Source organism: Streptomyces sp. NPDC025784, from assembly GCF_055558435.1.
Genome location: NZ_JBVHMN010000001.1, coordinates 1,292,018 through 1,349,688, shown reverse-complemented (window position 1 = coordinate 1,349,688; position 57,671 = coordinate 1,292,018). Strand labels below are relative to the sequence as shown.

The 57,671-nt window shown below is 70.8% G+C and carries 47 protein-coding genes, 1 tRNA gene, 1 other RNA gene and 1 pseudogene (1 of these 50 cut by a window edge); 40 read left to right on the top strand and 10 right to left on the bottom strand.

Annotated features, from left to right (window positions below; genetic code table 11):
• Positions 1-27: 27 nt before the first annotated feature.
• The 4 genes from ftsX (at position 28) to ssrA (ending at position 3,300) form a co-directional block, all read left to right on the top strand.
• Complete coding sequence (ftsX, locus tag ACZ4IF_RS05890; RefSeq protein WP_467559823.1) at positions 28-945, top strand: permease-like cell division protein FtsX; 918 nt, start codon at positions 28-30, stop codon at positions 943-945.
• Between the two features lie 67 nt (positions 946-1,012).
• Entirely contained in the window at positions 1,013-2,188 is a 1,176-nt protein-coding gene (locus ACZ4IF_RS05885; protein ID WP_467559821.1) for a S41 family peptidase, read from the top strand.
• Between the two features lie 69 nt (positions 2,189-2,257).
• Positions 2,258-2,803: an SsrA-binding protein SmpB gene (smpB, locus tag ACZ4IF_RS05880; protein WP_359491537.1), complete on the top strand. Its 546-nt coding sequence runs from the start codon at positions 2,258-2,260 to the stop codon at positions 2,801-2,803.
• A gap of 127 nt (positions 2,804-2,930) precedes the next feature.
• Positions 2,931-3,300: a transfer-messenger RNA gene (gene ssrA / locus ACZ4IF_RS05875) on the top strand.
• Between the two features lie 112 nt (positions 3,301-3,412).
• On the opposite strand, the gene ACZ4IF_RS05870 is transcribed toward ssrA, so the two are convergent.
• From ACZ4IF_RS05870 to ACZ4IF_RS05840, 7 genes are all read right to left on the bottom strand, one after another.
• Entirely contained in the window at positions 3,413-6,313 is a 2,901-nt protein-coding gene (locus ACZ4IF_RS05870; protein ID WP_467559819.1) for a glycoside hydrolase family 3 C-terminal domain-containing protein, read from the bottom strand.
• Positions 6,314-6,359: 46 nt separating this feature from the next.
• Positions 6,360-7,370 (bottom strand): LacI family DNA-binding transcriptional regulator, encoded by a 1,011-nt coding sequence (locus ACZ4IF_RS05865; protein ID WP_467559817.1) that lies wholly within the window; start codon positions 7,368-7,370, stop codon positions 6,360-6,362.
• On the bottom strand, positions 7,370-9,625 hold the full coding sequence (yicI, locus tag ACZ4IF_RS05860) for an alpha-xylosidase (RefSeq protein WP_467559815.1): 2,256 nt from the start codon (positions 9,623-9,625) through the stop codon (positions 7,370-7,372). The genes ACZ4IF_RS05865 and yicI overlap by 1 nt, the downstream gene beginning before the upstream one ends.
• 11 nt (positions 9,626-9,636) lie before the next feature.
• The gene (locus ACZ4IF_RS05855; RefSeq protein WP_467559813.1) at positions 9,637-10,503 is read right to left on the bottom strand and encodes a carbohydrate ABC transporter permease; all 867 of its coding nucleotides are present in this window, start codon (positions 10,501-10,503) and stop codon (positions 9,637-9,639) included.
• Entirely contained in the window at positions 10,500-11,468 is a 969-nt protein-coding gene (locus ACZ4IF_RS05850; protein WP_467559811.1) for a carbohydrate ABC transporter permease, read from the bottom strand. The genes ACZ4IF_RS05855 and ACZ4IF_RS05850 overlap by 4 nt, the downstream gene beginning before the upstream one ends.
• Positions 11,465-12,760 (bottom strand): ABC transporter substrate-binding protein, encoded by a 1,296-nt coding sequence (locus tag ACZ4IF_RS05845; protein WP_467559809.1) that lies wholly within the window; start codon positions 12,758-12,760, stop codon positions 11,465-11,467. Before ACZ4IF_RS05845 ends, ACZ4IF_RS05850 begins: the two co-directional genes overlap by 4 nt.
• 456 nt (positions 12,761-13,216) lie before the next feature.
• Positions 13,217-14,602 (bottom strand): MFS transporter, encoded by a 1,386-nt coding sequence (locus tag ACZ4IF_RS05840; RefSeq protein ID WP_467559807.1) that lies wholly within the window; start codon positions 14,600-14,602, stop codon positions 13,217-13,219.
• Positions 14,603-14,685: 83 nt separating this feature from the next.
• On the opposite strand from ACZ4IF_RS05840, the gene ACZ4IF_RS05835 reads away from it, so the two are divergent.
• From ACZ4IF_RS05835 to ACZ4IF_RS05755, 17 genes are all read left to right on the top strand, one after another.
• The gene (locus ACZ4IF_RS05835; RefSeq protein WP_467559805.1) at positions 14,686-15,675 is read left to right on the top strand and encodes a LysR family transcriptional regulator; all 990 of its coding nucleotides are present in this window, start codon (positions 14,686-14,688) and stop codon (positions 15,673-15,675) included.
• Between the two features lie 379 nt (positions 15,676-16,054).
• A complete protein-coding gene (locus tag ACZ4IF_RS05830; RefSeq protein WP_467559803.1) occupies positions 16,055-16,924 on the top strand; it encodes a hypothetical protein in 870 nt (289 codons plus the stop codon).
• Positions 16,924-19,134, top strand: coding sequence for a glycosyltransferase (locus ACZ4IF_RS05825; protein ID WP_467559801.1), 2,211 nt, complete (start codon positions 16,924-16,926; stop codon positions 19,132-19,134). The genes ACZ4IF_RS05830 and ACZ4IF_RS05825 overlap by 1 nt, the downstream gene beginning before the upstream one ends.
• Positions 19,131-20,429: an acyltransferase family protein gene (locus ACZ4IF_RS05820; protein WP_467559799.1), complete on the top strand. Its 1,299-nt coding sequence runs from the start codon at positions 19,131-19,133 to the stop codon at positions 20,427-20,429. The genes ACZ4IF_RS05825 and ACZ4IF_RS05820 overlap by 4 nt, the downstream gene beginning before the upstream one ends.
• A gap of 290 nt (positions 20,430-20,719) precedes the next feature.
• Positions 20,720-21,043 carry a hypothetical protein gene (locus ACZ4IF_RS05815; RefSeq protein ID WP_467559797.1) on the top strand — a complete coding sequence of 108 codons (324 nt, stop codon included), beginning with the start codon at positions 20,720-20,722 and terminating at the stop codon, positions 21,041-21,043.
• A complete protein-coding gene (locus ACZ4IF_RS05810) occupies positions 21,040-22,383 on the top strand; it encodes a zinc ribbon domain-containing protein (RefSeq protein ID WP_467559795.1) in 1,344 nt (447 codons plus the stop codon). The genes ACZ4IF_RS05815 and ACZ4IF_RS05810 overlap by 4 nt, the downstream gene beginning before the upstream one ends.
• An 89-nt stretch (positions 22,384-22,472) precedes the next feature.
• On the top strand, positions 22,473-23,096 hold the full coding sequence (locus tag ACZ4IF_RS05805; RefSeq protein WP_467559793.1) for a hypothetical protein: 624 nt from the start codon (positions 22,473-22,475) through the stop codon (positions 23,094-23,096).
• A gap of 20 nt (positions 23,097-23,116) precedes the next feature.
• A complete protein-coding gene (locus ACZ4IF_RS05800; protein ID WP_467559791.1) occupies positions 23,117-23,791 on the top strand; it encodes a hypothetical protein in 675 nt (224 codons plus the stop codon).
• Between the two features lie 211 nt (positions 23,792-24,002).
• Positions 24,003-24,659 (top strand): hypothetical protein, encoded by a 657-nt coding sequence (locus ACZ4IF_RS05795; RefSeq protein ID WP_467559789.1) that lies wholly within the window; start codon positions 24,003-24,005, stop codon positions 24,657-24,659.
• Entirely contained in the window at positions 24,647-25,681 is a 1,035-nt protein-coding gene (locus ACZ4IF_RS05790) for a hypothetical protein (protein ID WP_467559787.1), read from the top strand. Before ACZ4IF_RS05795 ends, ACZ4IF_RS05790 begins: the two co-directional genes overlap by 13 nt.
• Positions 25,682-25,810: 129 nt before the next feature.
• Complete coding sequence (locus tag ACZ4IF_RS05785; protein ID WP_467559785.1) at positions 25,811-26,128, top strand: hypothetical protein; 318 nt, start codon at positions 25,811-25,813, stop codon at positions 26,126-26,128.
• Positions 26,125-27,474 carry a putative T7SS-secreted protein gene (locus ACZ4IF_RS05780; RefSeq protein ID WP_467559783.1) on the top strand — a complete coding sequence of 450 codons (1,350 nt, stop codon included), beginning with the start codon at positions 26,125-26,127 and terminating at the stop codon, positions 27,472-27,474. The genes ACZ4IF_RS05785 and ACZ4IF_RS05780 overlap by 4 nt, the downstream gene beginning before the upstream one ends.
• 127 nt (positions 27,475-27,601) lie before the next feature.
• Complete coding sequence (locus ACZ4IF_RS05775; protein ID WP_467559781.1) at positions 27,602-28,228, top strand: hypothetical protein; 627 nt, start codon at positions 27,602-27,604, stop codon at positions 28,226-28,228.
• Entirely contained in the window at positions 28,225-28,923 is a 699-nt protein-coding gene (locus tag ACZ4IF_RS05770; protein ID WP_467559779.1) for a hypothetical protein, read from the top strand. Before ACZ4IF_RS05775 ends, ACZ4IF_RS05770 begins: the two co-directional genes overlap by 4 nt.
• A gap of 163 nt (positions 28,924-29,086) precedes the next feature.
• Positions 29,087-30,184, top strand: a complete 1,098-nt coding sequence (locus tag ACZ4IF_RS05765; RefSeq protein ID WP_467559777.1) for a hypothetical protein — start codon at positions 29,087-29,089, stop codon at positions 30,182-30,184.
• Between the two features lie 176 nt (positions 30,185-30,360).
• Positions 30,361-31,743, top strand: a complete 1,383-nt coding sequence (locus ACZ4IF_RS05760; protein WP_467559775.1) for a nitrate/nitrite transporter — start codon at positions 30,361-30,363, stop codon at positions 31,741-31,743.
• A 171-nt stretch (positions 31,744-31,914) separates the two neighbouring features.
• The gene (locus ACZ4IF_RS05755; RefSeq protein WP_028804706.1) at positions 31,915-33,066 is read left to right on the top strand and encodes a uroporphyrinogen-III synthase; all 1,152 of its coding nucleotides are present in this window, start codon (positions 31,915-31,917) and stop codon (positions 33,064-33,066) included.
• On the opposite strand, the gene ACZ4IF_RS05750 is transcribed toward ACZ4IF_RS05755, so the two are convergent.
• Positions 33,015-33,575, bottom strand: coding sequence for an anthrone oxygenase family protein (locus tag ACZ4IF_RS05750; protein ID WP_345640818.1), 561 nt, complete (start codon positions 33,573-33,575; stop codon positions 33,015-33,017). The two genes, ACZ4IF_RS05755 and ACZ4IF_RS05750, sit on opposite strands and share 52 nt — an antisense overlap.
• A 236-nt stretch (positions 33,576-33,811) precedes the next feature.
• Between ACZ4IF_RS05750 and ACZ4IF_RS05745 the strand changes: the two genes are divergently transcribed.
• From ACZ4IF_RS05745 to ACZ4IF_RS05720, 6 genes are all read left to right on the top strand, one after another.
• Positions 33,812-34,399 carry a CGNR zinc finger domain-containing protein gene (locus ACZ4IF_RS05745; RefSeq protein WP_095934668.1) on the top strand — a complete coding sequence of 196 codons (588 nt, stop codon included), beginning with the start codon at positions 33,812-33,814 and terminating at the stop codon, positions 34,397-34,399.
• 406 nt (positions 34,400-34,805) lie between these two features.
• Positions 34,806-35,333: a sigma-70 family RNA polymerase sigma factor gene (locus tag ACZ4IF_RS05740; protein ID WP_037766446.1), complete on the top strand. Its 528-nt coding sequence runs from the start codon at positions 34,806-34,808 to the stop codon at positions 35,331-35,333.
• A gap of 38 nt (positions 35,334-35,371) precedes the next feature.
• A complete protein-coding gene (locus ACZ4IF_RS05735; RefSeq protein ID WP_359491578.1) occupies positions 35,372-36,154 on the top strand; it encodes an anti-sigma factor family protein in 783 nt (260 codons plus the stop codon).
• 83 nt (positions 36,155-36,237) lie between these two features.
• Positions 36,238-38,703, top strand: coding sequence for a HelD family protein (locus ACZ4IF_RS05730; RefSeq protein ID WP_467559772.1), 2,466 nt, complete (start codon positions 36,238-36,240; stop codon positions 38,701-38,703).
• Positions 38,704-39,105: 402 nt separating this feature from the next.
• Positions 39,106-40,530: an NAD-dependent malic enzyme gene (locus tag ACZ4IF_RS05725; RefSeq protein ID WP_467559770.1), complete on the top strand. Its 1,425-nt coding sequence runs from the start codon at positions 39,106-39,108 to the stop codon at positions 40,528-40,530.
• A gap of 368 nt (positions 40,531-40,898) precedes the next feature.
• A complete protein-coding gene (locus ACZ4IF_RS05720; RefSeq protein ID WP_007382399.1) occupies positions 40,899-41,180 on the top strand; it encodes an HU family DNA-binding protein in 282 nt (93 codons plus the stop codon).
• A gap of 110 nt (positions 41,181-41,290) precedes the next feature.
• On the opposite strand, the gene murA is transcribed toward ACZ4IF_RS05720, so the two are convergent.
• The gene (murA, locus tag ACZ4IF_RS05715; protein ID WP_345640836.1) at positions 41,291-42,631 is read right to left on the bottom strand and encodes a UDP-N-acetylglucosamine 1-carboxyvinyltransferase; all 1,341 of its coding nucleotides are present in this window, start codon (positions 42,629-42,631) and stop codon (positions 41,291-41,293) included.
• Positions 42,632-42,912: 281 nt separating this feature from the next.
• Here murA and ACZ4IF_RS05710 point away from each other — a divergent pair, with 281 nt between their 5' ends.
• The 12 genes from ACZ4IF_RS05710 to ACZ4IF_RS05655 all read left to right on the top strand — a co-directional run bounded on the left by ACZ4IF_RS05710 (position 42,913) and on the right by ACZ4IF_RS05655 (position 56,517).
• A complete protein-coding gene (locus ACZ4IF_RS05710) occupies positions 42,913-43,485 on the top strand; it encodes a YqgE/AlgH family protein (RefSeq protein ID WP_028804714.1) in 573 nt (190 codons plus the stop codon).
• 29 nt (positions 43,486-43,514) lie between these two features.
• The gene (locus ACZ4IF_RS05705; protein WP_028804715.1) at positions 43,515-43,811 is read left to right on the top strand and encodes a DUF3039 domain-containing protein; all 297 of its coding nucleotides are present in this window, start codon (positions 43,515-43,517) and stop codon (positions 43,809-43,811) included.
• 490 nt (positions 43,812-44,301) lie between these two features.
• Entirely contained in the window at positions 44,302-45,597 is a 1,296-nt protein-coding gene (locus ACZ4IF_RS05700; protein ID WP_467559767.1) for an extracellular solute-binding protein, read from the top strand.
• A gap of 4 nt (positions 45,598-45,601) precedes the next feature.
• Positions 45,602-46,582 carry a carbohydrate ABC transporter permease gene (locus tag ACZ4IF_RS05695; RefSeq protein WP_467559765.1) on the top strand — a complete coding sequence of 327 codons (981 nt, stop codon included), beginning with the start codon at positions 45,602-45,604 and terminating at the stop codon, positions 46,580-46,582.
• On the top strand, positions 46,579-47,433 hold the full coding sequence (locus ACZ4IF_RS05690; RefSeq protein WP_467559763.1) for a carbohydrate ABC transporter permease: 855 nt from the start codon (positions 46,579-46,581) through the stop codon (positions 47,431-47,433). Before ACZ4IF_RS05695 ends, ACZ4IF_RS05690 begins: the two co-directional genes overlap by 4 nt.
• A complete protein-coding gene (locus tag ACZ4IF_RS05685) occupies positions 47,430-49,088 on the top strand; it encodes a beta-N-acetylhexosaminidase (protein WP_467559992.1) in 1,659 nt (552 codons plus the stop codon). The genes ACZ4IF_RS05690 and ACZ4IF_RS05685 overlap by 4 nt, the downstream gene beginning before the upstream one ends.
• A 280-nt stretch (positions 49,089-49,368) precedes the next feature.
• Positions 49,369-50,262 (top strand): FAD binding domain-containing protein, encoded by an 894-nt coding sequence (locus ACZ4IF_RS05680; protein ID WP_359491592.1) that lies wholly within the window; start codon positions 49,369-49,371, stop codon positions 50,260-50,262.
• Positions 50,259-51,758, top strand: coding sequence for a (2Fe-2S)-binding protein (locus ACZ4IF_RS05675; protein WP_467559761.1), 1,500 nt, complete (start codon positions 50,259-50,261; stop codon positions 51,756-51,758). The genes ACZ4IF_RS05680 and ACZ4IF_RS05675 overlap by 4 nt, the downstream gene beginning before the upstream one ends.
• Complete coding sequence (locus tag ACZ4IF_RS05670) at positions 51,755-54,061, top strand: xanthine dehydrogenase family protein molybdopterin-binding subunit (protein WP_467559759.1); 2,307 nt, start codon at positions 51,755-51,757, stop codon at positions 54,059-54,061. The genes ACZ4IF_RS05675 and ACZ4IF_RS05670 overlap by 4 nt, the downstream gene beginning before the upstream one ends.
• Entirely contained in the window at positions 54,058-54,219 is a 162-nt protein-coding gene (locus ACZ4IF_RS05665) for a hypothetical protein (protein ID WP_467559757.1), read from the top strand. The genes ACZ4IF_RS05670 and ACZ4IF_RS05665 overlap by 4 nt, the downstream gene beginning before the upstream one ends.
• Before the next feature lie 140 nt (positions 54,220-54,359).
• Entirely contained in the window at positions 54,360-55,565 is a 1,206-nt protein-coding gene (locus tag ACZ4IF_RS05660; RefSeq protein ID WP_467559755.1) for an SUKH-4 family immunity protein, read from the top strand.
• 292 nt (positions 55,566-55,857) lie between these two features.
• Positions 55,858-56,517, top strand: a complete 660-nt coding sequence (locus ACZ4IF_RS05655; RefSeq protein WP_467559753.1) for an NADPH-dependent FMN reductase — start codon at positions 55,858-55,860, stop codon at positions 56,515-56,517.
• 140 nt (positions 56,518-56,657) lie between these two features.
• Here the strand turns inward: ACZ4IF_RS05655 and ACZ4IF_RS05650 are convergent.
• Positions 56,658-56,732 (bottom strand) — tRNA-Cys (locus ACZ4IF_RS05650).
• A gap of 441 nt (positions 56,733-57,173) precedes the next feature.
• On the opposite strand from ACZ4IF_RS05650, the pseudogene ACZ4IF_RS05645 reads away from it, so the two are divergent.
• Positions 57,174-57,671 (top strand): annotated as a pseudogene (locus ACZ4IF_RS05645) (MFS transporter) (it continues 934 nt past the right edge of the window).

Genomic DNA, 57,671 nt, shown 5'->3' with positions numbered 1-57,671 from the left:
TCCACGGAAAGGTCTGAAGAAGACGCCATGCGCGCCCAGTTCGTTCTGTCGGAGATCGGTGTCGGTCTCCGCCGCAATCTGACGATGACCTTCGCGGTCGTCGTCTCGGTCGCCCTGTCCCTCGCCCTGTTCGGCGGTTCGCTCCTGATGAGCGACCAGGTGAACACGATGAAGGGCTACTGGTACGACAAGGTCAACGTCTCGATCTTCCTCTGCAACAAGAGCGACGCCGAGTCCGACCCCAAGTGCGCCAAGGGCGCCGTGACCGCCGACCAGAAGAAGCAGATCCTCGCCGACCTGGACAAGATGACGGTCGTCGAGAAGGTCTCGTACGAGTCCTCGGACCAGGCGTACAAGCACTACAAGGAGCAGTTCGGCGACTCCCCGCTGGCCAGCTCCCTGACGCCGGACCAGATGCAGGAGTCGTACCGGATCAAGCTGAAGGACCCGGAGAAGTACCGGGTCATCGCGACCGCCTTCAACGGGCGGGACGGCGTGCAGTCCGTGCAGGACCAGAAGGGCATCCTCGACAACCTCTTCGGGCTGCTCAACGGCATGAACTGGGCCGCACGCGCGGTGATGGCGATGATGCTCGTCGTCGCGCTGATGCTGATCGTCAACACGGTGCGTGTCTCGGCGTTCAGCCGTCGGCGGGAGACCGGGATCATGCGCCTGGTCGGCGCGTCCGGGTTCTACATCCAGGCGCCGTTCATCATGGAGGCCGCGGTCGCCGGGCTCATCGGCGGTGGTGTCGCCTGCGGATTCCTGCTGATCGCCCGGTACTTCATCATCGACCACGGTCTGGCCCTGTCCGAGAAGCTGAACTTGATCAACTTCATCGGCTGGGACGCCGTGTTGACCAAGCTGCCGCTCATCCTCGCGACAAGTCTGCTGATGCCCGCGCTGGCCGCGTTCTTCGCGTTGCGCAAGTACCTGAAGGTGTGACACATGCCAAGAGGGCCGTACCGTCAACCGGCGGTGCGGCCCTTCGCCTTGTCCTAGACTCACCGGCATGTCAGGCCGTGACCTGTTCTGTGAGCCCCGCCGCATCCGCCGCGGGGCGGCCCTGACATTGGTGTTCGCGAGCGTCCTCGTCGCCGGAGCGGCGACCGGATCCTTCTCCGACGCCGACCGCGGACCGCGCACTCCCGGCTCCCCCGAGGCCCGTTCCACGCCGGCCGCCCACCACGAGGACGTCACCGCGGCCGCCGCCGAGGCCATGGCCGACGGCAAGTCCCCCATGGAGGCCGCCGAGCGCGCCGTCAGCCGCAGCGGGGACCGCTGGGGCGCGGTCTACTCGCAGGGCGAGTACGAGGAGTTCGAGGAGGCGCTCGACGGCCAGTACACCGGCGTCGGGCTGTCGGCCCGGCGCGAGCGCGACGGACGCATCGAGGTGACGCGCGTCCGGACCGGCTCGCCCGCGGCGGGCGCCGGCATCCGCGAGGGCGACCGCCTGCGCAGCGTGGACGGCGAGAAGGTCGACGGCCTGCCCGTCACCGAGGTCGTCTCCTTACTGCGGGGCGACGCGGACGACGCGGCGGCCGGCACGGAGGTCTCCCTCGGCCTGGAACGCGGCACCCGCGAGTGGACCGAGACCCTGCGCCGGGCCACGCTCTCCACGGATCCCGTGACCGTGCACCGGCTCCCGGGCGGCGTCGTCGTGATCAAGGTCGCCGCCTTCACCAAGGGCGTCGGCGACCGGGTACGGACAGCCGTCACCCAGGCACCGGGCGAGGCCGGCATGGTCCTCGACCTGCGCGGCAACTCCGGAGGCCTGGTCTCCGAGGCCGTCACCGCCGCCTCCGCCTTCCTCGACGGCGGCCTCGTCGCCACGTACGACGTGGACGGACGCCAGCGCGCCCTGCACGCCGAGTCCGGCGGCGACACCGCCAGACCCCTGGTCGCGCTCGTCGACGGCGGCACGATGAGCGCGGCCGAGCTGCTCACCGGAGCCCTCCAGGACCGCGGTCGCGCGGTCGTCGTCGGCTCCAGGACCTTCGGCAAGGGCTCGGTCCAGATGCCGAGCCGGCTGCCCGACGGCTCCGTCGCCGAGCTGACCGTCGGGCACTACCGCACCCCGTCCGGGCGTGGTGTCGACGGCCGGGGCATCACCCCCGACCTGGAGGCGGACAAGAAGTCGCTGGAGCGGGCCGAGACCGTGCTGAGCGGTCTCGGGGACGCCCGCTGAGCTGCTGCTCGCGGTCCGCGTAATCGACTTTCCCCCACACCCCTGTGTGGTGCGAAAATGGCCAGCACTATGAGCAAGGGAATGTACGTACCGAAGGAGTCCCAGCCGAAGCAGGGCGGGGGCGGCTCCGCCAAGGCCAAGGACGGCAAGCGCAAGATCGTCGCGCAGAACAAGAAGGCGCGCCACGACTACGCGATCATCGACACCTACGAGGCCGGGCTCGTGCTGACCGGCACCGAGGTGAAGTCGCTGCGCCAGGGACGTGCCTCGCTGACCGACGGCTTCGTCCAGATCGACGGGAACGAGGCGTGGCTGCACAACGCCCACATCCCCGAGTACAGCCAGGGCACCTGGACCAACCACACCGTGCGGCGCAAGCGCAAGCTGCTGCTGCACCGCGAGGAGATCGACAAGCTGGAGTCCAAGTCGCAGGAGACGGGTCACACGATCGTGCCCCTCGCCCTGTACTTCAAGGACGGCCGTGCCAAGGCGGAGATCGCCCTCGCCCGCGGCAAGAAGGAGTACGACAAGCGGCAGACACTGCGTGAGAAGCAGGACCGGCGGGAGTCGGACCGCGCGATCGCGGCGGCCAAGCGGAAGCAGCGGGGCGTCTAGGCCGCCGCCCGCAGGAATAGGCTGGCATCGTCGTGCGTTGGTCACGTACGATGGCAACGTACCTCACAGAGGGTGCGCGGACCGAAAGGTCCAGGGGCCGCAAGGTCCCGGTTTGAAAAAACAACATGGGGATGATCGGTTTCGACAGCGGCTGTTGAAGCAGGGGAAGCGTGTCGAGGAAGCGGCAATGATCTCGTAAACCATATGTCGCAAAAAATAATCGCCAACACCAAGCGCGATTCCTTCGCCCTCGCTGCCTAAGTAGCGACTTGCGAAGTGTCAGCCCGGGGCTGTTCCCGACCCGGATCCTGGCATCAGCTAGGGAACTAAACTTCTGAACCCGGTCGCGGGGTGCAGAAGGAAATCAAACAGCGACTGAGCCCGTCGGCGACTTGTTCGCGTGATCGCCGGGGCTGAGAAAATCACAGCGAACTGCACACGGAGAAGCCCTGATTTTGCACCGTTGGACGCGGGTTCGATTCCCGCCATCTCCACTCATCCCATGTTTGGATACAGAGGAAAGGCCCCGCTGCCACGGCAGCGGGGCCTTTCCTTTCGGTGGCCCGGGCGGCGCCCTCGGGCCTCAGCGGACCACCTCGGCGGGCCGGCTCACCGCAGCGTGAACGACGACAGGCGCAGACCGCCGCTCAGCACGAGGTAGACGTCCTTGCGTCCCGCGGCGGCGGCCACGGTGGCGGAGACCGTCTCGTAGGAGTACGGGGACGCCGTGCCGTCCGTGTGCGCGGTGCCGAGCAGGGTGCCCGTCGGCGAGCCGAGTCGCACCTCGACCGTGCCCGCCGTCCCGGCCACCCGGGCGGTGAACCGTCCGGTGCCCCGTCCGAGCCGGGCGTCCGCGAACTTCAGCCAGGCACCGTCGCCGGTGGCGCCCACCGCCGTACCGCGCACCTTGGACTCGTCGACCAGCCGCACCCCGGCGTAGTCGTCGAAGTTCTCGGCCCGCGTCGCCCTCGTCAGGTCCCGCGGCGGGATCGTCTCGCCCAGCACCGCGAGCGAGGCGCGGGCGCGGATGTCGGACGAGGACGCCCCGACCAGTACGTCGTACGTGCCGCTCTCCACCACCGGGCGGGAGCGCGTGACGTCCCAGTGGGCGAGGTCCTCGGTGCGCAGCCCCAGCCGCACCGTCTTCGTCTCGCCCTGCTTCAGCGACACCCGCGCGTATGCCTTCAGCTGCTTCAGCGGCTGCTTGTCGCGCGAGGTCCGCTGGTGCGTGTACAGCTGCACGACCTCGTCGCCCGCCCGGGAACCGGTGTTCGTGACGGCGACCTCGTAACCGCCGTCGACACGCTTCAGCCCGCCGTAGCGGAAGGACGTGTAGGAGAGGCCGTGGCCGAACGGGTAGAGCGGCCGACCCTTGAAGTACTGGTACGTGCGGTCGGACTTGATGATGTCGTAGTCCAGGATCGACGGGAGGTCCGACTCGGAGGCGTACCAGGTCTGGGTGAGGCGGCCCGCCGGGTTCGCGTCCCCGTACAACAGGTCGGCGAGCGCGTTGCCGGTCTCCTGGCCCGCGTGCGTGGTCCACAGCACGGCCGGGACCTTCTTCTGGAGGGCGCCGAGCGTGGTCGGGTAGCTGTTCTCGACGACCACGACGGTCTTCGGGTTGGCCGCGCGCACCGCCTCGACCAGGGCTTCCTGCGCGGGTGCCAGACCCATGTCGGTGCGGTCGTGGTCCTCGCGGCCGTTGATCGACGGCATCGAGCCGACCACGACCACCGCGGCGTCCCGGCCCTTCACCGCGGCCACCGCCTCGTCGACGCCGCTGCGCACGACGTCCTTGTCGTAGTGGGCGGCCCGTTCCTTGGGAACCAGGCCGAGGGTGCCGTCGTCGGTCGGACCGAGGTAGACGGGGTTCGACCACCAGGACTCGGCGGTCTCGTACCCCGCGTACCGCAGGAGGCTGCTGCCGTCGTCCTGCCGTTCCAGCACGAACTGCTGCTGCACGTACCAGCCGTTGGGCTGGACCTGGTCGTTGACGAAGCCGGACCAGTTGTAGCCGACGTACTTGCCGTTGGCGGCGGAGCGCAGCGTGACGATGCCGGATCCCCAGTCGAAGACGTCGAACCGGGACGCGGTGCCGTTCTCGGTGCTCTCCTTCAGGGCCGCCCCGTCGGCCGTCGCCCCCGCGGTGACGTACCGGCCGGTCGCCGTGTTCCTGAGGGTGATGCGGTCCGCGCCCTCACTGCTCGCCACCGGGGTGCCGAGCTTCGCCGCGATGCCGTCCTTCGGGGTGACCGCGTACGGCAGCGTCCCCGAGTACCAGTCGGTGTAGAGGGTGTCGGCGAGCGGGCCGACGACGGCGACGTTCCTGGCCGACGCCTTCAGCGGCAGCGCCTTGTCGTTCTTCAGCAGGACGGCGGCCTTCGTCGCCGCCTCGCGGGCCAGCTTCCGGTGGGCCGGGCTGTCGATCACGGAGCTGTCGATCGAGCCGTACCGGCCGCCGCCCGGATCGAACTCGCCGAGCCGGACACGGACGGCGAGGATGTGGGACACCGCCGTGTCCACGTCCGACTCCTTCAACAGGCCCTGCTCCAAGGCGGACGTGACGGCCGTCGTGGTCGGACCGGGGTCGGCGCTGTTGTCGGTGAAGCTGTCGATGCCCGCCTTCAGCGCGGCGGCGTCGCCCTCGGCGAGCGTGGGGTAGTAGTCCTGGTTGCCGGGGAGCAGATTGCCGGGGGCGAAGGCGTCGGTGACGTTGAGGAGATCCTTGTCCGTCCAGCCGCGCACGACGTCGTCCAGGTCGGGATTGACCGTGTCGGGTCGGCCGTTGACCAGGTTGTAGGAGGACATCACCCCCGTCGCCGCGTTCGCCGCGATCGCCGGCCGGAAGGCCGCCTCGTCGTACTCGTGCAGCACCCGCGGGCGCAGGTCGGAGGAGGTGGTCGTGCGGTGGGCCTCGTTGTTGTTGGCGAGGTAGTGCTTGAGGGTGGGTGCCGTCTTGAGGTGGTCGGGGTCGCCGCCGGTGAGACCGTCGCCGTACGCGGTCGAGATCGACCCCGTCAGGTACGGGTCCTCGGAGTAGCCCTCCTCGTTGCGTCCCCAGCGCGGGTCGCGCAGCAGGTTCACCACCGGTGCCCACAGGTTCAGGCCCCAGCCGTCGGGCCGCTCCTGCTGGAAGCCGCGCGCCTCGTCGCCGACCGCGGAGCCGACCCGTTCGATCAGGGCCGGGTCCCAGGTCGACGCGAGCCCGACCGCCTGCGGGAACACCGTCGCCTTCCCCAGCCAGGCGACTCCGTGCAGGGCCTCGGTGCCGGTGCGGAACGCCTCGATGCCGAGGCGGGGGATCGCCGGCTCGTACTGGTGCAGCAGCGAGACCTTCTCGTCGAGGGTGAGCCGGGCGAGGAGGTCGTCGACGCGTGCGGCCACCGGGAGGTCCGGGTCGCGGAACGCGGGAGCGGCTTCGGCGTGGGCGGGGAGGCAGACGCCGGGGACCGCGAGCAGGGCCAGCGCCACGACGAGGGCGGCGCCGGGTCTTCTTCTCGTGCCTTTCATGTCACGGCTCCTTCGAATAGGGCCTTGCACGGGGCGTTCGGGACGTTCAGGGGGCGTTGCGCGGTGCGGTGCTCGCGCGCTCCGTCAGCCGGGGCGCCAGCAGCGTCGCCCCGGGTGCGTCGGCGCCGTCCAGCTTCCGCATCAGCAGCTCCACGGCCCGCGCGCCGACCTCGGCGGACGGCAGGGCGATGGAGGTGACGGGCACCCGCAGGCCCTCGGCGACCTCGTCCGGGCAGATGGCGGTGACGGAGAGGTCGCCGGGAACCCGCAGCCCGAGCTGCTCGAACGCGTCGATCAGCGGTTCCAGGACCGGCTCGTTGTGGACGACGACGCCCGTCAGTGCCGGGTGCTCGCGCAGCAGCTGCTCGGCGATCCGGCGCGCGGCGGCCGGCGAGGCCTCGCAGGGATGGACGGACGACGACAGACCGTTGCGGTGGGCGGCGGCCGTGAACCCCTCCACCACCCGCTGGGCGAACGCCGTCCCCCGCACGTACACCTCGGGCGGCGAGCCGACCAGCGCCACGACCCGGTGCCCGAGCCCCGCCAGCCGCTCCACGCACAGCTCGCCCGCCGCCTTGAAGTCCAGGTCGATGCAGGTGAGCCCGTTCGCGGCGGCGGGGAAGCCGATGAGCACGGAGGGCCGGTCGAGCGCGCGCAGCAGCGGCAGCCGGGCGTCGTGCAACTGGACGTCCATCACGATCAGCGCGTCCACCAGCGCGGTGTCGGCGACCCGCCGCAGCCCCTCCTCGCCCTCCTCCTGGGTGAGCAGCAGGACGTCGTGGTCGTGCCGGCGGGCCGCCGTCACCACGGACACCGCGAACTGCATCACGACCGGCACATGGATGCCCGTCCGCAGCGGCACCACCAGAGCCAGCACGTTCGAGCGGCTGCTGGCCAGCGCCCGCGCGCCCGCGTGCGGCCGGTAGCCCAGCTCGCGGATGCTGGCCTCGATGCGCTGCCGGGTCTCCTCGGAGATCGGGCGCTTGCCGCTGAGGGCGTAGGAGACGGTGCTCGGTGACACCCCGGCGTGCCGCGCCACATCGGTGATCTTGACCATCAGTCGGACTCCAGCTCCAGCGACAGGAACCCGGTGCCGGCCCGCGCCCGCACCTCGCGCCCCTGCGCCGCGAGCCCCCACGGCGCCGCCGGATCGCTCGACGAGGCACGCAGCGTGTTCCCCTCCCGTACGACAGTGAAGGTGACGCCGCCGACCGTCACCGTGACCTGGGCGCCCCGGCCCAGGCCGTACGCGCGCAGCGTGACGTCGTCGGCGTGGTCGTACTCGGGCCGGTCGTCCACGGCGCCCACCGGGATCACCGCCCCGGGCCGCACCAGGAGCGGCACGCTCAGGAACCCGTGCCGCTCGCGCACCCAGCGCGGCCCGGTCACCGTCCGCCCGCTCAGGAAGTGCGTCCAGGTGCCCTCCGGCACGTAGTACGACACGTCGCCGTCGTCGCTGAAGACCGGCGCGACCAGCAGATCGGGGCCGAGCATGTACTGCCGTTCCAGGTGAGCGCACCCCGGATCGTCGGGGAACTCCAGGACCATCGCCCGCATCACCGGCACGCCCTCCGCGTGGGCGGCGCGCGCGGCTTCGTACACGTAGGGCATGAGGCTGAGCTTCAGCCGCGTGAACAGCCTCAGGACGTCGACGGCCTCCTCGTCGAACAGCCACGGCACGCGGTACGACGACGATCCGTGCAGCCGGCTGTGCGACGACAGCAGACCGAAGGCGATCCACCGTTTGAACAGCGCCGGCGACGGCGTCCCCTCGAACCCGCCGATGTCATGGCTCCAGAACCCGAACCCCGACATGCCGAGGCTCAGCCCGCCGCGCAGCGACTCGGCCATCGACTCGTAGGTCGCCTCGCAGTCGCCGCCCCAGTGCACCGGGAACTGCTGGCTGCCGGCCGTCGCCGAGCGCGCGAAGACGACCGCCTCCGCCTCGCCCCGGTGCTTGCGCAGCACCTCGAAGACGGTCCGGTTGTAGAGGTACGTGTAGTAGTTGTGCATCCGCTCGGGGTCCGAGCCGTCCGCGTACGCCACGTCGACGGGCACCCGCTCGCCGAAGTCGGTCTTGAAGCAGTCGACGCCCTGCGCGAGCAGCGCCTCCAGCTTGGCCGCGTACCAGTCCCGGGCGTCCGGGCTGGTGAAGTCGACCAGCGCCATGCCGGGCTGCCACAGGTCCCACTGCCACACACTGCCGTCGGGCTTGCGGAGCAGGTGCCCGAGCGCCTTGCCCTCCGCGAACAGGGGTGAGCGCTGCGCGATGTACGGGTTGATCCACACGCAGATGCGCAGGCCCTTCTCCTTCAGCCGGGCCAGCATGCCCTCCGGGTCGGGGAAGACCCGGGGGTCCCACCGGAAGTCGCACCAGTTGAACTCGCGCATCCAGAAGCAGTCGAAGTGGAAGACGGAGAGAGGCAGTTCGCGCTCCCGCATGCCGTCGATGAAGGAGGTGACGGTCTCCTCGTCGTAGGAGGTGGTGAACGACGTGGACAGCCAGAGTCCGAAGGACCAGGCGGGCGGCAGCGCGGGACGCCCGGTGAGGGCCGTGTACTTGCGCAGGATGTCCTTCGGGGTCGGGCCGTGGATGACGTAGTACGTCAGCTGCTGGCTCTCCACGCTGAACTGCACCCGGGACACCGCCTCCGAGCCGACCTCGAAGGAGACCCGGCCCGGGTGGTCGACGAAGACTCCGTAGCCCGCGTCGGTCAGGTAGAACGGCACGTTCTTGTAGGCCTGTTCGGTCGCGGTGCCGCCGTCGGCGTTCCACATGTCGACGACCTGGCCGTTCTTGACCAGCGGGCCGAAGCGCTCGCCGAGGCCGTAGACGCTGGTGCCCACCCGCAGGCCGAGCTGCTCGCGCAGGTAGTGGGAGCCGTCGGCGTCCCTCATGATGCCCATGCCCTTGGGGCCGCTGCTGGTGAGCGTGCGGCCGTGGGCGAGGAAGTCGACGTGCCAGGGTCCGCCGCGGGCGACCCGGACGGACAGCGCGCCGGACGTCAGCGTCGCGTACTCCTCGTCGTACGACACCTGGGCGGCGCCCTCCCCGGCCCGCACCTCGAACTCGGGGCCGCGCGGCTGCTCGCCCTCGAAGTGCGTCAGCGTGACACCGATGACGTCGGGCATCGGCGCATGGGCGGTGATCGTCACGACCGGTCCCTTCAGCAGGTCGCCGCGGTGGCGGATGGGCTGGGTCGGCGCGTGGATCTCCAGGCTGCCGGGTCCGGAGGTCACGTCGAGGACCTCGACCGGATGGGCCGCGGTGACGCCCTCGCGCAGCAGCCAGTAGCCGTCCGTGAACTTCACTGTCGTACCCCTTACTTCACTGCGCCGACGGCGATGCCGCGGGTGAGGGTCCGCTGGAAGACGAGGAAGAAGACGATGGCGGGCAGGACGCCCAGGAGGGCGGCCGCGTTCGTCATGGTGGCGTCCATCAGGCGCTGGCCCTGGAGGACGCCGAGGGCCACCGACACCGTCTGGTTGTCGTTGGAGATCAGCATGACCAGCGGCAGCAGGAACTCGTTCCACGTCCAGATGAAGAAGAAGACGAGGAGCACGCCGATGGTGGGGCGGCTGACCGGGACGACGATCCGCCACAGCACCTGCCACTTGTTCGCCCCGTCGATCCGGGTGGCCTCGATGATCTCGCGTGGGAAACGGCCGAGGACGGAGGCGAGCAGATAGGTGCCGAAGGCCGCCTGGATCACCGTGAAGACGATGATCACGCTGAGCCTCGTGTCGTACAGGCCGGCCTGCTTGCTCAGGTAGTAGACCGGGTAGACCAGCGCCTCCTGCGGCAGCATGTTCGCCAGCACGAAGAAGGCGAGCACCCAGGTGCGGCCCCTGATCCGGCCGATGCCGATCGCGTAGGCGTTGAGCACGGACAGGACGGCGGCGCCGACCGCCACCGACCCGGAGATCAGGACGGAGTTGACGAGCTTGCGGCCGAAGTCGACACGGTCCCAGAAGTCCTCGATGCCGTCGAGGTACAGCCCACGGGGCAGGCTGAGCGGACCGTTCTCCGCGTACTCGGCGGGCGACTTGACGGCGTTGACCGCCACGACGAGGAACGGCAGCACCATGAACAGGGCCGCGATCACCAGGGCGACGAGGACCGGGTAGCGGGCGAGGACACCGCGGGCGGGCCCGCGCGTCCTGACCGCGCCGGTGCGGACGGCTGTCATGTGCGGACCCCTTCCTCCGCGTCCTCCGCGCGGGTCTGGAACTTCAGCCCGGCCAGGGCCAGGACGAGGATGATCACGGTGAGCACGGTGGAGATCGCGGCGCCGTAGCCGACCTGGGTCTTCTCGAAGAAGGTCGTGAAGGAGAAGTACGAGGGGACGTCGGTGGCGCCGCCCGGTCCGCCCTTGGTCAGGACGTACACCGCCCCGAACACCTTCAGCGCGGCGATCGTGCACCACAGCAGCACCACGTAGATCTCGGGTCTGATCTGCGGCAGGGTGACGTGCCAGAAGCGCCGCCACCAGCCCGCGCCGTCCAGTTCGGCGGCCTCGTGGAGCTGCGGGTCGACGCGCTGCAGGCCCGCCATGAAGACGACGAGCGGGAAGCCGAGCTGCACCCACACCATCACGCCCATGACGCTGTACAGGGCGAGGTCGGGGTCGCCGAGCCAGTCCTGCTGCCAGGAGCCGAGACCGACGGCCTTCAGCAGTTCGTTGAGCGAGCCGTTGTCCGGAGCGAGGATCCAGCTCCAGACGATGCCGGCGACCGCGATGGGCAGCACCTGCGGCAGATAGAAGCAGGCCCGCAGTACGGAGGCGACCCTGCCGCCGAAGTGCCGGCCGACGAAGTCGAACAGGGCGGCGGCGAGGACGAGTCCGAGCACGGTGGGTACGGCGGCCATGGCGACGACCATGAACAGGCTGTGCCGGAACGACGCCCAGAACTCCGCGTCGTCCATCAGCTCACGGTAGTTGGCGAGCCCGGACCACCTGGGACTGCCGACGCCCTGCCAGTCGGTGAAGCTGACACCGGTGTTCATCAGGAACGGGACGACGACCACCGCGAGGAAGGCGAGGACGCCGGGCAGCAGGAAGGGCAGGTAGGAGTCGCGGGGGCGGCGCGGGCGCGGTGAGCTGCCGTGCTGCTTGCGGACGACCCGGCCGCCCCGCTCGACGGTGACCGTCATGTCTTCGGTACGCCCTTGTCGTACGCCTTCTGCAACGCGCTCAGATAGGCGTCCGGCTTCTCGCTCCCGGTGATCAGCTTCTGGGTCTCCGAGACGAGCACGTCGTAGAAGCCGGCGACGGGCCAGTCCGGGTAGAAGGCCAGCCCGTCCTTGCCGGAGAGGGTGTTGAAGTCGGCGATCAGCGTTTTGGCCTGTGGGTCGGTGATGGCGGCGGGGTCGGCGGCCACGGGGATGCCGCCCTTGTTGCCGAGCAGGTTCTGGATCTTCTTCGACATGGTGATGTCGATGAAGTCGTAGGCGAGTTCCTTGTTCTTCGCGCCCTTGGGGACGACCCAGAGGTTGCCGCCGGAGCCGAGTGTGAGGTTGCTGCCGGGCCACAGGAAGGTGCCCCAGGCGAACTTGTTCTCCTCCTTGAAGCGGCCGTACCACCAGCTGCCGCTGAACAGGATGGGGCTCTTGCCCTGGATGAAGGAGACGCCCGCGTCCTCCGCCTTCACACCCGTCGACTTCTTGCTGATGTAGCCCTTCTTCACCCAGTCGGCGAAGGTCTCGGCGGCATACGTCCAGGCGGCGTCGTGGAAGTCGGTCTTTCCCTTGTAGAGCTCGTACGCGTCGACCCAGGAGCGGTCCGCCTTGGAGAGCGCCAGCTGGTAGAGGTACTGCTGGGCGATGTACTCGACGCCGCCGTTCGCGAGCGGGGTGACGCCCTTGGCGACGAAGGTGTCCATGGCGGAAGTGAGTTCGCCGAGTGTGGTGGGTTCGGCGACGCCGTACTTCTCGAAGAGGTCCTTGTTGTAATAGACCATCGTGTACTCGGCGTAGTTGGGGACGCCGTACCACTTCCCGGAGCCCATGACTCCGTCCGTGTCGTACTGGCTGATGGTCCGCACCCCGCCGCTGATCTTCTTGTCCCAGCCGTGCCGGGTGACCTCCGCGGTCAGGTCGGTCAGCAGTCCCTGCTGGGAGAGCTTGCCCGCCGTCGCGTTGCCCTTGTTGTACTCCATGAGGTCCGGCGCGTCGCCGGAGTTGAGGACCATCGGGGCCGTCTTCTGGATCTGTTCGAAGCCCTTCTCCTCGAACTTCACCTTCACGCCCGGGTGTTTCGCCTCGAACTCCTTGATGGCCTCGTTCCAGGCCACTCCCATCGCGCTGTTCGGCGCCTCGTAGTGCCACAGCCGCAGCGTCTTGCCGTCCTCGGCCCCGCTGTCCGAGCCGCCGCAGGAGGCCAGCAGCAGGGAGCCCGCCAGGGCCGCCGCCACCGTCGCCGCCGTGCGCCTTCGTTTCGTCGACATCCATTGCCTCCGGGGGAGTTGGATGGGTCACGGAAGCGTCACGCAGCAATCGTCGAATCGTTTCGATGCGTGACGTCGAAGCGCTTCGACGGGGGAAGGTATGTGGGGGCCGTGGGCGCGTCAATGGGGTGCGCCGGAATTGGGGCGCGGGTTCGACGGGCCGGACGGCACGGCGCTCGCTCGCGGACGGCATGGCGCTCGATCGGGGCCGTCCGGTGGGCGGGTCGGGTCCGTGCCGGTGATCCGCCCGTTGCAGCCGTCGTGTGGTCCGGTGTGTCGGTGCGGTGGGTTCGTGTTGCCGTCCGCAACGGGCATGTGATGCACCGGCACGGCCCCTTCCGTGGGAGGCCGGGTGCGGGCCGGAGGGGGTTGCGGTGGCATGGGCCCCCTCTTCGGCCCTTCCGTGAGAGGCCGGGTGCTGGCGGCGCCTCGCCCCGCACGCGGCGGGCCGCCGGCCTACGCGTGGTGGGCCGCACCGGCCCGCCGGTGCGCGGCGCGACGCGTGTGCAGGACGGCACCGGCCGCCGCGATCAGGAGCGCCGTCGTCGCCGCGGCGAGCGGAACCCCGTAGCCCGCGGTCGCCGACACACGCTCCACCACCCACCCGCCCGCCGCCGAACCCCCGGCGATCCCGCCCAGCAGACCCGTCACCGCGAGGGTCATACCCTCGTTCAGCCGGCCCTCGGGCGTGCGGGCCTGGACCAGGGTCATGCCGGTGACCATGGTCGGCGCGGTGGCCATCCCCGCGACGAGCAGCGCGCCCGCGAGGACCGGCAGCGATCCGGTCGACGAGGCCGCGAGCAGGGGCAACGTCAGCAGGGCCGCCATCGCGGCGACGCAGCGCGGGAAGAGCCGCTCGGCGGGGCCGGCCGGCCGCACCGTGCCGAACAGCAGACCCGCCACGCACGACCCCGCCGCCTGGAGCGCGAGGACCGCGCCCGCCGCCGACTTGTGCCCCTGGGCGTCCGCGAACGCGATCGTGACCACCTCCATCGAACCGAAGACCGCACCGGTGGCCAGGAAGCACAGCAGCAGCGGGGGCATGCCGGGCGACAGCACCGGGGACGGGGCCTTCGTGCGCCGCTGGGGCGGCGGCTCCGTGGCGCGCTGCGCCGCGAAGACCAGCACGCCCGTGATCAGCAGGACGCCGGCGGCCAGCGTGCCCGCCTCCGGGAAGAACGTCCCGCACAGGAACGCCGCGAGCACCGGCCCCAGCATGAAGCACAGCTCGTCCGCGGCCTGTTCGAAGGAGTTCGCGGTGTGCAGCGCGGCAGGGTCGCCCTTGAGGAGATGTGCCCAGCGGGCCCGGGACATGCCGCCCGTGTTGGGGGTCGTGGCCGTGGCGGCGTACGCGGCGAAGAGGGTCCAGTCGGGCGTGCCGCAGCGCACGCACAGCACCAGGGCCATGCCGCCGAGCAGGGCGAACAGGGTGGCGGGCACGGCCACCCGGGCCTGCCCGTGCCGGTCGACGAGGCGCGCGGTCCAGGGGGCGACCACCGCGGTCGCCGCCAGCCCGGTCGCCGTCACCGCGCCGGCCAGCGCGTACGAGCCGCGCGAGCCCGCGATCATGATGACCGCGCTCACGCTGAACATCCCCATGGGCAGCCGGGCCATCAGGTTCCCGACGGTGAAGGCACGGGCGCCCGGGACGGCGAAGAGACGGTGGTACGGGGTGCGGCCCCGGGGCGTCCGCGCCCGGGCGGACCGGCTCGGCGCGTGCTCGGCGGCCGGCGAAGGCGGCGCGGGCACGGGGTCGAGAGCGGGCGACGACGGCGCGGGCGTCGGGGCGAGAGCGGGGGAGGACGGGGCGGGAGTCGGGCCGGGGGCGGGCTGGTGCGGCATGGATCAACCGTCGCCCGGAGCGGATCACGAGGTCCAACACCTTGTCCGTGGTGATTGACGCATCTGGGTTGTAGGTTCGCGTGATGTCTGTCCAGTCACCCGCCGGCGGTCACCTCGACCCGCGCCTGCTGCACGCCTTCCTCGCCGTCGCCGAGGAACTGCACTTCACTCGCGCCGCCGCCCGGCTGTACGTGGCACAACAGGCACTGAGCCGGGACGTACGGCGGCTGGAGCGGGAACTCGGCGCGCAGCTGTTCTCGCGGACCACGCGGCAGGTGACGCTGACCGCGGACGGGGAGCGCCTGCTGCCGTACGCGCGGCGGGTGCTCGCCGCGCACGAGGCCCTGCTGTCCGCGTTCGCGCGCGGACAGGAGCAGCGTCCGCTGCTCGTCGACGTCAACACCCCGGGACTCGCCGCGGGCCGCGTCCTCGACCGGGCCCGTGAACTCGCGCCCGAAAGCGAGCTGATGGCCCGCTTCGAGAGCGGCCTCACGGGCGCGGCGCAGGATCTGCTCACCGGCCGGCTGGACGCGTCGTTCGGCCGGTTCGCCGGGCTCGACCCCGCGGTGCGGGCCCGTCTGGAACAGCAGCCCGTACGGTACGAGCCGATGGCCGTCCTGCTGCCCGAGGACCACCCGCTGGCGGCGCTGGAGGCGGTCCCGCTGGCCGCGCTCGCGGGCGAGACCGTGTACGCGGGCGCGGGCAATCCCCGGACGCTGGAATGGACCGACCTGGCCCATCACCTGTTCGAGGGACGTGGGATCGCGCTCGCGCCCCCCGCTCCGATGGCCGTGGGAGCCGAGGAGTTCCGGCGGATCATGGCCAAGAACCGGAACCCCGTCCTCGCCGTCGTGGAGTTTCCGGCCATGCCTGAAACGGTGCTGAGGCCTCTGGTCGACCCCGTTCCTCTGTCACCCGTGTCGCTGGTGTGGCGGAAGGGGCTGGTGCATCCCGGGATTGACGCGCTTCGACGAGCCGCCGTCGAACTCGCGGCCGAGGAAGGGTGGCTGCTTCGCCCCGAGAATGGGTGGATTCCGGCCACGGATGCACTCATCATGATGAGCCATACATGAGCTGCAAGCGCACGTCTCCGCCACGTGCGCTACATTCTTCCTCCGGGCACAGTGTGATAAGGGGGGCGCTCGGGCTGGGTGGGGGCCCGGTCCGACGGCGAACGTGGAGTGCCCGGAGTCGTTGCGCACCCGAGAACTGTCCCGTGGGGGGATGTGCGTGCGCGTGGAAAACTGGCGGAAAGATGACCAACCGGGTCGGCGTGATGTCGGTCAGGGCGAGGGGCACGGAGCCGATCCGTCACCCGGGGCAGCAGCCGACGACGCCGTCGTCTGGCCCGACGCGGCCGGCCGAACGGCGTCCTGGCCGGAGGCGACCGGCGCCACCTCGTCCTGGCCCGCGACCCGCGGTATCGGCCCGTTCCCGTCCGCCGCGCACTCCATGAACGACGAGCCGGAGACCCGGCTGCTCTCCTCCGCCGCCCCCGGCGGACCGGACCGCCCGCTCGCGGCCCGGACCGACGGCCGGACGTCCTGGGAACACCCCGACGACCCCGGCCACACTCACGACCCGCACGAGGTCACCGTCCAGCTCGACGGCGCCGGACGGCAGTTGGAGGAGTGGCTCGTCAAGCAGGCCAAGGCCGCTCCCGGCGCCCAGGACGGCTCGGACGGTCCCGTCTTCGTCGACGAGTCGGGCCGCCGCAGCCGCCGCTTCCGCCGCCTCGGCATCCTCGTGGGCCTCGCCTGCGCGGTCTACGCCGTCGTCATCGTCGCCACGCTCCTGTCGGGCAGCTCCGACGCGCCCTGGCTCCCCGTGCCGGGCCAGCAGGACGACCCGCCGGCCGGCCAGGTCGACAGCTCGCCGCTGCCCACCGGCTCGGTGGACCCGTCCGGAGCGGGCGGTGCCTCGCCCGGCGCGAGCGCCACGGCGAGCGACGGCACCACGCCGTCCGCGGGCGTGAGCCCGACGCCGGGCGCCTCGGGCAGCGCGGCCGCCCCCGGCACGTCCGCCGACCCGGACCCCACGACGTCCACGACCAAGAAGCCGGGCTCCGGCAGCAGCACCACCAAGAAGCCGGACCCGGACCCCGATCCGACCGACCCGGTGGTCGAACCCACGACCGCCGGCCCGACGGACACCGGCGGCCCCACGGCCGATCCGACCGAGACCGCCGGCGGCGCCGGTGCCGGCAGCGACGCCGTCGCCCACGGCGCTCCCGCGTCCCTCGAACAGACCTCCCCGGAGCTCGGGCAGCAGGCTGCCGGCAGCTCCTCGTACGCCTTTTCGTCCCCGGAGAACGTCCTCTGATGGCATCCCGCACCAGCCGTCACGGCCCCGCACGCAGCCCGCGTCGCGCAGCCCCCCAAGCCCGGCGTCGCCGCATTCCCCTGCGCCTGCTGCTGCCGCTGCTCCTCCTCGTCGCCCTGATGGCGATGCTGATGCTGCGCGGCTACGTCCACAGCGAGATCCTCGCCGACCACCGCGTCCGGCCCGAGGCCGCCACCGACAAGGTGCCGGAGAAGATCCTCGAGGGCGGCCCGGTCATCGACACCCGCAGCGGCCGCGAGACCAGCATGAGCGTGCCGGACCACCGGCTCGTCCTCACCTTCGACGACGGCCCCGACCCCGAGTGGACCCCCAAGGTCCTGGACGTCCTCAAGGCGCACCACGCGCACGCCGTCTTCTTCGTCACCGGCACGATGGCCTCGCGCTACCCGGAACTCGTGCACCGCATGGTGGAGGAGGGCCACGAGGTCGGCCTGCACACCTTCAACCACCCCGATCTCTCGTACCAGTCCAAGAAGCGCATCGACTGGGAGCTGTCCCAGAACCAGCTGGCGCTGGAGGGCGCGGCGGGCATCCGCACCTCCCTCTTCCGCCCGCCGTACTCCTCCTTCGCCGACGCCATGGACGACAAGTCCTGGCCGGTGACGCAGTACATCGGCACGCGCGGCTACATCACCGTCGTCAACAACACCGACAGTGAGGACTGGCAGAAGCCGGGCGTCGACGAGATCATCCGCCGGGCCACCCCCAAGGGCGGCAAGGGCGCGATCGTCCTGATGCACGACTCGGGCGGCGACCGCCACCAGACCGTGCAGGCGCTCGACCGTTTCCTGCCCCAGCTCCAGAAGCAGGGCTACGAGTTCAAGAACCTCACCGAGGCGCTCAACGCGCCCAGCGCGCACACCCCGGTCACCGGCCTCGACCTGTGGAAGGGCAAGGCGTGGATCTTCCTGGTCGGCGCCTCCGACGGGATCACCGACGCCCTCGTCGTCGGCATCGCGATCACCGGTGTCCTCGTCTTCACCCGCTTCGGCCTGATGCTCCTGCTGTCCGCCGCGCACGCGCGCCGGGTGCGGCGGCGCACCTTCCGCTGGGGTCCGATGCCGATCACCGAACCGGTCTCGGTCCTGGTCCCGGCGTACAACGAGGCCAAGTGCATCGAGAACACCGTGCACTCACTGATGGCGAGCGAGCACCCCATCGAGGTCATCGTCATCGACGACGGTTCGAGTGACGGAACGGCGCGGATCGTCGAGAACCTGCGCCTGCCGAACGTACGCGTCGTGCGCCAGCTCAACGCGGGCAAGCCCGCCGCCCTCAACAGGGGCCTCGCGAACGCCCGGTACGACATCATCGTGATGATGGACGGTGACACCGTCTTCGAACCGGCCACCGTCCGTGAGCTCGTCCAGCCCTTCGCCGACCCCCAGGTCGGCGCGGTCGCCGGCAACGCGAAGGTCGGCAACCGCGACTCGCTGATCGGCGCGTGGCAGCACATCGAGTACGTGATGGGCTTCAACCTCGACCGCCGCATGTACGACATCCTGCGCTGCATGCCCACGATCCCGGGCGCGGTCGGAGCCTTCCGCCGCTCCGCCCTGGAACGGGTCGGCGGGATGAGCGACGACACGCTCGCCGAGGACACCGACATCACCATGGCGATGCACCGCGACGGGTGGCGCGTGGTGTACGCGGAGAAGGCGCGCGCCTGGACGGAGGCGCCCGAGTCCGTCCAGCAGCTGTGGTCCCAGCGCTACCGCTGGTCGTACGGCACCATGCAGGCGATCTGGAAGCACCGCAAGGCCCTGATCGAACGCGGTCCGTCGGGCCGCTTCGGCCGGGTCGGCCTGCCGCTCGTCTCGCTCTTCATGGTGCTGGCCCCGCTGCTCGCCCCCCTGATCGACGTGTTCCTCCTCTACGGCGTGGTCTTCGGCCCGACCCAGAAGACGATCGTCGCCTGGCTGGGCGTCCTCGCCGTCCAGGCGGCCTGCGCCGCGTACGCCTTCCGGCTGGACAGAGAACGCATGACACACCTGATCTCCCTCCCGCTCCAGCAGATCCTCTACCGGCAGTTGATGTACGTGGTGCTGCTCCAGTCCTGGATCACCGCCCTCACCGGAGGCCGTCTGCGCTGGCAGAAGCTGCGGCGCACCGGAGTGGTGGAGGCGCCCGGGGCGATCCCGCGGCAGCGGGCGGCACACAGCGGTGACGATCGGAGGCCGGTGGGATGACGACGCACGAGTACACGACGGGAGCCACCCCGACGCCGCCGCTCGGCGCGCCGCGGGTCTCCATCCCGCACCAGCCCTCGCACCGGCAGGCCGGACCCCCGGCGCAGCCGGAGCCGTCCGCGCCGCGCCGCCCGGGCCGCGACCGCTACCTGGACCTGCTGCGCTCCATCGCCCTGGTCCGCGTGGTCGTGTACCACCTCTTCGGCTGGGCGTGGCTCACGGTCCTGTTCCCCTCCATGGGCGTGATGTTCGCGCTGGCCGGCTCCCTGATGGCGCGTTCGCTGAACCGCCCGGCGTTCAGCGTGATCCGCGGCCGTGTCCGCCGACTGCTGCCGCCCCTGTGGGCGTTCAGCGCGGTGGCGCTCGTCCTGATGTTCGCCGGCGGCTGGAGCGTGACCAAGGACCCCGACCACGGCGGCACCTGGGGCCTGGTCGAGATGATCAACTACGTCTTCCCGTTCGGCGCGCCGCCGTTCCCCTGGCACATCGGGGACAAGGCGGGCCTCCTGGAGGACACGTGGGCGGTCCAGGCGGTCGGTCCGCTCTGGTACCTGCGGGCGTACCTGTGGTTCGTGGTGGCGTCGCCGCTGCTCCTGTGGGCGTTCCGCCGGGTGCCGTGGGCGACGCTGTTCTTCCCGCTCGCGCTCACCGCCGTCGTCGGCACCGGCATCGTGACGATCCCCGGCGAGACGGGCAACGCGATCACGGACTTCGCCGTGTACGGCGGCTGCTGGGTCCTCGGCTTCGCCCACCACGAGGGCATCCTGCAACGGGTGCCCCGTTACGTCGCCGTGTCCTGCTCGGCCCTCGTCATGGCGTTCGGCCTGTGGTGGGCCTCGGGCCACCTCGGCCCGGACGGCTGGGACCTGAACGACATTCCGCTGGCCCAGGCCACGTGGTCGTTCGGCTTCGTCGTCATCCTGCTCCAGTACTCGCCGTCCTGGCAGGAACTCCCCGGCCGCCTGGCCAAGTGGGACAAGCTCGTCACCCTGTCCAACAACCGGGCCGTCACGATCTACCTGTGGCACAACATGCTGATCATGGCCACGGTCCCGATCATCGACCAGGTGTACAACCTCCCCTTCATGGAGAGCGAGCGCGCCACGGCGGCCCTCGACTCGACGTACATGCTGTGGATGTTCGTCCTCGTCTGGCCGCTGATCGGTCTGACGATCCTAGCCTTCGGCTGGATCGAGGACATCGCGGCGAAGCGGAGTCCTCGGCTGTGGCCGAACGGGGTGAAGAAGGGCCGCTCCCGGGGCCGGGCCGGCCGCGCGGCCTCGCACCGGGGCTAGGACGGACCCGGCGGTGCGGCCAGGGACCGAGGTGACCTGGGGCTCGGTCGAGGCGGCCCGGGTCGAGGCGGCCCGGGTCGAGGTGGCCCGGGGCTGAGATGACCGGATGCCGAGGGGCGGGACGACATGTCCCGCCCCTCGCTTCGTGTCACCCGATCGAAGGTTTCCCACCTGCTATTACTCGCGCTCTGCGCGGAATTGCCCGACTTGTCGTTCGCGCCGACGTGACCTGCTCTGGTGTCGTTCCGCGTGTCCCGAAAGCGGACCCTTCCCGCAGAGAGGAAGCAAGCGTGGCGGAGCGGTTGGCTGTCGACGGCGACGAGCTGGCGCACTTCATGAAGATGCTCAGGAAGTCGGGCGACTCGCTCAAGGGGCTGCGCAGAGCCCTGGAGGACGCCACGGTCACGGGCCTGGGCACCGACGACCTCGACTCCGCCTGCGAGGACTTCCAGGACGACTGGAAGTACGGCGCCGACCGGATCGGCGAACAGACCGAGGACCTCGCCGAGATCATCGGCAAGAGCAAGGACAGCTACCGCGAGGTGGACAGGGCGCTGGAGGAGGCCCTGCGGAAATCCCGGACCGGCGTGACCGGCGCCGGGGGCGGGCGATGACGCACCGGCCCGCCGGGGGATCGGGAGCGGCTCTCGACCCGCGCTCCCGGGCCGACCTGGGCCGGCCGCAGGGACTCAAGTCCGCCCCGCGCATCCCCCACCCCGAGCATCCGCACCTCGGCTTCAACCCGGTGCCGGGCAGTACCGGCACCGTACGCGGCCTGCGCAAGAAGCTCGGCGGCTGCGCGAAGGTGCTCGAAGAGACACACGAACTCGTCACCAGGCTCATGGAGGGCAGCTACTGGCAGGGCGACGCCGCCGTCGCCTTCCGCGAGCAGCTCGACGGGGGCCCGCTGCCGCTGAACCTGAAGAACGCCGCGCACTCCATCCGCAAGGCGGCCCGGCAGCTCGACCGCTGGGAGGGCGAACTCGACGACTTCCAGTGCCGGGCGAAACGGCTGGAGGAGGACGCCGGGGAGGCGCAGGCCGCCGTGGACCGGGCGAAGGGCCATGCCGCCACGGCCGGCACCAGCCCCGACCTGCAGGGAAAGGGTGCCCGGCAGGACGAGGCCCAGAAGGCCCGCACCAAGGCGAACGCCGCCGTCGAGCACGCCGAGGCCGAACTCGAAAAGATCCGCGCCCGCGCCCGGAAGCTCGCCGCCGAACACGAACACCAGGCCCAGCACCACGCCGCCAAGATCCGCGCCGCCACGAACAAACTCGCCCCTCACGAGCCGGGAGCCTTCGATCAGGCGCTGGAGTGGGTGGGGGAGAACCTGCCGGACATTCTCAGCACCGTGGGCGCCGTGATCGGACTGACAGCCCTGTTCGTGGTGTCGGGTGGGACGGCTGCGGCGGTTTTGTTGATTGCGGCTTCGGCGCTGAGCGCGACGTCATTGACCCTGCGGCTGAGCCAAGACCCCACGGTGTGGGCGTCCTTGCGGGACGGCTTCGGCAAGGGGGAATTCGATACGGACTTCTGGAGCAACTTCGTCACGGTGGCAGGTGATGGGCTTGGGATGGTGCCCGGCATCGCGGCCGCGGGGAAGGGGGTGCAGGCTGCCATGCGTGCCACTGGCGAGGCCGGCGAAGTCCTTCCGCTCGGTCAGCGCCTGGGGCGCATGGGGAGCAGCACCCTGGATCAGGCGAAGTCGATCTCAACTCTGAACAATGCATTGCTCGGAGTCACGGTGCGCGGCGCTCGGGCTGCGCAGATCGTCAGTGCGGTCGAGGTCACCTCGGCCTCGGCCGGTGTGGCCACGTCTGGGTTCGGTCTGATCATGACCGCAGTGGATACGGACGATGACGGAATCAAAGACGGCTCCGTGGCGAGTGTCGACGGAGCGCGTCTCGGTCTCGACGCCGGTGGAATCGTCAGCATTGCCCGGCATGTGTTCTGAGCCCCGAATGGAGAAGCATCCGAATGCATCCGACTGAATACGCCACTGCCTGGGATCACCCACCGACCAGACGGGCCTGGGTTCAGCACGTGAGCACGACCATTGTGCGATTGGGGGGCTGGATCGCGGTATGGGTTGCTTCGCTGGGCGTGCTGGTGACCCTTTTGTCGCCAGGTTTCACCATCCTCTTCATCCCCCTGTTTGGCTACGCAGCCTTCCGCGCCGTCCTTCAACTCGCCCACCTCGGCCCGTCGATCCAGATCCAGCGGGTCCTCTGGCAGTACCCGTGGCAGTTCCTCACGGATGTTCCCCGTGGCCGGAACAAGCACCCCGGGCTCCAGGACGACGCGATGTGGTTCGAACTGCCCAATCCGGAGGATCCCGAGGAGCGGATTCCGCTGCCGTTCCTGTCGACGATGCGCACCTTCTGGTGGATGCGGCGCTTCGGAACGGCCCGTACGAAGCCGGAGCTGAAAGCTCAGATCGAACCGCTCTGGTTCGCCGGAGACCCTCGTTTCGTGGCGGTCGTCGCGGCCACCGGCCGAGGCGGCAAGGGCCCCAAGAGGCTGCACCTGCTGTATCAGCGCGCGGCTACGGGTCGCCGGGGCGCAGATCCGATGCACTGGAACGCCTGCCCTGCCGCGCTGGAACGCGCCCGCCGGGCCGGAGCGCACGTGCCCGAATCCGTACCGCCGTTTCCGCGTCCGAACTAATCTGCGGTGGACAGGACTTGATGACCACGGCTTCCCCCGTCACCGTTGCCGATTCGGCCAGGGACCCCGATGCCGACGTCTGGTTCGCGGAGCCGGCGGGTTTCGTGGCCGTTCCCATGGGCGCCCTGCTTGCCGCGCCCGATGTCCGCGGCGGAGACGTACGCCGGGCCCTCGCGCCCTTTCTCGACGGGGCGCCCGACGAGATGGCTCGCCAGCTATTCCTCGCCCACTTGGCCCAGGGGGCACAACTGCTGGGCGCTCTGTGCGAGGTCGGCACTGTGCACTGCGCGATCGGGCTGCACCATGACGATGTCGTAGGGGGTGGCCCGCCGTTGCTGTCCCTCTTCACGGTCTCGTGGAAGCAGACGGCCGTCGCGTCGCGGGGTGCCACGGCGGCCCGTGCCGTGGCCACCGCCGAGGGGCACACGCACATCGAGTACGTCGAACTGCCCTGTGGACCGGCGGCGCTGAGCGAGACCACGCTCACTCCTTCTGCTTGCAGTGGCCTACCCCGAGTACCGCTGCTCCAGATCCACGCCTATGTGCCGCACCCGGACTGCAGACGTCTGGTCGTCCTGACGCTGAGCACGACGGCCACCGCCCGTCGGGAGCAGTACCGCTTGATCCTTCGGCAGATGGCGGAGCTGGTCAGTTTCGACGATCCGCTGGATCGAGGGCCGGGCACGGCGGAGTGACGAAGGAGCCCTTTGCGGTGGCCAACTCGCCGTCGAAGCATGGTCGTTTACGTCACTCAGGGGCTGGTTTCGGGGATGCATTGGGCATAGTGCGGGGGGCTTTGAGCGGCTTGTTCCCTCCGTGTATGCAATTCGCTCTGGTGTCGCCTCACGCGTCACCGATAGCGTGTCGCTGCTCTCCAGACCCCATACGCCCCATCAGGAGCCCGCCGTGAATCGCCGTCCTCGCCTGCTCACCACAGCCGCCGTCGGTGCGGCTGCGGCTCTCCTCCTCACCGCCTGCGGCGGGAGCGACGGCAGCTCGAAGGACAACGACAAGATCGCCGGTGCCGACACGGGGAGCGAGACGCCGGCGTCGCCGAGCGCGAGCGCGACGGCTGCCGCGGGGCGACCGAAGATCGCGCTGCCTTCCGACCTGACGCTGACCTTCGAGACTCCGCAGGGCGGGGACGCCGTCAAGGAAGCCGTGCTCGCCGACAATGCCGAGCGCATGCGGGCGGTCGATGCGGCGATCACCGGGACGGACGCCAAGGGTGAGGCGCTCGCCTACTACAACACCGGTAAGGCACTCGAAGCGGCGCTGACCTGGGTCAAGCAGTTCAAGGACGCCGACGCCACGCTCACCGGCGAGGCTCGCTACTACGACCGCACCGTGACTCTCAAGAACAAGACGACGGCCTCGCTCACCTTCTGTGCCGACGAGAGCAAGGGCTTCAGCAAGGACAAGAAGACGAACAAGGTCGCGAAGACGCCTGTCACCAAGAACAGCTACGTCTTCTACAACACGCGCCTGGACAAGAACTCCGAAGGCGTGTGGCAGACCTCGCAGATCATTTCCACTCGGGGGGCAGCGCAGTGCCAGCCATGACCACGAACGCCGCCAGGGTCGCTCTGCTCGCCGGCGTTCTCGTGCTCGTCAACTGCCCCAATGCCTGGGCGGATTTCACGCCGGGCGGCAAGGGTACGGGCTCCGAGACGCAGGTCGAAGGACAGCAGAAGGACAAGACGCTGTCGGCGACCGCCGGTGCCGTGGTGTTCGATCGTTCGAAGAACGGCTCCGGCGATTCCGCTGGACCCGTGGTCTCCACGACGACGTGGACTCCACCCGCTTGCTACTACGCCCCCAAGTACTCCCCGGACCAGCTCAAGAAGTACCTGGAGCCGATCTGGAGTGCCGAGTCGACCGGCTCTCAGTGGGACTTGGAGCAGCGCAATCGCTATGTGAACGGCGAACCGTACAAGGACTTCAACAAGGACAAGGCCGACAAGGGCTACTGGTGGGACTCGTACGTCACCCAGGGGCGTGAGGGCGACCCCGGCGCGCTCGACTGCGACAAGCCCATCTTCTGGGTGGACAAGGGTGATCCCCCACCGGCGAACATCCCCGAGGCCATCACGCCCAAGATGCTGGCGCAGCTCGCGTACGCCGAGATCCGGGTCCCGTCGACGAAGGTGGATCTGGCCCCGGCGGGCACGACGAAGGTGAATCTGCCGACCTGGGCATGGCTGGACACGGCGGAGTTCAAGCCGGTGTCCGTCACGGCACGGGTACCGCTGCTCGGCGTCTCGGCGACCACCACCGCGGAGCCCGTCTCCCTGAAGATCGAACCCGGCACCGAAGACGCCACCACCTATCCGGCCTCCGGTGTCTGTGAGATCAAGGGCGGCCGGATCGGGGAGGCGTACGCGAAGGGGAAGTCGGACGAGACACCGCCGTGCGGGGTGCAGTACCTGCGCTCGTCGGGCGACGGGTCGTACAAGCTCAGGGCGACCATCACCTGGAAGATCCACTGGACGGGCACCGGCAACACCGGTGACGACCTCCCGGACGGCACGTTCGGCGCGGAACAGGACGTTGTCGTCCAGGAGATCCAGGCCGTCAACCGCTGACGACCAGGTCAACGACCGGTATTGGTCACCGAAGTGGGCAGCGGTGGGCGCCGACCCGAGTGGGGGCGCCCGCTACGGCAATCGGGTGGCACGATTCCGGTTGCCGAAGCGAGAGGACGGACGGAGTACGTGGCGGAAAGGCTGGCTGTCGACGGTGATGAGCTCGACCACTTCATGAAGATGCTGAAGAAGTCGAGCACTTCGCTGGACGGCCTGCGCAAGGCGCTGAGCAACGCCTCGGTCACCGGGTTGGGGACCGACAACCTGGATTCCGCGTGCGAAGACTTCCAGAGCGACTGGAAGTACGGTGCGGAGCAGATCGGCGAGCAGACGGAAGACCTTGCGAAGATCATCGGCCAGAGCAGGGACAGTTACCGCGAAGTGGACAAGGCGCTCGAGGAAGCGCTGCGGAAGGCCCGCCACGGCAAGGGGGACAGGGGCAAGTGACGTACGTCCCCGGGATCGAGGCCGACCCGTACGCAGGTTCGGCGGCCCGCAAGAACGGCGACCTGCCGCAAGGGCTCAAGGCGGCACCGAACATTCCGAACCCCAGCTATCCGCATCTCGGCTTCAATCCGGTGCCGGGTAGCACGGATACCGTGCGCGCACTGCACAAGAAGCTCACGAGCTGCGCCGAGGTCCTTGAGGAGACGCACGGCGTCGTCAGCAAACTGATGGACGGCAGCTACTGGAAGGGCGACGCGGCTGTCGCCTTCCGGGAGCAGCTGGACGGTGGGCCGTTGCCGCTCAACCTGAAGAACGCCGCGCACTCCATCCGAAAGGCAGCCAGGCAACTCGGCCGCTGGGAAGGCGAGCTCGAGGATTTCCAGCGCCGGGCCAAGCGTCTGGAGGAAGAGGCGAAGGATGCCCGCAGCGCCTTGGACACTGCGAAAGGACGAGTCAGCAAGGCGGAGAACGACCCCGGCCTGGACCGGAAGGGTGCCCGGCACGACGACGCGCGGAAGGCGCTGACCCATGCGAACGGGGCCGTCGACGACGCCCAGGCCGACCTCGACAAGATCGTCGGCAAGGCGCGGAAGCTTGCTGAGGAGCACGAGCGGGCGGCTGGATGTCGAGCGGGCAAGATCAGCGACGCCACGAAGAAGCTGGCGCCGCACGAGCCGGGAGTCTTCGACAAGACGCTCGACTGGCTCGTCGACAATCTGCCGGACATCCTGAGCTGGACAGCCGCGGCCATCGGCATCGTCGCGCTGTTCGTGATTTCAGGTGGTACTGCCGCAGCCGTACTGCTGATGGTCGCAGCGGCGCTGAGCGCGGGAGCATTCGCCCTTAGGCTGTCGGATCCGACTGTCCGGGCCTCTCTGTGGGACGGGGTGAGCAAGGGGGAGCTCGACGCGGACTTCTGGAGCAACGCGATCGGCGTGGCTGCTGACGGCCTCGGGATGCTTCCGGGTGTCGGAGCCGCGGCGAAGGGGGCGCCTGCATTGCTCCGGGGTGTGGGAGAGACAGGCGAAGCGCTCACCCTCGGTGAAAGACTCGCCGCCGCGGGAGGCAGGACGATGACAGCGGCCAAGGAGTTCTCCGAGCTGAGGAACCCTTTCACCGAATGGGTCGTACGCAAGGCGCCGAAGTTGACCAGGACGGTGGACGTGGGTGAGATGGCGGCCCCGTGGGCGGGTCTTGCCACCGCGACCTACGGCCTGTCGGCGTCGCTGAGCGACACATTGGACAGTGACGCTGTCGCGAACGTGGGTACGTCCGTCGACGGCGTCTTTCTGGGGCCGGTCGATGCCGCCGAAACCGTCGATCTGGTCCGCCGGTTCTTCCAGTGAGTTCAGGGTCGGCGAAGGCAGTCGGCTGAAGAACCAGACAAGAAGGCAACACTGCATGTATCCGACTGGACACCCGACCGCTTGGGACGATGCGGCGACCCGCAACGCTTGGGCGAGGCACATAGCCATGAACGTGTGCGGCCTCCTCGGCTGGGCGGGGGGCTGGATCGCGCTGATCGGCATTTCCACGTACACCCCGAACTGGGTCGTATGGATCTTCATGCCGTACTTCATCTACGGGTTCTACCGCGTCTTCGTCCAACTCACTTATTTCCCCTGGGCCCTGCGGATGCGCCGCGTCCTTCGTGTGTACCCGTGGCAGGTGCTGAAGGGTGTTCCGAGCGGCATCGGGAAGTACCCCGGAGCGCGGGACGACGGGATCTGGTTCGAGTTCCGCAACCCGGCCGATCGCGGGGAGAAGATCCCGATGGTCTTCATCCGACACACGCGGTCGTACTGGTGGCTGAGGCGCATGGACGGCCCCCGTACCAAGCCGGTGCGCAGGGCGCAGATCGAGCCCCTCTGGTTCGCGGGTGACCCGCGGTACCTGGCCGTCATCGCCGCTCCCGCTCGGGACGGCAGAACCCCCAAGCGTTTCCACGTCCTCCACCAGCGGCCGGTGTTCGACCGCCGCTGTGAGCCGGGGAGCTGGACAGTCGATGCCGCCGATGTCGAGCTGGCCCGTCGGGCCGGTGTGCCGGACCCCAGTGCCGCGGCCCATTCGGGGGTAACGGGGAGCGCGGGCAGCCGATGACCGGACCTGCGCAGGCCGTCGTGGTGCACCCCAGCGTTCATACGCCGGGAGACGGCGTCTGGTTCGCCACTCCGCCGGGGTTCATGGACCTCCCGCTGGACGGTCTTGTGGCGCCTCAGGGCTCCACCGAGGCCCGTGCCGCCGACGAGGCGCTGGTTCCCCTTCTGGCATCGGCTCCCGACGACATGGCCCGCCAACGCATGCTCGACCAACTGGATCTCGGCCGAAGGATGTTCCAGGAACTGGTGAAGGGAGGCACCGCGCACGCCTCCCTCGGACTGCACAGAGACGACACAGGTGGCGGTGACGGCGGCACACTGCTCTCCCTCTTCACCCTCACCTGGATCAGCGCTTCCTGGGCCCCGCGTGGGCTCACCGCCGCACGGGCCGTGGTCGCCGCCGAGGAGTACTCGAACGTCGAGTACGAGGAACTTGCCTGTGGGCCGGCCACGTTCAGCGAGATCGTGCGGACCCCTACGGCCGATTCCCGCCTCCCGCGGAAACCGCTGCTTCAGATCCAGGCGCACCTGCCGCACCCGGACGGTACGTCACTCGCGCTTCTCACCCTGAGCACGACCGCCGCGGCGTACCGCGAGCAATACCGTGCGGTCCTTCGGCGAATCACGGAAACGGTCAGCTTCGACGATCCGTTTGAGGCTGATAAAGCAGTGGAAAAGAGGCATTCCTCGTCGTGACGGGATCCGTGCCGCTCCGTTCGCGCACGTGTGCCAAGAGCGCGTCAAAGGCACGTCAAGTGAGCCGTCTGTGGTTTTGCTGCGACGTGAGGTCATGACACCGTGGATCAGTTGCGTACGTGAAGGCGGAAGCCAGCCTGCTGGGTGGGGAGCTAGGGGCGGAATGAGCAAGCGACAGATCAGGAAGATGCTCCAGCTCATGTCCGCCGGAGAGCCCGTGCAGCTCACCAGCGGCATGGCCTCCGTGAAGAAGCTCGCCCGGCTCGCCTTCGTCGCCCAGCAGTTCGGTTACGAGTACGCGGACGTGCGGCAGGGGAGCGGGCGGAACAACGCGCTCACCATGCTCATCGTGCCCGACCACAGCCCGCAGGCCCAGGCGCGCGCCGCGCAGAACCGGGCGCAGTTCCCGAAGGCCGCCGACGGGGAGTCGCTGCCGCCTGTCGTCCCCGACGCGCTGGAGCTGCTCAAGGCCCGGATCAACTTCGATCTGACCGGCAGGCACGCCGAGAAGCGGATGCTCTACGGGGCGGTCGGCGCCACCGTCGGGTGTGTGGTCCTCGGAGTGCGGGCGGGCGGGGACTCCGTCGCCTTCACCGTGGCGGGAGCGCTGTGGGCGCTGCTCATGGTCGTCCTCGGCATCGGCCTGGTCGTCACGCGCAAACGCAACGCGAAGTTCGCGGCCCGGCTCCAGAGCGCCGGGTTCACGCCGGTGACGGAGGAGGGCGGCCGGGTCCGGTACCTGCCGCCGGCGCCGTACGCAGTGCAGGCCGGGGCCGGGACGGGGGCCGGGACGGGATCAGGCCCCTACGCCCAGGCTCCGGGTGCTTCGTACGCGCCCCAGCTGGGGACCCCGTACGCCCCTCAGCCAGGGATCCCGTACGCCCCTCAGCCAGGGACCCCGTACGCCCCTCAGCCGGGGATCCCGTACGCCCCTCAGCCCGGAACCCCGTACGCCGCCCAGCCCGGAACCCCGTACGCACAGCCCCAGACCCCCGGCCCCTACGGCAGCCCGCACCCGGCCCCCGCCCCGCCCTACCAGGCCCCCGGTGCCCAGCCGGCCACCCCGTACGCCCAGCCCCAGGCTCAGCCGCCCCACTCTCAAGCCCCTGGCGCCCAGCCGCCGTCCCCGTACGCCCACCCCCAGGCCCCCGGCGCCCAGCCCCCGAACCCGTACGCCCAGCCCCAGACGCCCCAGACGCCCCACCCGCCCCAGGCCACTCAGCCGCCCCAGCGTCCCGGCGGCAGGCCCCCGCAGGTCTGAGCCGGGCGAGGCCTCACCGCCGGTCCCGGTCGGGGCCTCACCGTCGGCCCCGGGCCCGAGTGAGAGCAAAGTTCCCTTCCGGTCACTCATGGCCACAGGCCGGAAACGCGTCCTCCCTACCTTCGGTTGTCATCCCCAGGACGACACGCGCACCGCACCGGAACCGTGGAGGCGTCATGACAGCCCCTAATACAGCCCCCGCACCTAGCAGGGGAGGCCGTTGGATCGAGGAATGGGATCCGGAGGACGAGGCCTTCTGGCAGGAGAAGGGCGAGAAGATCGCCCGGCGGAACCTCCTCTTCTCGGTGCTCTCCGAGCACATCGGCTTCTCGATCTGGACCATGTGGTCGGTCCTCGTCCTGTTCATGGGGCCGGAGTACGGGCTCACCCCTGCGGACAAGTTCCTGCTCACGTCCGTGGTGACGCTGGTCGGAGCGGCCGTGCGCGTGCCCTACACGTTCGCGGTGGCGATCTTCGGCGGCCGGAACTGGACGATCGTCTCGGCGAGCCTGCTCCTCGTACCGACCGTCGCCGCGTTCATGGTGATGAAGCCGGGGACGTCCTTCGACACCTTCCTGCTGGTCGGTCTGCTCGCCGGCATCGGCGGCGGCAACTTCGCATCCAGCATGACCAACATCAACGCGTTCTTCCCGCTGCGGAAGAAGGGCTGGGCGCTCGGCCTCAACGCCGGCGGCGGCAACATCGGCGTGCCCGTCATCCAGCTGGTGGCGCTCGCGATCATCGGCGCGAGCGGCGGGCCGCGTGTGCTCCTCGGGATCTACATCCCGCTCATCCTGGTGGCCGCGGTGCTCGCCGCCGTCTTCATGGACAACATCGCCTCCGTCAGGAACGACACCGGCGCGGCCAAGGACGCCGCACGCGACGGGCACACCTGGATCATGTCCTTCCTGTACATCGGGACGTTCGGGTCGTTCATCGGCTACAGCTTCGCCTTCGGCCAGGTGCTGACCAACCAGTTCGGCCGCACACCCCTTCAGGCGGCGTACCTCACCTTCATCGGCCCGCTGCTCGGCTCGCTGATCCGGCCCGTCGGCGGCTGGCTCGCCGACCGCTACGGCGGCGCCCGGATCACCCTGTGGAACTTCGTGGGCATGGCCGCGGCGACCGCCGTCCTCGTCGTCGCCAGCATGCAGAAGTCGCTCCCGCTGTTCGTCGCGGTGTTCGTCGTGCTCTTCGTACTCAGCGGGCTCGGCAACGGGTCGACGTACAAGATGATCCCCGGCATCTTCCAGGCGAAGGCCCTCGCCCTGGGGCTGAGCGCGGAGGAGGCGGCCGCGCACGGGCGGCGGCTGTCCGGCGCGTCCATGGGACTCATCGGCGCGGTGGGCGCGCTCGGCGGCGTCGGCATCAACCTCGCCTTCCGGCAGTCCTTCCTCTCCTACGGCTCCGGCACCGGCGCCTTCGTCACCTTCCTCGCCTTCTACGCGGTGTGCTTCGTGGTCACCTGGGCCGTATACCTTCGCCGCCCGGCCGCCGCCGGGGCACCGGCCACGGCCACCACGGAGGCGAAGCCCCAGCTCAGCTATGCCGAGGTGTGACGTAACACGCCCGACATCAAGCTGATCCGAGCCTGTCACGGCACGTTGACAGGCTCGGATCAGCCACACGCGGACGGCAGCGGGCCGCCGCGGACGAGAACGGGCCGCCGGGACGACGGCACCGGGCAGCACACCCCCGCACGACGACTCGACGAGCGCGAGACGAGAGCCATGTACGACGAACAGCAGCGACCGGACAACGGTCCCCTCGCCGGATTCACCGTGGGCGTGACCGCCGCGCGCCGGGCCGACGAGCTCAGCGCGCTGCTCCAGCGCCGCGGTGCCTCGGTGGTGCACGCGCCCGCCCTGCGGATCGTGCCGCTCGCCGATGACAGCGAACTGCTCGCCGCCACCAAGGAACTGCTCGACCAGGCGCCCGACGTCGTCGTGGCCACCACGGCCATCGGCTTCCGGGGCTGGGTCGAGGCCGCCGACGGATGGGGTCTCGGCGAGGACCTGCTGGGCAGACTGCGGGGAGTGGAACTGCTCGCCCGGGGCCCCAAGGTGAAGGGTGCGATCCGGGCCCAGGGCCTGACCGAGGACTGGTCCCCGTCGTCCGAGTCCATGGCCGAGGTGCTGGACCGGCTGCTGGAGGAGGGGGTCGAGGGACGGCGCATCGCCATCCAGCTGCACGGTGAGCCGCTGCCCGGGTTCGTGGAGTCGCTGCGCGCCGCGGGCGCGGAGGTCGTCGGCGTCCCGGTCTACCGGTGGCTGCCGCCGGAGGACCTCGGGCCGGTCGACCGGCTGCTGGACGCGGCCGTCACCCGCGGTCTGGACGCGCTCACGTTCACCAGCGCGCCGGCCGCCGCCTCCCTGCTGACGAGGGCGGAGGACCGGGGGCTGCTGCCCGAACTCCTCGACGCCCTGGGCCACGACGTGCTGCCCGCCTGTGTCGGGCCCGTCACCGCGCTGCCGCTGCAGGCCCGCGGCATCGACACCGTCCAGCCCGAGCGCTTCCGGCTCGGCCCCCTCGTCCAGCTGCTGTGCCAGGAACTCCCGGCACGCGCACGGGCGTTGCCCATCGCCGGGCACCGGGTGGAGATCCGCGGGCACGCGGTGATGGTGGACGGCACGCTGCGGCCCGTGCCGCCGGCCGGGATGTCGCTGCTGCGGGCGCTGTCGCGGCGGCCCGGCTGGGTCGTGGCCCGGGCCGAGCTGCTGCGCGCGCTGCCGGGCGCCGGCCGGGACGAGCACGCCGTCGAGACGGCGATGGCCCGGCTGCGTACCGCGCTCGGCGCTCCCAAGCTCATCCAGACGGTGGTCAAGCGCGGTTACCGGCTCGCGCTCGACCCGGTCGCGGACTCCAAGTACGCGGACGTGTGAGGCCTGCGGCACAGGAAGAGGGCGCGGGCGAGGAAGGCGAGCGCGAGCGTCGACAGCACCGCCCGTACGGCGTTCCACGCGACCCACGTGTCCTCGAACTTCTCCCGTACGGCGGCCGGATCGCCGATCTTCGCCGGGTCGCCGGCATTCGCCAGGTCGTCGTTGAGCGGGATGTTCACGGCGACGGTGACCAGGAAGGCCAGTCCGTAGGCGAGGAGGGCGGCGAGCACCCAGCGGCGCGCGCCGCCCTTCGTGCCGCGCAACTGCCATGCGGAGATCGCCGCGAGCACCGGCGCACCCAGGAAGCTCACGAAGAACACCGGGTTCTGGATCACGTCGTTGATGTTCTGCATGACCTCGATGAAGACGCGGTCGTCGCTGCGCGCCAGCGACGGCATGATGTCGCAGGCGAAGATGTAGAAGACCCCGGCGATCAGGCCCATCGCGACCGTGGCCGCACCCAGTACACCCCCGGCGGAGCTGTGCCGCCCCGTGCTGTTGTCCGTCATGTCTCTCAGTCAACCGGCGCCGCGGAACAGGTGACATGGCCCAGGCGCGCGGCCGCATAAGCGGGCGTCCAGCACGTGCCGGTGCCCGGTCCGGCGCGGGCAGGGGGATCCGGCGCCGTGTGGACGCGGTAAGGGAGCGGTACTGAGTCTTCCGGCCGGGCGCGCGGGCATGCACTGTAGGGGGTACGACCCTCACCGGCCCCTCACGGCGGTAACCCCAAGGCGGTGACAGGCACATGGCATCGGGCATGGCCACGGCCTCGTACGAGCTGCGGTTCGACTCCGGGCGGATCTGCCTGGACCTGACGGCGACCACCCATCCCGAGGAACGGCTCGACTCGGCCGCCCGGCTGCGCGCCTGGATCGCCGCCTCCGAGCTGGTCCCCGCGGGAACCCCGCTGGGCTCGGCCGACGCGGCGTGGCTCCTGGCCTTCAGGGAACTGCGCGGGCACGTCGCCCGGTTGGTGCGCGGAGAACTGGACGGACGGCCGGCCGACGCGGCACTCGCCCGCGTCAACGCGGCCGCCCTCGCCGCTCCGCCCGCCCCCTGGGCGGTACGCGCGGACGACGGTTCGCTGCACCGCAGGCTGCACGCCCCGCCCGGCTGCGCCGAACTGCTCTCCGTCGTCGCCCGGGACGCCCTCGACCTGGTCACGGATCCGACGGCGCGGGCGAGTCTGCGGCAGTGCGAGGGCGACAACTGCCCGATCGTCTACCTCGACACCTCGCGGGGCCGGCGCCGGCGCTGGTGTTCCAGCGAGGTGTGCGGAAACCGCGAGCGGGTGGCCCGGCACCGGCGCCGGGCGGCACTCGCCCGCGCCTGAGCAGCTGCCCGCGCCTGAGCAGCAGCCCGCGCCGGGTTTCGTCGCGCGGGGTGCCCGTCACCTCGCGGTACGCGACAACGGCCCCCGGCGCGCGGCAGGTCGGGACGTCCGGGCCGGTGTGATCCTGCCCACTCCGGCCCCCGGGCGGGTTTTCCGGCCGCGGACCGGAGTGCGGCCGGCAGATGACCCGTACGTGACCCCCCGACCGCAACCAGTTTTCAGAAAGCCCTTCAACCCCCTTTTCAAACCCCGATCAAGAAATATGTGCGGCCCCTTTGAACACACGCACGCCAGTGCACGTACCCGGGGATGAGCGACCGACTGGGGGAACCCCCGGACACCGGAGGTAGGCGTGCGCAAGGATTCCGCCGTGGCTGATGAACGAAGGCCAAGGGCCCGACATCGCATGTCCCAGTCCTCGTCGACCGAACCCGACGAGGAGCTGATGCGTGCGCTGTACCGGGAACACGCGGGGCCCCTGCTGGCGTATGTCCTGCGACTGGTCGCCGGAGACCGCCAGCGCGCCGAGGACGTCGTACAGGAAACGCTCATCCGTGCCTGGAAGAACGCCGGTCAGCTCAATCGAGCAACCGGTTCGGTACGCCCCTGGCTGGTGACGGTCGCCCGGCGCATCGTCATCGACGGCCACCGGAGCCGGCAGGCCCGGCCTCAGGAGGTCGACCCGTCGCCGCTGGAGGTCATCCCCGCGGAGGACGAGATCGACAAGGCGTTGTGGCTGATGACACTGTCGGACGCGTTGGACGACCTGACCCCTGCTCACAGGGAAGTTCTGGTCGAAACTTACTTCAAAGGGCGTACGGTCAATGAGGCGGCCGAAACCCTCGGCATCCCCAGCGGCACCGTGCGCTCCCGGGTGTTCTACGCCCTGCGCTCGATGAAGCTGGCTCTGGAGGAGCGGGGGGTGACGGCATGAACACATACGGGGGATACGGAACGGGTGGTCCAGGAGCCATGCAGGGTCCACGGGGACAGCAAGGCCCCGGCGACATTCACGAGACCGTCGGCGCCTACGCCCTCGGCATCCTCGACGACGCCGAGGCGACCGCCTTCGAGGCGCACCTCGCCACCTGCGAGTGGTGCGCCCAGCAGCTCGACGAGCTGGCCGGGATGGAGCCGATGCTCGCCGCGCTCGCGGACCTGCCCGCTTCCCAGGGCAGCCCGGCCATCGCCGAGTCCCTGTCCGCGCGCCCGAGCCCACGGCTCGCGGAGCGGCTGGTCGACGAGGTGTCCGAGCGGCGCGCCAAGAAGCGTCGGCGCGGCATGTACCTGGTGGCGGCGGCCGCGGCGCTGATCATCGGCGGCCCGCTGACCGTGATGGCGGTCAACGGCGGCAGCGACACCGGGACGAACATGCCCCAGGCGCACGCCACCAGCCCGGCCAAGGCGGCCTTCGAGGTCATGACCGACAAGAAGGAGGCGACGGACCCGAAGACCCAGGTCAACGCCGTCGTCGCGGTCGAGAAGAAGGACTGGGGCACCCACGCCGTCCTCCAGCTCAAGAACGTCACGGGCCCGCTCAAGTGCTCCCTGATCGCCGTCGGCAAGAACGGCGAGCGCGAGACGGTCACCTCCTGGGCCGTCCCGAAGTGGGGCTACGGCATCGCGAACGCGAAGACCGAAGAGGCGAAGAACCCGCTCTACGTGCACGGCGGCGCGGCCTTCTCGCCCAACCAGATCGATCACTTCGAGGTCATGACGTTCGACGGGAAGCGCCTCGTGGAGGTGGCCGCCTGAGCGAACCCCGGGCGCGCACGTAGCCTGCCGGGGTCCCCTTCGCGTACGGTTGACGGCTGCCCAGCACGTCAGAAGGGGGCCCGGTGGCCGCTCAGGCTCAGCAGGAAACCGCGCTCGGCTCGGTCCACGAACCCGTAGGGGACTCCACGCAGGAGGACTCCCTGCGGGACGATTCCGTACGGGACCGGGAGATCAGCGTCGAACAGGAACATCTGGACCGGGTGTACCGGCGCCTCGAGGAGAAGATCGACGAGGCGGAGTTCCTGATGAACGACGCCGCCCAGCGCGGGCAGGTCGGTACGCCGGGTGCGCTCGCCGAGCGGGACGCCCAGGTGTTCCGGGCGGGTGTCCACCTCAACCGCCTGAACAACGAATTCGAGGACTTCCTCTTCGGCCGGATCGACCTGCTGCTCGGCAAGGACGGCAAGAAGGGCCCGGACGGCGCGTACACCGCGGTCGAGCCCGCCGAGGGCGCGGTCCGCGAGGACGCGACCGGGCAGTACGCCGACATCGCGGAGACGCTGCACATCGGCCGGATCGGCGTCCTCGACGCGGAGTACGCGCCGCTGGTCATCGACTGGCGGGCGCCCGCCGCGGCGCCCTTCTACCGCTCCACCCCGGTCGACCCGGGCCGTGTCGTGCGCCGCCGGGTCATCCGCTCCAAGGGCCGCAAGGTGCTCGGTGTCGAGGACGACCTGATGCGCCCGGAGCTGAAGGCCTCTCTCGACGGCCGTGAACTCCCGGTGATCGGCGACGGCGCGCTGATGGCCGCGCTCGGCCAGGCCCGCAGCCACACCATGCGGGACATCGTGGCGTCGATCCAGGCCGAGCAGGACCTGGTGATCAGGGCGCCCGCCGCCTCGGTGACGTACGTCGAGGGCGGCCCGGGCACCGGCAAGACGGCGGTGGCCCTGCACCGGGCCGCATACCTGCTCTACCAGGACCGCCGCCGCTACGCGGGCGGCATCCTGATCGTCTCCCCGACCCCTTTGCTGGTCGCCTACACCGAGGGCGTCCTGCCCTCCCTCGGCGAGGAGGGCCAGGTCGCCATCCGCGCCATCGGCTCGCTGGTCGACGGCGCGGAGGCGACCCTGTACGACTCCCCGGCGGTGGCCCGGGCCAAGGGCTCGTACCGGATGCTGAAGGTGCTGCGGAAGGCGGCGCGGGGCGCGTTGGAGCCGGCGCCCGCCCAGGGGGGACGGTCCGGCCCGGCCGGCCGTTCCGCGCGGGGCGGCGAGGGCGCGGGCGGCACCGGGCAGCTCGCCTTCGGCGAGGAGCCCGGGACGCGGGACGACGCGGCGACGGCACCCACCCGACTGCGGGTGGTCGCCTTCGGCCGACGGCTGGAGCTGGAGGCCGCGGAACTGGACCGCATCCGGCGCAACGCGCTGGGCGGGACCGCGCCCGTGAACCTGCTGCGCCCGCGCGCCCGCAAGCTGCTGCTCGACGCGCTGTGGGCGCAGTCGGGGGCCGGGACCCGGCACACGGACCCGGAGCTGGCCGCCGAGCTGAGGTCGTCGTTCGACGAGGACATCATGTCCGAGGACTCCTTCGTCTCGTTCCTGGACGCCTGGTGGCCGGAGCTGACGCCGCGGGGCGTGCTGGCCGCCATGGCCGACGAGCGGCGGCTCGGGCGCTGGGCGCGGCGCATCCTGAACCCCGGCGAGGTGCGCCGGGTGGCCCGCTCGCTGAAGCGGGACGGGCTGTCCGTGCACGACGTGGCGATGCTGGACGAGCTGAACGCGATCCTCGGCACCCCGGCCAGGCCCAGGAAGCGGCGCGAGCTCGATCCGCTGGACCAGCTCACCGGTCTGGAGGAGCTGATGCCGGTGCGCGAGGAGTCGCAGCGCGAGCGCGCCGAGCGGCTCGCCCAGGAGCGGACCGAGTACGCGCACGTCATCGTCGACGAGGCGCAGGACCTCACGCCGATGCAGTGGCGGATGGTGGGCAGGCGGGGCCGGCACGCCACCTGGACCGTGGTCGGCGACCCGGCCCAGTCCTCCTGGTCCGACCCCGACGAGGCGGCCGAGGCGCGCGACGAGGCGCTCGGAACGCGCCCCAGGCGCCGGTTCACCCTCACCGTGAACTACCGCAACCCCGCCGAGATCGCCGAGCTCGCGGCCAAGGTCCTCGCCCTGGCCATGCCCGGCTCGCAGTCCCCGTCGGCGGTCCGCTCCACCGGTGTGGAGCCGCGCTTCGCGGTCGTGGAGGAATCGCTCGCCCGGACGGTGCGGGCCGAGGCCGCACGGCTCCTCGACCGCGTCGACGGCACCGTGGGCGTCGTCGTCGCCATGAACCGGCGCGAGGAGGCGGCCCGCTGGCTCGCCGGTCTCGGCGACCGCGTGGTGGCTCTCGGCAGCCTGGAGGCGAAGGGACTGGAGTACGACGCGACGGTCGTCGTCTCGCCCGCGGAGATCGCCGACGAGTCGCCGGCCGGCCTGCGTGTGCTGTATGTCGCGCTGACCCGTGCGACCCAGCAGCTGACGCTCGTGTCGGGCGAGCGGGACGAGCCGGACGCGGACGGGGTGCCGGACCTGCTGCGTGACTGAGCCCACGGGACCCCGTATGAACTTCCGGCGCGGGAATGGCCATACGGGATCTGTTTGTTAGCCTTGGTGTGGCACCGGCCCGATCCAAGCCCCCGGGCCCAACCTTCGTCGCTACGAGCGACCACTTGCCGCGAGGCGAGCATGGCGGGTCGGTGTCACTGAACGGAGCAGCACCGAAGAGGCCCACGTCATCCAGTGACGTGGGTCTCTTTGCTGTGCTCGCAAGTTCTCGTATGGTGGAAACAAGTTTCCGAAAGCACGCGACGGGTCGCGAACAAAACGTTCGCAATCCGGGGCGGCTACCGCGTACTCGGCGGTAGGTGCGACGATCGGACGGCATGACGCGACCCGGCAAGGCCGCGCAGTACACGCAGTACACGGTGAAAGCAGAGGAAGTCGGCCATGGCAACGGCGCCCAGCGTCTCCTACTCGATGACGGTCCGGCTGGAGGTGCCCGCGAGCGGAACCGCGGTCTCCCAGCTCACCACGGCCGTGGAGTCCTCCGGAGGCTCGGTGACCGGCCTCGACGTCACCGCCTCGGGGCACGAGAAGCTCCGCATCGACGTCACCATCGCGGCGACGTCCACCGGCCACGCCGACGAGATCGTCGAGAAGCTCCGCGGCATCGAGGGCGTCACCCTCGGCAAGGTCTCCGACCGTACGTTCCTCATGCACCTCGGCGGCAAGATCGAGATGCAGTCCAAGCACCCCATCCGCAACCGTGACGACCTCTCCATGGTCTACACGCCGGGTGTGGCCCGCGTCTGCATGGCGATCGCCGAGAACCCCGAGGACGCCCGCCGCCTCACCATCAAGCGCAATTCCGTTGCGGTCGTGACGGACGGCTCCGCCGTGCTCGGTCTGGGCAACATCGGCCCCAAGGCCGCGCTGCCCGTCATGGAGGGCAAGGCGGCCCTCTTCAAGCGGTTCGCCGGCATCGACGCCTGGCCGCTGTGCCTCGACACCCAGGACACCGACGCGATCGTCGAGATCGTGAAGGCGATCGCCCCCGGCTTCGCGGGCATCAACCTGGAGGACATCTCCGCGCCGCGCTGCTTCGAGATCGAGGCCCGGCTGCGCGAGGCCCTCGACATCCCCGTCTTCCACGACGACCAGCACGGGACCGCGATCGTCGTCCTCGCGGCCCTGACCAACGCACTTCGCGTGGCGGGCAAGGCGATCGGCGACATCCGCGTCGTCATGTCCGGCGCCGGCGCGGCCGGTACGGCCATCCTCAAACTGCTGATCGCCGCCGGTGTGAAGAACGCCGTCGTCGCCGACATCCACGGCGTCGTGCACGCGGACCGCGCGGACCTGGTGGACGCCGCCACGGACTCGCCGCTGCGCTGGATCGCCGACAACACCAACCCCGAAGGCCTCACCGGATCGTTGAAGGAAGCCGTCCGCGGCGCCGACGTCTTCATCGGCGTCTCCGCCCCGAACGTGCTCGACGGCGACGACGTGGCCGCCATGGCCGACGACGCCATCGTGTTCGCGCTCGCGAACCCCGACCCCGAGGTCGACCCGGCAATCGCCCGCCAGACGGCGGCAGTTGTGGCCACGGGACGCTCCGACTTCCCCAACCAGATCAACAACGTCCTGGTGTTCCCGGGCGTCTTCCGCGGACTCCTCGACGCCCAGTCGCGTACCGTCAACACGGAGATGATGCTGGCCGCCGCGACCGCCCTCGCGGACGTGGTGACCGAGGACGAGCTCAACCCGAACTACATCATCCCCAGCGTCTTCAACGACAAGGTCGCGGGAGCGGTCGCCGGAGCGGTGCGCAACGCCGCGAAGGCGGCGGGCGCGGCGCCCGCCGCGGAGTAGGCGCCCGGTACCCCGCGACCGGGTCCGCGCCCGGTGTTCCGGGGGCTGTGACGATGGCCACGGCCCCCCTCGCACCGGCGCGTCGCGGGACGCCGGGCTTGTGGGCGCCCCCTAAGGTGGCGGCCAGGTTCAGGCCTCGCAGGCCTTTTCGTGTGACTCCCAAGGGTGTTCGTGTGACTCCCAGGGGTGCCGGATTGGCTTTCCCGCCGCAGGTGGGGGCAGGATGCGTCTTCGGGCGCGAGGGTCTGGCCACGGACCCGGGTGCGGGGACCGAACGAGGACCCTGGCAGCATCGGCTTAGACGTGCCCGACATGCGGCTCCGCCGCGTGGCACGCCTCAATGGCAAGAAGAACACGGGAGTAAGAACATGAACCGCAGTGAGCTGGTGGCCGCGCTGGCCGACCGCGCCGAGGTGACTCGCAAGGACGCCGACGCCGTTCTGGCCGCGTTCGCCGAGACCGTCGGCGAGATCGTCGCCAAGGGCGACGAGAAGGTCACCATCCCCGGCTTCCTGACCTTCGAGCGCACCCACCGTGCCGCTCGCACCGCGCGCAACCCGCAGACCGGCGACCCGATCCAGATCCCGGCCGGCTACAGCGTGAAGGTCTCCGCGGGCAGCAAGCTCAAGGAAGCCGCCAAGGGCAAGTAAGCCCGCTTGTACGTCCTGTACGCCACGGGACGCGTACGAGGCGCAGCAACGCCAATGGGGCGGCCCCCCTTTCACCGGGGGCCGCCCCATTGGCGTACGTACGACGGTGACTAGCCGAGCGCCTTGCCCGGAAGCTCCACCTTCGCGCCGAGCTCGACGAGCTTCTCCATGAAGTTCTCGTAGCCGCGGTTGATCAGGTCGATGCCGTGCACCCGGGAGGTGCCCTGCGCCGCCAGCGCCGCGATGAGGTACGAGAAGCCGCCGCGCAGGTCGGGGATGACCAGGTCGGCGCCCTGGAGCCGGGTCGGGCCCGAAACGACGGCCGAGTGCAGGAAGTTGCGCTGGCCGAAGCGGCAGTCCGAGCCGCCGAGGCACTCGCGGTACAGCTGGATGTGCGCGCCCATCTGGTTGAGCGCGGACGTGAATCCGAGACGGGACTCGTAGACCGTCTCGTGGATGATCGACAGGCCGGTCGCCTGTGTCAGGGCGACGACCAGCGGCTGCTGCCAGTCGGTCTGGAAGCCCGGGTGGACGTCCGTCTCCAGCGCGATCGACTTGAGCTGGCTGCCCGGGTGCCAGAAGCGGATGCCCTCGTCGTCGATCTCGAACGCGCCGCCCACCTTGCGGTAGGTGTTCAGGAAGGTCATCATCGAGCGCTGCTGGGCGCCGCGGACGTAGATGTTGCCCTCGGTCGCCAGCGCCGCGGAGGCCCACGAGGCGGCCTCGAGGCGGTCCGGGAGCGCCGCGTGAGTGTAGCCGCCGAGGCTGTCGACACCGGTGATGCGGATGGTCCGGTCGGTGTCCATCGCGATGATCGCGCCCATCTTCTGCAGTACGCAGATGAGGTCCTCGATCTCCGGCTCCACGGCCGCGTTGGACAGCTCCGTGACGCCCTCCGCGAGCACCGCGGTCAGCAGCACCTGCTCGGTCGCGCCGACGGACGGGTACGGCAGCTTGATCTTGGTGCCGCGCAGCCGCTGCGGAGCCTCCAGGTACTGGCCGTCCGCGCGCTTCTCGATCCGCGCGCCGAACTGCCGCAGCACCTCGAAGTGGAAGTCGATCGGACGGCCGCCGATGTCGCAGCCGCCGAGGCCCGGGATGAAGGCGTGGCCCAGCCGGTGCAGCAGCGGGCCGCAGAACAGGATCGGGATGCGCGAGGAACCGGCGTGGGCATCGATGTCGGCGACGTTGGCGCTCTCGACGTGGGACGGGTCGAGCACCAGCTCGCCCGGCTCCTCACCCGGACGGACCGTCACACCGTGCAGCTGGAGCAGCCCGCGTACGACTCGCACGTCGCGGATGTCGGGAACATTGCGCAGCCGGCTCGGCGCGCTGCCCAGGAGGGCGGCGACCATGGCCTTGGGTACGAGGTTCTTCGCACCACGGACACGGATCTCGCCCTCGAGCGGGGTTCCGCCGTGGACAAGCAGGACATCGTCATTGACGGTCATGTATCTCGCGTTCCGATGAGTTGGGCAGGTGTGAGCGGTCGGCAGGCCCGTCGTGCAGGAGCCGAGAGGCTAGGGTAATCGCCGCCCACCCCCCCTCAGAAAGCCCAAGGACCACTCAGGTCCGTCATAGCTTTGCCACAACACGAACCGTTCCGAATCGGGCACACGGGGTCACCGGAACCGGCGTGCGCGGGGGGCGCTCCTCTGCGCCCTGAGCTGCATTCACTCCCTTACGGGCATTGGCTCCCCATGTGGAGGGAAGATGCGGGATCATGTCTGGCATGACCGAGGTGTCCTCGCTCACAGGGCGGCTGCTCGTGGCCACGCCCGCCCTGGCGGACCCGAACTTCGACCGCGCGGTGGTGCTGCTCCTCGACCACGACGAGGAGGGCTCGCTCGGTGTCGTCCTCAACCGGCCCACCCCCGTGGACGTCGGCGACATCCTGGAGGCGTGGGCCGACCTGGCCGGCGAGCCCGGCGTCGTCTTCCAGGGCGGACCGGTGTCGCTGGACTCGGCCCTCGGCGTGGCGGTGATCCCGGGCGGCGGGGCCGGCGAGCGTGCCCCTCTGGGCTGGCGGCGCGTGCACGGCGCGATCGGTCTGGTGGACCTGGAGGCCCCGCCCGAGCTGCTCGCCTCGGCCCTCGGCTCGCTGCGCATCTTCGCGGGATACGCGGGCTGGGGTCCCGGCCAGCTGGAGGACGAACTCGTCGAGGGCGCCTGGTACGTGGTCGAGTCGGAGCCGGGCGACGTCTCCTCCCCGTCGCCGGAGCGCCTGTGGCGCGAGGTCCTGCGGCGCCAGCGCAACGAGCTCGCGATGGTCGCGACGTACCCGGACGACCCTTCGCTCAACTGATGCCCGTGCGCTTCAGTACCCTTGCACTCATGAGCACTCTTGAGCCTGAGACCCAGCCCCAGCGAGGCACGGGGACGGGGACCCTCGTGGAGCCGACGCCGCAGGTGTCGCACGGCGACGGGGACCACGAGCGCTTCGCCCACTACGTCCAGAAGGACAAGATCATGGCGAGCGCCCTCGACGGCACGCCCGTCGTGGCCCTCTGCGGCAAGGTGTGGGTCCCGGGCCGTGACCCGAAGAAGTACCCCGTGTGCCCCATGTGCAAGGAGATCTACGAGTCCATGGGCGCCGGTGGCGACAAGGGCAAGGACGGCGACAAGAAGTAGCGCCGCCGCGCCCCCGGGCGCGGCAGGTCGCGCGCTGAGCAAGGCCGCGGCCCCCCGAGTCGGGGTGCCGCGGCTTTGTCGTGCCCGGGGGCGGGGCGCCGCGGTGCGCTGACGCCCGCCCCGGCGCCGGGCGGCGCCGCGGTCCGATGGAGCCCGGGGCCCGGTGTACGCCGGCCGGAGAAGGGCCCCTGCGCGCGACGGCCTGCGGTGGAGAGCCCCCGCGCGCGACGGCCGCGGGGGAGGGCCCCGGCGCGTGGCGGCGAGCGGGAGCGCGGCACGCGCCGGCCCGGAGCGTGGCGGCGGGGAGGGCCCGGCGCGCGGCGTCCGTGCGGCCCGGTGGCGGGCCGGCGTTGCACGGAGTGCGTCCCGTGGTCACAGAGTGGTTGAGACCTCTTGTGGGCATGTTCATGTACTCCATAGCCTCCGTGTGTTGTACAGAGCGAAACCGCCATTGCGCATGTTGCAACGCGCCCCCCATCGGAGGATGCTCGTGAAGCTCTCTGTCCGAACGGCCGCCGCTGTCGCGGCCCTTGCCGTCGCCACCGCCTGCGCCCCCCAGACCTCGGGCGGCTCCTCCTCCGGCAAGGACGAGAAGACGGGCACCCTGCGCGTCTGGCTCTTCCAGGAGGTCGACAACGCGCCGAAGCAGAAGGTCGTCGACGCGGCTGTCGCCGCCTTCAAGAAGACGCACGAGGGCGTCAAGGTCACCGTCGAGTACATCCCCGTGGAGACCCGCGCCCAGCGCGTCAAGGCCGCCTTCAACGACCCGAAGAGCGCCCCCGACGTCATCGAGTACGGCAACACGGACACGGCCGGCTACGTGAAGGACGGCGGACTCGCCGACATCACGAAGGAGTTCAACGGCTGGAGCGAGGCCAAGGACACCGACCCGACCGCCCGGCAGTCGGTGACGGTCGACGGGAAGATCTACGGCGCCCCGTACTTCGTCGGCGTCCGCGCCCTCTACTACCGCACCGACGTCCTCAAGGACCTCGGCCTCGAAGTCCCGAAGACACAGGACGAGTTGGCCGAGACCGCCCGGAAGATCCACGCGGCCAGGCCCGACCTGTACGGCCTCGCGGTCGGCGGCGCCTACACGTACGGCGCCATGCCGTTCATCTGGTCCCGCGGCGGTGAACTCGCCGAGGGCAAGGGCGGGTCGTACTCCTCCACCATCGACAGCGCACAGGCCCAGAAGGGCATCAAGGCCTACACCTCGCTGTTCGGTTCAGCGAACTGTCCCGCCGCCAAGTGCGCGGGCATGGGCGGCAACGACACGGTGACCGCCTTCGCCTCGGGCAAGGCGGGCATGGCCATCGGCGGCGACTTCAGCCATGCGGCGATCGAGGCCGGGAAGGTCAAGGGCAAGTACGCGGTCGTGCCGCTGCCCGGAGTGAAGCCCGGCTCGGTGGCGCCCGCCTTCGCCGGCGGCAACAACATCGGCGTACTGAAGAGCACCTCGCACCGCACGCTGGCGGTGGACCTGATGAAGCAGCTGGCGTCCAAGAAGACCCAGGGCGCGCTCTTCGACGCGATGGGCTTCCTGCCGACCTACACCGACGTGCGGCAGGAGGTCGCGGCCGAGGAGCCCTTCGTCGAGCCCTTCGTCAAGACCCTCGCCTCGGGCGCCAAGTTCGTGCCGGCCTCGCCCGCCTGGGCGCAGATCGACGCCTCGCTCGTCCTGCCGACGATGTTCCAGGAGGTCATCAGCGGCAAGAAGGACGTGGCCGCCGCCTCGAAGGACGCGGCCGAGAAGATGAACGACGCCTTCAGCTCCGTGGGCTGATCCGATGACGCACGACGCACTCGCCGAGCGGGCCGCGCGCGCCCCGGTCACCAAGGCGGCCCCGCGCCGTCCCGGGCGCCGGGGCGGCCCGCCCGCCCGGTCCCGGCGCACGGGCAGCCGCTGGACCCCCTGGCTCTACCTCGCCCCCGCCCTCGCCGTCCTCGGCGGCCTGCTCGTCTACCCGATCTACCAGCTCGGCCTGATCTCGTTCCTGGAGTACACCCAGGCGCAGGTCAGCGGCGGGCAGCCGACCACGTTCCAGGGGTTCGGCAACTACGCGGCGCTCTTCGCCGACGACCAGTTCTGGCAGGTGCTCCTCGCGACCGTGCTGTTCGCGGCGGCCTGCGTGCTGGCGACGCTGGCCGCCGGCTGCGCGCTCGCGGTGCTGCTGACCCGGGTGCGGGCGGTGCCGCGGCTGGCGCTGATGCTGGCCGCGCTCGGCGCCTGGGCGACACCGGCCGTCACGGGCTCCACGGTCTGGCTGTTCCTCTTCGACCCCGACTTCGGACCCGTCAACCGGGTCCTCGGGCTCGGCGACCACTCGTGGACGTACGGACGGCTCAGCGCCTTCGCGCTCGTACTGCTCGAAGTGGTCTGGTGCTCCTTCCCGTTCGTGATGGTGACCGTGTACGCGGGGATCCGCGCGGTGCCGGGCGAGGTGCTGGAGGCCGCCGCCCTGGACGGCGCCTCGCAGTGGCGGATCTGGCGCTCGGTGCTGGCGCCGATGCTCCGGCCGATCCTCGTCGTCGTCACCATCCAGTCGGTCATCTGGGACTTCAAGGTCTTCACGCAGATCTACGTGATGACGAACGGCGGCGGCATCGCGGGCCAGAACCTGGTCCTGAACGTGTACGCCTACCAGAAGGCGTTCGCCGCCTCGCAGTACAGCCTCGGCTCCGCGATCGGCGTGGTCATGCTGGTGCTGCTGCTGGCGGTCACGCTGGTGTACCTGCGGCTGCTGCGCAGGCAGGGGGAGGAACTGTGAGCATTCTGCGCGGAGTCGTCCGCCGTCCCCGCCGACCGTGGAGGCTCGCCGCCGAGGCGTCCGCACTGCTGATCGCCGTCGTGGTCGCCTTCCCCCTCTACTGGATGGTGCTCAGCGCCTTCAGACCGGCCGGGGAGATCGAGTCCACCGAGCCGCGGCCCTGGACGCTTTCGCCTTCGCTGGATTCCTTCCGGCGCGTCTTCGGGCAGCAGGAATTCGGCCGCTACTTCCTCAACAGCCTTGCCGTGGCGGGAACCGTCGTCATCGTCTCCGCGCTCGTGGCGTTTCTCGCGGCGACGGCCGTGACGCGATTCCGCTTCCGGTTCCGGACCACCCTGCTGATCATGTTCCTGGTCGCGCAGATGGTGCCCGTCGAAGCCCTGACGATCCCCCTCTTCTTCCTCATGCGGGACCTCGGCCAGCTGAACACGCTGGGCTCGCTGATCCTGCCGCACATCGCCTTCTCGCTGCCCTTCGCCATCTGGATGCTGCGCGGTTTCGTAAAGGCCGTGCCCGAGGCGCTGGAGGAGGCCGCCTACATCGACGGGGCGAGCCGCGCGCGATTCCTCTGGCGGATTCTGTTCCCCCTGGTCTTCCCGGGCCTGGTGGCCACGAGCGTCTTTTCCTTCATCTCGGCCTGGAACGACTTCCTGTTCGCCAAGTCCTTCATCATCAGCGACACCTCGCAGTCGACCCTGCCGATGGCGCTGCTCGTGTTCTACAAGCCGGACGAGCCGGACTGGGGCGGCGTCATGGCCGCCTCCACGGTGATGACGATTCCGGTACTGATCTTCTTCGTACTCGTACAACGACGGCTCGTCGCCGGACTCGGCGGAGCGGTGAAGGACTGACTGACGTGAGTGATGTGATCCCGGCGCCGCGCGCCGTCGACGAATCCGTGCCCGGCGAGGTCCGCCTCGGCGCCGACACCACGCTGTGGGCCGCGCCCGGCACGGGCACCGCCGAACGCTGGCTGCGCTCCACCCTCGGCGCGGCGCTCGGTCTGGGCCTGCCACCAGGGCCGCAGGACGCCCGCGACGCCGTACGGCTGGTCCTCGACGACGCCCTGGAGCCCGAGGCCTACCGGCTCCGCGCCGTCGCCGGGGAGGGCGTGGAGATCCGTGGCGGCGACGCGGCCGGCGTCTTCTGGGGGGCGCAGACGCTGCGTCAGCTCCTCGGTCCCGACGCCTTCCGCCGCGCCCCCGTCCGGCCGGGCACGACGTACGCCCTCGCTCAGCAGGTGATCGAGGACGCCCCCCGATTCCCCTGGCGCGGCGTCATGCTCGACGTCTCACGCCACTTCCTGCCCAAGGATGCGGTGCTGCGCCATCTCGATCTGATGGCCGCCCACAAACTCAACGTCTTCCACTTCCACCTCACCGACGATCAGGGGTGGCGTGTTCAGATCAAGAAGTACCCGAGGCTGACCGAGGTCGGGTCCTGGCGGGCGCGCACGAAATTCGGTCACCGCGCCTCACCGCTGTGGGACGAGAAGCCGCACGGAGGCTTCTACACGCAGGACGACATCCGCGAGATCGTGGCGTACGCGGCCGAGCGGCATATCGCCGTCGTCCCCGAAATCGACGTACCGGGCCACTCGCAGGCGGCCATCGCCGCGTATCCGGAACTCGGCAACACCGACGTCGTCGACACGGCCTCCCTGAGCGTCTGGGACAACTGGGGTGTCTCCGAAAACGTACTCGCCCCCACCGACAACACACTGCGGTTCTACGAGGGGGTGTTCGAGGAACTCCTCGACCTGTTCCCGGCGGACCCCGCGCGCTTCCCGCGGTTCTCCGAGTTCTTCCACATCGGCGGGGACGAGTGCCCCAAGGACCAGTGGCGGCAGTCCCCGGCGGTCCAGGCGCGCATCGAGGAACTCGGACTCGCGGACGAGGACGCGTTGCAGTCCTGGTTCGTCCGGCACTTCGACAACTGGCTGTCCGCGCGCGGGCGTCGGCTCATCGGCTGGGACGAGATCCTTCAGGGCGGGCTCGCCGAGGGCGCGGCCGTCTCCTCGTGGCGCGGCTACGAGGGCGGCGTCACGGCCGCCCGCGCCGGCCACGACGTCGTCATGTGCCCCGAACAGCACGTGTACCTGGACTACCGTCAGGACGGCGGCGAGGACGAGCCGGTGCCCATCGCCTACGTCCGCACCCTGGAGGACGTCTACCGCTTCGAACCGGTGCCGGCGGGGCTCACGCCCGAGCAGGAAGCCCATGTGCTGGGCACTCAGGCGAACGTGTGGACCGAGGTGATGGAGGACCGGGCACGCGTCGACTACCAGACGTTCCCGCGGCTCGCGGCCTTCGCCGAGGTCGCCTGGAGCACCCTGCCCGCCCCCGCCGCACGGGACTTCGCCGCCTTCGAGCGGCGGATGGCCACCCACTACGGTCGGCTCGACGCCCTGGGAGTGGCCTACCGTCCGCCCACCGGACCGCTGCCGTGGCAGAAGCGACCGGGTGTGCTCGGACGTCCGATCGAGGGGGCGCCCCCAAACGTGTGAGGTGACTCCTCACCGGTGTGTCACACGACGTTCACCCCGGCACCGCGGCCTCACGAGGAAAAAGGCGCCCAAGGATCACCGAAGAGTGGCAATTCGCTCTCATTGGCGATGCTGTACGAAAACGGACCATCTCGCTGGTGAGGGGGGCGAATGCCTCCTAGCGGACCCCCGCGTCGAGGTCCGGGGAAGATGTGCCAGAGTTGCCACGTCCGCCCTGTCAGCACGTACCGTACGGCAGCACAGGTGGGACCAGGTGGGGCAGCGGGAAGGGGCAGCCGGTTTGACCACGCACGCACCGCAGGCGGCGCAGGCCGTGACGCTGCCCGCCTCGCTGGACGAGGCGGTCGCGGCTCTGGCAGCCATGCCCGCCGCCGTCCCCGTCGCCGGCGGCACCGACCTCATGGCCGCCGTCAACTCCGGACAGCTACGGCCCGCCGCCCTCGTCGGCCTCGGCCGGATCAGCGAGATCCGCGGCTGGCAGTACCAGGACGGCCACGCGCTGCTCGGCGCCGGCCTCACCCACGCCCGCATGGGACGACCCGACTTCGCGGCGCTCATCCCGGCGCTGGCCGCTGCCGCGCGCGCGGCCGGACCGCCGCAGATCCGCAACGCCGGCACCCTCGGCGGCAACATCGCGAGCGCCGCCCCGACCGGCGACGCGCTGCCCGTGCTGGCCGCCCTGGAGGCCACGCTGATCGTCGCGGGCCCGGGCGGAGCCCGCCGCGAGATCCCCGTCTCGCACCTGCTGGCCGGCATGGAGATGCTCCGCGGCGGCGAGCTCATCGGCTACGTACGCGTGCCGCTGCTGCACGCCCCGCAGGTCTTCCTCAAGGCGACCGGACGCACCGGGCCCGGCCGCGCCGTCGCCTCGGTGGCGCTCGTCCTGGACCCGGCGCGACGCGGCGTGCGGTGCGCCGTCGGGGCCATAGCGCCGATGCCGCTGCGCCCCCTGGACGCCGAGGCGTGGGTCGCCCAGCTGATCGACTGGGACAACAGCCGCTCGATCGTGCCCGAGGCGCTCCACGCGTTCGGCGAGTACGTCGCCGCGGCCTGCATCCCGGATCCGGGACCCGCCGAGGACGGCTCCCCGGGGCAGCTTCCGCCCGCCGTACTGCACCTGCGGCGCACCGTCGCCGCGCTGGCCCGACGAGCACTGGGGAGGGCGCTGTCGTGACCGACGACCAGCACGGAGAGGGCACCCCGCGGAGCGGGGGCCGCTGGGACCCGCTGCCCCAGGGCGACTACGACGACGGGGCCACCGCCTTCGTCAAGCTCCCCGAAGGGGGCATCGAAGCCCTCCTCGCCGAACGGGAGAGCCCGCTCGCGGCCCCCGGCCACGGCTACGTGCCCCCGCAGATCAGCGTGCAGCCCGCGACCCCGGACGCCACCGACCCGGCCGCCACCGGGACCTGGAACGTGCCCGCCGGGTCCGCGGACTGGCCGGAGCCGGGCACCGGGGCCCAGGACGCCCCGGACGACCGGTTCTCGTACCAGCCGCCCGCCACCGGACAGTGGGACTTCAGCGAGGCCGCCCAGGAGGGCACCGCCCCCGGCCACGACGTGACCGGCCAGTGGTCCATCCCCGTCGCCGGAGGTGACCTCCCGGACGAATCGGGCGAGTTCACCACGTCGGCGCTCGTCGAGCAGTGGGGCGGGAACCCGCCCGCCACCCTCCCCGGCGGCGCCGCCGCGCCCTGGGCGTCCGAAGCCATCGGTCAGGCGTGGACCGCCGAGCCGCCGCAGGGGCCCGCTGGGGGCTCCGGGAGCGCCTCGACGCACCCGCACCCGCACGCGCCCGCCCAGGACGCCCAGGAGCCCACCGGGCCCGCGCACGAGGCCCCCGAGGAGACCGGCACGGCCGACCCCGCCGGGCCGGCGGAGCACGCGCAGGACCGGGCGCACGAGGCCGCCGCGGCATCCGACGACACCCGGACCGGTACGCCCGCCCCCGAGGCGGACACCGAGGCCGGCACGGCCCACGACGCGGAGGCCGCCGCCGCACCCTCGAACGACGAACACCCCCTCGCCTCGTACGTCCTGAGCGTCAACGGCGCGGACCGCCCCGTCACCGACGCCTGGATCGGCGAGTCGCTGCTCTACGTCCTGCGCGAGCGCCTCGGCCTCGCCGGCGCCAAGGACGGCTGCTCGCAGGGCGAGTGCGGCGCCTGCAACGTCCAGGTCGACGGCCGGCTCGTCGCCTCCTGCCTGGTGCCCGCCGTCACCGCGGCGAGCAGCGAGGTGCGCACCGTCGAGGGCCTGGCCGCCGACGGACAGCCCTCCGACGTGCAGCGCGCGCTGGCCAGGTGCGGCGCCGTGCAGTGCGGCTTCTGCGTCCCGGGCATGGCGATGACCCTGCACGACCTGCTGGAGGGCAATCCCGCGCCGACCGAGCTGGAGACCCGTCAGGCACTGTGCGGCAACCTCTGCCGCTGCTCCGGCTACCGGGGCGTCCTGGACGCCGTCCGCGAGGTCGTCGCCGAACGCGAGGCGCACTCCGCCACCGATGCCACGCCGGACGTCGACGAGGCCCGCATCCCGCACCAGGCGGGCCCCGGAGCGGGCGGCGTCAACCCGGCGGCCTACGAAGCGGGCTCCTTCGAGGACACTTCTCCGTACGACCCCCAGGCGCCGCATGAGCAGCCGTACGGCCAGGACGGAGGCCAGGCGTGAGCAACGAAACCGTCACCGCGACACCGGCGGTGCCCGACACGGGCCCCGAGCCCCTGCCGCACGGGATCGGCGTCTCGCTGCCCCCCGCGGACGCCCGCGCCAAGACCGAAGGCACCTTCCCGTACGCCGCCGACCTGTGGGCCGAGGGCCTGCTGTGGGCCGCCGTCCTCAGGTCGCCGCACCCCCACGCGCGCATCGTGTCCATCGACACCAGCCACGCGCGCGAGATGCCCGGCGTACGCGCGGTCGTCACCCACGAGGACGTGCCCGGCAACCCGCTGCACGGCCGCGGCAGAGCCGACCGCCCGGTGTTCGCCTCCGAGGTCGTCCGCCACCACGGCGAGCCCATCGCGGCCGTCGCCGCCGACCACCCCGACACCGCCCGCATGGCCGCCGCCGCCGTCATCGTCGAGTACGAGGTGCTCGACGCGGTGACCGACCCGGAGCTCGCCTTCGAGGCCGAACCCCTGCACCCCGACGGCAACCTGATCCGCCACATCCCGCTGCGCCACGGCGACCCGGACGCGGTCGGCGAGATCGTCGTCGAGGGCCAGTACCGCATCGGCCGCCAGGACCCGGCACCCATCGGCGCGGAAGCCGGCCTGGCCGTGCCCCGCCCCGACGGCGGCGTCGAGCTCTACCTCGCCTCCACCGACCCGCACACCGACCGCGACACCGCCGCCGCCTGCTACGGCCTGGAACCCGAACGCGTGAAGGTCGTCGTCACCGGCGTCCCCGGCGCCACCGCCGACCGCGAGGACCAGGGCTTCCAGCTGCCCCTCGGCCTGCTCGCGCTGAAGACCGGCTGCCCGGTCAAACTCACCGCCACGCGCGAGGAGTCCTTCCTCGGCCACGCCCACCGGCACCCCACGCTGCTGCGCTACCGGCACCACGCCGACGCCGAGGGCAAGCTGGTGAAGGTCGAGGCGCAGATCCTGCTCGACGCCGGCGCCTACTCCGACACCTCCGCCGAGTCGCTGGCCGCCGCCGTCGCCTTCGCCTGCGGCCCCTACGTCGTCCCGAACGCCTTCATCGAGGGCTGGGCCGTACGCACCAACAACCCGCCCTCCGGCCACGTGCGCGGCGAGGGCGCCATGCAGGTCTGCGCCGCCTACGAGGCGCAGATGGACAAGCTGGCCAAGAAGCTCGGCGTCGACCCGGCCGAACTGCGCCTGCGCAACGCCATGGCCACGGGCGACGTGCTCCCGACCGGACAGACGGTGACGTGCCCGGCCCCGGTCGCCGAACTGCTCCAGGCCGTACGGGACCACCCGCTCCCCGCGCTCCCCAAGGACACGCCCGAGGACGAGTGGCTGCTGCCCGGCGGGCCCGAGGGCGCGGGCGAGCCCGGCGCCGTGCGCCGCGGCGTCGGCTACGGCCTCGGCATGGTCCACATGCTCGGCGCCGAGGGCGCCGACGAGGTCTCGACGGCCACCGTGAAGGTCCACGACGGCGTCGCCACGGTGCTGTGCGCGGCCGTGGAGACCGGCCAGGGCTTCACCACGCTGGCCCGGCAGATCGTCCAGGAGACGCTCGGCATCGACGAGGTGCACGTCGCACCCGTCGACACCGACCAGCCCCCGGCTGGCGCGAGCTGCCGGGGCCGCCACACCTGGGTGTCCGGCGGAGCCGTGGAGCGCGCGGCCAAGATGGTCCGCACCCAGCTGCTCCAGCCCCTGGCGCACAAGTTCGGGATGTCGACCGAACTGCTCCAGATCACCGACGGCAAGATCACCTCGTACGACGGGGTGCTGTCCACCACGGTCACCGAGGCGATGGACGGCAAGGAGCTGTGGGCGACCGCGCAGTGCCGCCCCCACCCGACCGAGCCGCTCGACGAGGCCGGCCAGGGCGACGCCTTCGTGGGCCTGGCCTTCTGCGCGATCCGCGCGGTCGTGGACGTCGACATCGAGCTCGGCTCCGTACGGGTCGTGGAACTGGCGCTCGCCCAGGACGTCGGCCGGGTGCTCAACCCGGCGCAGCTCGCCGCCCGCATCGAGGCGGGCGTCACCCAGGGCGTCGGCGCCGCGCTGACGGAGAACCTGCGCACGGCCCGTGGCCTCGTCCGCCATCCCGACCTGACCGGATACGCCCTTCCCACCGCCCTGGACGCCCCCGACATCCACATCGTCAAGCTCGTCGAGGAGCGCGACGTCGTCGCCCCCTTCGGCGCCAAGGCGGTCAGCGCGGTGCCGGTCGTGACGTCCCCGGCGGCGGTCGCCTCCGCCGTGCGGGCGGCGACGGGCCGTCCCGTCAACCGCCTGCCGATCCGCCCGCAGGCGGCCGTGGTGACGGGCGCGTGAGCACGCCCGGGCCGACGGCGGACGACCCCGCGCAGGCCCCCGGGAACGGGGAGCCGCGGTACGAGCCCGCGCCCGGCGTCGGGAAACTGGCGCTCTGGGTACTGGTGTTCGTCCTGGCCGCCGTGGTCGTCGTCGCGGGCGGCGTGTACTTCGGCTGAGCGGCGGACCGCCGGAACCCGAGTATCAGCATCAATGTCAGTGCCGCGGCGTATGGTTCTCGGACATGGGGAACCGCCGCGGGACGCGGAGCTGTTCCCCACAGGGGGAAGCACGATGCGTTCACATGCGCGGGGGAGCCATGAGCACGACTGACACCGGCGTCGGCGGTGCGATCACACTGACGGACGACGAGCTGGACCCGTACGTCACGCACAAGGGGACGCGGCACCTGCTGAGCGGCCCCGGACTGCCCCACGACGGCGCGCTGCTGGCGTTCGGCGCACTGCGCGAGCACGGCCTGCGGCGGCTCACGGACCTCGCGGGCGACGCCGACAGACTTGCCGGCGAGCTCCGGGACCAGGTCGTCGTGGGAGCCCTGCGCAGCCTGGACCGGGACCTGGAGTCCATCGTGCTCGACGGCACGACCGGGGAGATCTCCACGACGTACATCGGCGGCCACCCGGCCCCCATGGACCTGACCCCGCTGGCCCCCTCCCTGGAGGCCCTGCTGCGCTTCGCCACGGTCACGGAGGAACTGTCCTCGCCCCGCTCCCGGTTCGGCTCCCGGACGGTCACGGAGGAACTGTCCGCACCCCGCGCCCAGTTCGGGCCCAAGGCCGTCACGGCGGCCTCGGAGCGGCTGACCGCCGTCTTCGCCGAGGCCGCGGGGGACCGGGTGCCGCCGTTCTGGCGGATGGCCGCGCTGATCCGCCCGCTCACCCGGATCGCGGGCCCCGGCGACGGACTCGTCCTCGACCTGCCGAAGCGGCTGCTGGACGAGGAGTTCGGCGCGGGCGGGATCATGCGGTTCGAGGACGTCGACTTCCCGTCCGCGCTCACCCACGAGCCGACCCGCCGCTTCCTGCGCGAGACCGGGCTGCCGGAGGACGGTTTCCTCTTCCAGCTCGACACGGAGGTGCCGCTGCCGGCCCTCACCGAGTACTACGCCGACGAGCGCCCCGGCGAGTTCTCCGCCGACGAACTCCCCGCCGGCGCCGACCGTCTGATACGCCTCGGCGACCTGGTGGAGGACATCAGTCTCGTGGTGGACGGCGGCACGGGCGCGGTCCTCGCCTGGAGCGAGCCGGACCTCACCCTCCGCCCGCTCAACGCCGACATCTCCACCCTCGCCTTCACGCTCTGGCTGCTGCACCGCGAGAAGGCCCTCGACGCGGCCCACGACCTCAGCGACACCTACGAGCAGCTCGCCGCCACGATGTCCCAGACCCTCGCCACGGTCGATCCCGTCGCCTGCGACCCGACCCCGACCCTGCCCGGCGACGACGGCCGCCGCTACTGGCCGGAGACCTTCGACGACCAGGCGAGGGGACTGCTGTACGCGTGAGGTCCGGGGACGTGGACCTTGACGGTGGGGACGCGGTTCGTGCCGATGCCGCTCGTCAGGTCGACGGACTCATCTGGGAGCAGAGCTGTCCGGGGAGCGGCAACCGTCGCGCAAGCGCGTGTGCGTGGACCGCAGGCCCAGGCCCAGATTTCTCCGCGCATGCCTTCCCGAGTCTGCGCCGCCAACGGCCCGGCCGGCTCCGGGCCGCCGGTCGCGTGTTGTCCCTCTCGGAACCACACTGGTCAGTGAGGCTGCCGCTGGAGGAGCGTGCCCACGACGGAAGGACGGACTCATGCCCACGGACACGCATCCCGGTCCGCTCCGATTCCTGGTCTTCGGGGCGGCACTGCGGTCCGATTCGGCCAACGCCCGCCTCGCCTCCCTCGTGGCCCGGCTCATCTCCGACACCGGTGCCGCTGTCGACCTCGCCGCAATGCGCGACTTCGACATGCCCTTGTACGACGGTGACACGGAGGCAACCGAAGGGCTGCCGCACGGTGCCCTCACCCTGCGCGACCGACTCGAGCAGAGCGACGCCTTCGTCATCTCCTCGCCGGAGTACAACGCCTCCGTGCCTGGAGTATTGAAGAACGCGATCGACTGGGTCTCCCGTGTCCGGCCGCAGCCGTTCAAGACCAAGCATGCGATGCTCGTCTCCGCGTCGCCGTCCCTGGTCGGCGGCAACCGCGGGCTGTGGGCCCTGAGAATTCCCCTGGAGCACCTGGGCACCCGTGTCTACCCGGACATGTTCAGCGTGGCCAACAGCTACGAGGCCTTCACCGAGGACGGAACGCTGGCCGACCCGGGGCTGCAGCAACGCCTCACAGAGACCGTGTCGGGTTTCCTCAGCCTCGTCGAGGCGGACGTGCGCTACGTCTGCCTGGAACGCCGGTGGTACGAATTCCTGGGAGACCGCACCGAGGCAGCCATCACCCAACGTGCCGAGGCATGATGCCGGGACGCCATGAGGCACCGCGCCCGGAGCGTCGGTACGGGGGAAGCTGATCCTCGGTGCCCCGAGCGGGCCACGGACGACTGAGGGGCGGCGCCCATGTGGAGTGCCGCCCCTCACCTTTCGTCTGGTCAGGCAGGTGGAGGCCGTGGCGGGAATTGAACCCGCGTAACTCGCTTTGCAGGCGAGCCCCTGAGCCACTCGGGCACACGGCCGGAATCAGGTGCGGCACGGCTCACTCGTTCCGAACCCGATGAGTCGACCGTAGGGGCGGGTGACGACGGGGCTCAAGGGCTGCGGGGGCGCTGCAACGCGACTGCCATACGCCGTTCATGAACGGGCGGGCGGCACGCGGGGAGACGTACCGGCGGGCGCCTCGCGGCGCACCGAGCGGCGAGCGGTACGCCGAGCGCCGGGCGGTGCCCCGAGCGGTGCGGTGGTGCCCCGAGCGGTGCGGTGGTGCGCCGAGCGGTGCGGTGGTGCGCCGAGCGGTGCGGTGGTGCGCCGAGCGGTGCGGTGGTGCGAACCCAGTGGACGGGGCCTTGATGCGGGCCCGGTGGGCGCGTGGAACGGGCTGGTCGTACGACCAAAGGCCCAGTGGATCACCGTCTTCGGACAGGGGCCAGGGCGGTCCCCGGCCTCCTACGCTGACGGCCATGACCGCCCTGGAAGCCCGCGATGCCACGACCGCCCCGTCACCGGACGAGGGCGGCGTGCTGAGCCGGCCCCACCGGGCGCTGAGTATCGGCATCGTGTCCGTGGTGCTGGTGATCGCCTTCGAGGCGACGGCCGTCGGCACGGCGATGCCCGTGGCGGCGCGGGACCTGGACGGGGTGTCGCTGTACGCGTTCGGGTTCTCGGGGTACTTCACGACGAGCCTGTTCGGGATGGTCCTCGCCGGCCAGCTGTCCGACCGGGACGGCCCGCTGGCGTCCCTCACCGCCGGTATCGCGTCCTTCGCGGCGGGGCTGCTCGTGTCCGGGACCGCCGGGAGCATGTGGGTCTTCGTCCTGGGCCGGGCCGTGCAGGGCTTCGGCGGCGGCCTGGTCGGCGTCGCCCTGTACGTGGTCGTCGGGCGCGCCTATCCGGAACGTCTGCGGCCGTCGATCATGGCGGCGTTCGCCGCGGCCTGGGTGGTCCCGTCGGTGGTCGGA

What these genes read in the sequence shown, in the direction of transcription:
- ftsX (WP_467559823.1), top strand. Translation starts at nt 28, where the DNA reads ATGCGCGCCCAGTTCGTTCTGTCGGAGATCGGTGTCGGTCTCCGCCGC.
- ACZ4IF_RS05885 (WP_467559821.1), top strand. Translation starts at nt 1,013, where the DNA reads ATGTCAGGCCGTGACCTGTTCTGTGAGCCCCGCCGCATCCGCCGCGGG.
- smpB (WP_359491537.1), top strand. Translation starts at nt 2,258, where the DNA reads ATGAGCAAGGGAATGTACGTACCGAAGGAGTCCCAGCCGAAGCAGGGC.
- ACZ4IF_RS05870 (WP_467559819.1), bottom strand. Translation starts at nt 6,313, where the DNA reads ATGAAAGGCACGAGAAGAAGACCCGGCGCCGCCCTCGTCGTGGCGCTG.
- ACZ4IF_RS05865 (WP_467559817.1), bottom strand. Translation starts at nt 7,370, where the DNA reads ATGGTCAAGATCACCGATGTGGCGCGGCACGCCGGGGTGTCACCGAGC.
- ACZ4IF_RS05855 (WP_467559813.1), bottom strand. Translation starts at nt 10,503, where the DNA reads ATGACAGCCGTCCGCACCGGCGCGGTCAGGACGCGCGGGCCCGCCCGC.
- ACZ4IF_RS05850 (WP_467559811.1), bottom strand. Translation starts at nt 11,468, where the DNA reads ATGACGGTCACCGTCGAGCGGGGCGGCCGGGTCGTCCGCAAGCAGCAC.
- ACZ4IF_RS05845 (WP_467559809.1), bottom strand. Translation starts at nt 12,760, where the DNA reads ATGTCGACGAAACGAAGGCGCACGGCGGCGACGGTGGCGGCGGCCCTG.
- ACZ4IF_RS05840 (WP_467559807.1), bottom strand. Translation starts at nt 14,602, where the DNA reads ATGCCGCACCAGCCCGCCCCCGGCCCGACTCCCGCCCCGTCCTCCCCC.
- ACZ4IF_RS05835 (WP_467559805.1), top strand. Translation starts at nt 14,686, where the DNA reads ATGTCTGTCCAGTCACCCGCCGGCGGTCACCTCGACCCGCGCCTGCTG.
- ACZ4IF_RS05830 (WP_467559803.1), top strand. Translation starts at nt 16,055, where the DNA reads ATGAACGACGAGCCGGAGACCCGGCTGCTCTCCTCCGCCGCCCCCGGC.
- ACZ4IF_RS05825 (WP_467559801.1), top strand. Translation starts at nt 16,924, where the DNA reads ATGGCATCCCGCACCAGCCGTCACGGCCCCGCACGCAGCCCGCGTCGC.
- ACZ4IF_RS05820 (WP_467559799.1), top strand. Translation starts at nt 19,131, where the DNA reads ATGACGACGCACGAGTACACGACGGGAGCCACCCCGACGCCGCCGCTC.
- ACZ4IF_RS05810 (WP_467559795.1), top strand. Translation starts at nt 21,040, where the DNA reads ATGACGCACCGGCCCGCCGGGGGATCGGGAGCGGCTCTCGACCCGCGC.
- ACZ4IF_RS05800 (WP_467559791.1), top strand. Translation starts at nt 23,117, where the DNA reads ATGACCACGGCTTCCCCCGTCACCGTTGCCGATTCGGCCAGGGACCCC.
- ACZ4IF_RS05775 (WP_467559781.1), top strand. Translation starts at nt 27,602, where the DNA reads ATGAACGTGTGCGGCCTCCTCGGCTGGGCGGGGGGCTGGATCGCGCTG.
- ACZ4IF_RS05770 (WP_467559779.1), top strand. Translation starts at nt 28,225, where the DNA reads ATGACCGGACCTGCGCAGGCCGTCGTGGTGCACCCCAGCGTTCATACG.
- ACZ4IF_RS05765 (WP_467559777.1), top strand. Translation starts at nt 29,087, where the DNA reads ATGAGCAAGCGACAGATCAGGAAGATGCTCCAGCTCATGTCCGCCGGA.
- ACZ4IF_RS05760 (WP_467559775.1), top strand. Translation starts at nt 30,361, where the DNA reads ATGACAGCCCCTAATACAGCCCCCGCACCTAGCAGGGGAGGCCGTTGG.
- ACZ4IF_RS05755 (WP_028804706.1), top strand. Translation starts at nt 31,915, where the DNA reads ATGTACGACGAACAGCAGCGACCGGACAACGGTCCCCTCGCCGGATTC.
- ACZ4IF_RS05750 (WP_345640818.1), bottom strand. Translation starts at nt 33,575, where the DNA reads ATGACGGACAACAGCACGGGGCGGCACAGCTCCGCCGGGGGTGTACTG.
- ACZ4IF_RS05745 (WP_095934668.1), top strand. Translation starts at nt 33,812, where the DNA reads ATGGCATCGGGCATGGCCACGGCCTCGTACGAGCTGCGGTTCGACTCC.
- ACZ4IF_RS05740 (WP_037766446.1), top strand. Translation starts at nt 34,806, where the DNA reads ATGTCCCAGTCCTCGTCGACCGAACCCGACGAGGAGCTGATGCGTGCG.
- ACZ4IF_RS05735 (WP_359491578.1), top strand. Translation starts at nt 35,372, where the DNA reads ATGCAGGGTCCACGGGGACAGCAAGGCCCCGGCGACATTCACGAGACC.
- ACZ4IF_RS05725 (WP_467559770.1), top strand. Translation starts at nt 39,106, where the DNA reads ATGGCAACGGCGCCCAGCGTCTCCTACTCGATGACGGTCCGGCTGGAG.
- ACZ4IF_RS05720 (WP_007382399.1), top strand. Translation starts at nt 40,899, where the DNA reads ATGAACCGCAGTGAGCTGGTGGCCGCGCTGGCCGACCGCGCCGAGGTG.
- murA (WP_345640836.1), bottom strand. Translation starts at nt 42,631, where the DNA reads ATGACCGTCAATGACGATGTCCTGCTTGTCCACGGCGGAACCCCGCTC.
- ACZ4IF_RS05710 (WP_028804714.1), top strand. Translation starts at nt 42,913, where the DNA reads ATGACCGAGGTGTCCTCGCTCACAGGGCGGCTGCTCGTGGCCACGCCC.
- ACZ4IF_RS05705 (WP_028804715.1), top strand. Translation starts at nt 43,515, where the DNA reads ATGAGCACTCTTGAGCCTGAGACCCAGCCCCAGCGAGGCACGGGGACG.
- ACZ4IF_RS05695 (WP_467559765.1), top strand. Translation starts at nt 45,602, where the DNA reads ATGACGCACGACGCACTCGCCGAGCGGGCCGCGCGCGCCCCGGTCACC.
- ACZ4IF_RS05660 (WP_467559755.1), top strand. Translation starts at nt 54,360, where the DNA reads ATGAGCACGACTGACACCGGCGTCGGCGGTGCGATCACACTGACGGAC.
- ACZ4IF_RS05655 (WP_467559753.1), top strand. Translation starts at nt 55,858, where the DNA reads ATGCCCACGGACACGCATCCCGGTCCGCTCCGATTCCTGGTCTTCGGG.